The organism is Paenibacillus sp. EKM206P, assembly GCF_011066155.1.
Taxonomy (GTDB): Bacteria; Bacillota; Bacilli; order Paenibacillales; family Paenibacillaceae; genus Paenibacillus; species Paenibacillus polymyxa_D.
This window is the reverse complement of the sequence record NZ_JAAMNQ010000012.1, coordinates 115,344-173,014: the sequence shown is the minus strand read 5'-3', so window position 1 is coordinate 173,014 and position 57,671 is coordinate 115,344. Positions and strand designations below refer to the sequence as shown.

48 protein-coding genes (2 of these 48 cut by a window edge) are annotated in these 57,671 nt (G+C 45.6%); 6 read left to right on the top strand and 42 right to left on the bottom strand.

Features of this window, described 5'->3' with window-relative positions; genetic code table 11:
- The 8 genes from G9G53_RS21175 to G9G53_RS21140 all read right to left on the bottom strand — a co-directional run.
- Nucleotides 1-1,038, bottom strand: partial view of an ATP-grasp domain-containing protein gene (locus G9G53_RS21175; RefSeq protein ID WP_029517544.1) — the 5' portion only. 243 nt of this gene lie to the left of the window's left edge; 1,038 of the gene's 1,281 nt are visible here — the first part of the coding sequence; it begins with the start codon at nt 1,036-1,038; its stop codon lies beyond the left edge, outside the window.
- Nucleotides 1,039-1,051: 13 nt separating this feature from the next.
- Nucleotides 1,052-2,419, bottom strand: a complete 1,368-nt coding sequence (locus G9G53_RS21170; RefSeq protein ID WP_069012388.1) for a glutamate-cysteine ligase family protein — start codon at nt 2,417-2,419, stop codon at nt 1,052-1,054.
- Between the two features lie 21 nt (nt 2,420-2,440).
- Complete coding sequence (locus G9G53_RS21165; protein WP_165150037.1) at nt 2,441-3,166, bottom strand: class I SAM-dependent methyltransferase; 726 nt, start codon at nt 3,164-3,166, stop codon at nt 2,441-2,443.
- A gap of 3 nt (nt 3,167-3,169) precedes the next feature.
- Nucleotides 3,170-3,604, bottom strand: coding sequence for a pyridoxamine 5'-phosphate oxidase family protein (locus tag G9G53_RS21160; protein ID WP_029517547.1), 435 nt, complete (start codon nt 3,602-3,604; stop codon nt 3,170-3,172).
- 22 nt (nt 3,605-3,626) lie between these two features.
- Nucleotides 3,627-4,841 (bottom strand): radical SAM protein, encoded by a 1,215-nt coding sequence (locus G9G53_RS21155; protein ID WP_029517548.1) that lies wholly within the window; start codon nt 4,839-4,841, stop codon nt 3,627-3,629.
- Nucleotides 4,842-5,126: 285 nt separating this feature from the next.
- On the bottom strand, nt 5,127-5,879 hold the full coding sequence (locus G9G53_RS21150) for an amino acid ABC transporter ATP-binding protein (RefSeq protein WP_029517549.1): 753 nt from the start codon (nt 5,877-5,879) through the stop codon (nt 5,127-5,129).
- Between the two features lie 15 nt (nt 5,880-5,894).
- Entirely contained in the window at nt 5,895-6,554 is a 660-nt protein-coding gene (locus G9G53_RS21145) for an amino acid ABC transporter permease (RefSeq protein WP_029517550.1), read from the bottom strand.
- 39 nt (nt 6,555-6,593) lie between these two features.
- Entirely contained in the window at nt 6,594-7,361 is a 768-nt protein-coding gene (locus tag G9G53_RS21140) for an amino acid ABC transporter substrate-binding protein (RefSeq protein WP_165150035.1), read from the bottom strand.
- 318 nt (nt 7,362-7,679) lie between these two features.
- Here G9G53_RS21140 and G9G53_RS21135 point away from each other — a divergent pair, with 318 nt between their 5' ends.
- From G9G53_RS21135 to G9G53_RS21120, 4 genes are all read left to right on the top strand, one after another.
- Complete coding sequence (locus G9G53_RS21135) at nt 7,680-8,606, top strand: ABC transporter permease (protein WP_029517552.1); 927 nt, start codon at nt 7,680-7,682, stop codon at nt 8,604-8,606.
- A 1-nt stretch (nt 8,607) separates the two neighbouring features.
- On the top strand, nt 8,608-9,558 hold the full coding sequence (locus G9G53_RS21130) for an ABC transporter permease (RefSeq protein WP_165150033.1): 951 nt from the start codon (nt 8,608-8,610) through the stop codon (nt 9,556-9,558).
- 196 nt (nt 9,559-9,754) lie between these two features.
- Complete coding sequence (locus tag G9G53_RS21125) at nt 9,755-11,398, top strand: peptide ABC transporter substrate-binding protein (protein ID WP_069012387.1); 1,644 nt, start codon at nt 9,755-9,757, stop codon at nt 11,396-11,398.
- 89 nt (nt 11,399-11,487) lie between these two features.
- Complete coding sequence (locus G9G53_RS21120; protein ID WP_238437970.1) at nt 11,488-11,778, top strand: DUF3899 domain-containing protein; 291 nt, start codon at nt 11,488-11,490, stop codon at nt 11,776-11,778.
- 317 nt (nt 11,779-12,095) lie between these two features.
- Here the strand turns inward: G9G53_RS21120 and G9G53_RS21115 are convergent, their stop codons facing one another.
- The 18 genes from G9G53_RS21115 to G9G53_RS21030 form a co-directional block, all read right to left on the bottom strand.
- Nucleotides 12,096-12,773 carry a vWA domain-containing protein gene (locus G9G53_RS21115; protein WP_029517556.1) on the bottom strand — a complete coding sequence of 226 codons (678 nt, stop codon included), beginning with the start codon at nt 12,771-12,773 and terminating at the stop codon, nt 12,096-12,098.
- 52 nt (nt 12,774-12,825) lie between these two features.
- Nucleotides 12,826-13,371 carry a hypothetical protein gene (locus tag G9G53_RS21110; protein WP_029517557.1) on the bottom strand — a complete coding sequence of 182 codons (546 nt, stop codon included), beginning with the start codon at nt 13,369-13,371 and terminating at the stop codon, nt 12,826-12,828.
- A gap of 337 nt (nt 13,372-13,708) precedes the next feature.
- Nucleotides 13,709-14,809, bottom strand: coding sequence for a toxic anion resistance protein (locus G9G53_RS21105; protein ID WP_039272510.1), 1,101 nt, complete (start codon nt 14,807-14,809; stop codon nt 13,709-13,711).
- 96 nt (nt 14,810-14,905) lie between these two features.
- The gene (locus G9G53_RS21100; RefSeq protein ID WP_165150031.1) at nt 14,906-15,586 is read right to left on the bottom strand and encodes a hypothetical protein; all 681 of its coding nucleotides are present in this window, start codon (nt 15,584-15,586) and stop codon (nt 14,906-14,908) included.
- 58 nt (nt 15,587-15,644) lie between these two features.
- Nucleotides 15,645-16,676 (bottom strand): ATP-grasp domain-containing protein, encoded by a 1,032-nt coding sequence (locus tag G9G53_RS21095; RefSeq protein ID WP_165150029.1) that lies wholly within the window; start codon nt 16,674-16,676, stop codon nt 15,645-15,647.
- Nucleotides 16,677-16,693: 17 nt separating this feature from the next.
- A complete protein-coding gene (locus G9G53_RS21090) occupies nt 16,694-17,530 on the bottom strand; it encodes an HAD family hydrolase (RefSeq protein WP_029517561.1) in 837 nt (278 codons plus the stop codon).
- Nucleotides 17,527-18,678 carry a cysteine protease StiP family protein gene (locus G9G53_RS21085; RefSeq protein WP_029517562.1) on the bottom strand — a complete coding sequence of 384 codons (1,152 nt, stop codon included), beginning with the start codon at nt 18,676-18,678 and terminating at the stop codon, nt 17,527-17,529. Before G9G53_RS21085 ends, G9G53_RS21090 begins: the two co-directional genes overlap by 4 nt.
- Nucleotides 18,675-20,021, bottom strand: coding sequence for a phosphoribosyltransferase family protein (locus G9G53_RS21080; protein WP_069012943.1), 1,347 nt, complete (start codon nt 20,019-20,021; stop codon nt 18,675-18,677). The genes G9G53_RS21085 and G9G53_RS21080 overlap by 4 nt, the downstream gene beginning before the upstream one ends.
- Before the next feature lie 52 nt (nt 20,022-20,073).
- On the bottom strand, nt 20,074-21,261 hold the full coding sequence (locus G9G53_RS21075; RefSeq protein WP_069012936.1) for an HpcH/HpaI aldolase/citrate lyase family protein: 1,188 nt from the start codon (nt 21,259-21,261) through the stop codon (nt 20,074-20,076).
- A gap of 167 nt (nt 21,262-21,428) precedes the next feature.
- Nucleotides 21,429-22,163, bottom strand: a complete 735-nt coding sequence (locus tag G9G53_RS21070; protein ID WP_029517565.1) for a TerC family protein — start codon at nt 22,161-22,163, stop codon at nt 21,429-21,431.
- A 26-nt stretch (nt 22,164-22,189) separates the two neighbouring features.
- Nucleotides 22,190-23,458, bottom strand: a complete 1,269-nt coding sequence (locus G9G53_RS21065; protein ID WP_029517566.1) for a TerD family protein — start codon at nt 23,456-23,458, stop codon at nt 22,190-22,192.
- Nucleotides 23,459-23,682: 224 nt separating this feature from the next.
- Nucleotides 23,683-24,264, bottom strand: a complete 582-nt coding sequence (locus tag G9G53_RS21060; protein ID WP_069012934.1) for a TerD family protein — start codon at nt 24,262-24,264, stop codon at nt 23,683-23,685.
- 31 nt (nt 24,265-24,295) lie between these two features.
- Nucleotides 24,296-24,871 carry a TerD family protein gene (locus G9G53_RS21055; RefSeq protein WP_013308970.1) on the bottom strand — a complete coding sequence of 192 codons (576 nt, stop codon included), beginning with the start codon at nt 24,869-24,871 and terminating at the stop codon, nt 24,296-24,298.
- 47 nt (nt 24,872-24,918) lie between these two features.
- Nucleotides 24,919-25,512, bottom strand: a complete 594-nt coding sequence (locus G9G53_RS21050) for a TerD family protein (RefSeq protein ID WP_069012933.1) — start codon at nt 25,510-25,512, stop codon at nt 24,919-24,921.
- A gap of 28 nt (nt 25,513-25,540) precedes the next feature.
- Nucleotides 25,541-25,987 carry a tellurite resistance TerB family protein gene (locus G9G53_RS21045; RefSeq protein WP_013369616.1) on the bottom strand — a complete coding sequence of 149 codons (447 nt, stop codon included), beginning with the start codon at nt 25,985-25,987 and terminating at the stop codon, nt 25,541-25,543.
- A gap of 273 nt (nt 25,988-26,260) precedes the next feature.
- Nucleotides 26,261-27,208, bottom strand: a complete 948-nt coding sequence (locus G9G53_RS21040; RefSeq protein WP_165150027.1) for an ATP-grasp domain-containing protein — start codon at nt 27,206-27,208, stop codon at nt 26,261-26,263.
- A gap of 58 nt (nt 27,209-27,266) precedes the next feature.
- On the bottom strand, nt 27,267-27,815 hold the full coding sequence (locus G9G53_RS21035; RefSeq protein WP_069012931.1) for a YcxB family protein: 549 nt from the start codon (nt 27,813-27,815) through the stop codon (nt 27,267-27,269).
- Between the two features lie 311 nt (nt 27,816-28,126).
- Entirely contained in the window at nt 28,127-29,158 is a 1,032-nt protein-coding gene (locus G9G53_RS21030; RefSeq protein ID WP_165150025.1) for a WXG100 family type VII secretion target, read from the bottom strand.
- A 198-nt stretch (nt 29,159-29,356) separates the two neighbouring features.
- On the opposite strand from G9G53_RS21030, the gene G9G53_RS21025 reads away from it, so the two are divergent.
- Entirely contained in the window at nt 29,357-30,139 is a 783-nt protein-coding gene (locus G9G53_RS21025) for a Cof-type HAD-IIB family hydrolase (RefSeq protein WP_029517570.1), read from the top strand.
- An 89-nt stretch (nt 30,140-30,228) separates the two neighbouring features.
- A complete protein-coding gene (locus G9G53_RS21020; RefSeq protein WP_013308962.1) occupies nt 30,229-31,017 on the top strand; it encodes a formate/nitrite transporter family protein in 789 nt (262 codons plus the stop codon).
- An 88-nt stretch (nt 31,018-31,105) separates the two neighbouring features.
- Here the strand turns inward: G9G53_RS21020 and G9G53_RS21015 are convergent, their stop codons facing one another.
- The 16 genes from G9G53_RS21015 to G9G53_RS20940 form a co-directional block, all read right to left on the bottom strand.
- Nucleotides 31,106-31,351, bottom strand: coding sequence for an HPr family phosphocarrier protein (locus G9G53_RS21015; RefSeq protein ID WP_134903053.1), 246 nt, complete (start codon nt 31,349-31,351; stop codon nt 31,106-31,108).
- Nucleotides 31,352-31,441: 90 nt separating this feature from the next.
- Nucleotides 31,442-32,311, bottom strand: coding sequence for a DL-endopeptidase inhibitor IseA family protein (locus tag G9G53_RS21010; protein WP_165150023.1), 870 nt, complete (start codon nt 32,309-32,311; stop codon nt 31,442-31,444).
- Nucleotides 32,312-32,422: 111 nt separating this feature from the next.
- Nucleotides 32,423-32,656 carry a hypothetical protein gene (locus G9G53_RS21005; RefSeq protein ID WP_069012928.1) on the bottom strand — a complete coding sequence of 78 codons (234 nt, stop codon included), beginning with the start codon at nt 32,654-32,656 and terminating at the stop codon, nt 32,423-32,425.
- 174 nt (nt 32,657-32,830) lie between these two features.
- Nucleotides 32,831-34,696, bottom strand: coding sequence for a rhamnogalacturonan lyase (locus G9G53_RS21000; RefSeq protein WP_446724864.1), 1,866 nt, complete (start codon nt 34,694-34,696; stop codon nt 32,831-32,833).
- A gap of 157 nt (nt 34,697-34,853) precedes the next feature.
- Nucleotides 34,854-35,411, bottom strand: coding sequence for a DUF1273 domain-containing protein (locus G9G53_RS20995; protein ID WP_165150021.1), 558 nt, complete (start codon nt 35,409-35,411; stop codon nt 34,854-34,856).
- A gap of 212 nt (nt 35,412-35,623) precedes the next feature.
- On the bottom strand, nt 35,624-35,965 hold the full coding sequence (locus G9G53_RS20990; protein WP_029517576.1) for an iron-sulfur cluster biosynthesis family protein: 342 nt from the start codon (nt 35,963-35,965) through the stop codon (nt 35,624-35,626).
- A 255-nt stretch (nt 35,966-36,220) separates the two neighbouring features.
- On the bottom strand, nt 36,221-40,273 hold the full coding sequence (locus G9G53_RS20985; protein ID WP_165150019.1) for an S-layer homology domain-containing protein: 4,053 nt from the start codon (nt 40,271-40,273) through the stop codon (nt 36,221-36,223).
- Nucleotides 40,270-43,206 carry an S-layer homology domain-containing protein gene (locus G9G53_RS20980; RefSeq protein WP_165150017.1) on the bottom strand — a complete coding sequence of 979 codons (2,937 nt, stop codon included), beginning with the start codon at nt 43,204-43,206 and terminating at the stop codon, nt 40,270-40,272. Before G9G53_RS20980 ends, G9G53_RS20985 begins: the two co-directional genes overlap by 4 nt.
- 195 nt (nt 43,207-43,401) lie before the next feature.
- The gene (locus G9G53_RS20975; RefSeq protein WP_165150015.1) at nt 43,402-44,928 is read right to left on the bottom strand and encodes a glycoside hydrolase family 30 protein; all 1,527 of its coding nucleotides are present in this window, start codon (nt 44,926-44,928) and stop codon (nt 43,402-43,404) included.
- Between the two features lie 177 nt (nt 44,929-45,105).
- Nucleotides 45,106-47,835, bottom strand: coding sequence for a beta-glucosidase (locus G9G53_RS20970; RefSeq protein WP_069012923.1), 2,730 nt, complete (start codon nt 47,833-47,835; stop codon nt 45,106-45,108).
- A 489-nt stretch (nt 47,836-48,324) separates the two neighbouring features.
- Nucleotides 48,325-49,308, bottom strand: a complete 984-nt coding sequence (locus tag G9G53_RS20965) for a Gfo/Idh/MocA family protein (RefSeq protein ID WP_029517581.1) — start codon at nt 49,306-49,308, stop codon at nt 48,325-48,327.
- Between the two features lie 200 nt (nt 49,309-49,508).
- On the bottom strand, nt 49,509-50,003 hold the full coding sequence (locus G9G53_RS20960) for a GNAT family N-acetyltransferase (RefSeq protein ID WP_165150013.1): 495 nt from the start codon (nt 50,001-50,003) through the stop codon (nt 49,509-49,511).
- Nucleotides 50,004-50,233: 230 nt separating this feature from the next.
- The gene (locus G9G53_RS20955; protein ID WP_165150011.1) at nt 50,234-55,201 is read right to left on the bottom strand and encodes a DUF4132 domain-containing protein; all 4,968 of its coding nucleotides are present in this window, start codon (nt 55,199-55,201) and stop codon (nt 50,234-50,236) included.
- 15 nt (nt 55,202-55,216) lie between these two features.
- The gene (locus G9G53_RS20950; protein ID WP_165150009.1) at nt 55,217-55,636 is read right to left on the bottom strand and encodes a hypothetical protein; all 420 of its coding nucleotides are present in this window, start codon (nt 55,634-55,636) and stop codon (nt 55,217-55,219) included.
- A gap of 467 nt (nt 55,637-56,103) precedes the next feature.
- Entirely contained in the window at nt 56,104-56,961 is an 858-nt protein-coding gene (locus G9G53_RS20945; RefSeq protein ID WP_039272474.1) for a MetQ/NlpA family ABC transporter substrate-binding protein, read from the bottom strand.
- 272 nt (nt 56,962-57,233) lie between these two features.
- Nucleotides 57,234-57,671, bottom strand: the 3' portion of a protein-coding gene (locus tag G9G53_RS20940; protein ID WP_039272472.1) for a methionine ABC transporter permease. 234 nt of this gene lie beyond the right edge of the window; only the last 438 of its 672 coding nucleotides appear in the window; its start codon lies off the right edge, out of view; it ends in the stop codon at nt 57,234-57,236.

Below are 57,671 nucleotides of genomic sequence, written 5' to 3'. Positions count from 1 at the left end.
TCCACTTTTTTGATGGAAATAACGGATTCTTGAAATATCGTTTCGGGTTTCATGCAGGTACTCATCCGGTCTTTCTCCCAAAGCGCACAAAATCGAAGCCTTATGCAGATTTACTCCGTAACTCAAGCTATACAAATCAGTTATACGGTCCCCTGCAAGACGAGTAGAATATTCGATAATATAAATATGTCCCCTGGACAGCACAAATTCCAAATGACAGGGTCCTTCTGTAATTCCAAGCTCAGCCATAAGATTTATGAAGCTGTTTAATAATTGGGTGTATTTTGAAGATTCCATAGATGCTGGAAGGGTATGCTGTAGCTCAACAAAATAAGGAAGGGGAGTTTTCATTTTTTCAGTAATATGGGCAAATTTACAAGCACCTTTAAACATAAAAGCCTCGAAGCTATATTCCTGGCCTCTGATATATTCTTCTACTAGAAATGAAAGATTCGATGGATAACCGAAGTTATCCTCATTCTGAATAATCTTTTCGGCCTGCCTAATTAATTGTTCAGATGTTTGCACACATTTGACTAACATACTACTTGTCATATCAACGGGTTTAACAATAGCGGGGAATTGGATCTGGTCCAACTGCTCCTTTAGTTCGGATACGCTGTGATACAAATGGTAATCTGGATTGGATACATACTGAGAACCTTTTAGCCCGTTTCTCATACACTCTTTGCTGCGGGCATTATGGGCTACATCTGGGCGAATGGAATTCCAGCCAAACTTTTGGGAGATAATCGCGGCGACCGGTACTGCATAGTCGTGACCAGGTACAATACCCGAGTTGCGGGATATATCCGGATGCTGACTGAAAAAATACTCCATTTTCAAGTAAGTAGACTCGGCATCTGTAATGTCACTGATGATTTCAAAATGTACCAGATGCGCCTTCTCCACCTTGGGGCCGCCTTCTCTTCGAATAACAATTACAATCAACTCAAGTTCAGCGGCAAATTCAATATATTTTTCTCCAAAAAAACAAGGCTCCAGTAAAAATATAGCCCTTGAACTATTAGCAGACATACCAAAGTCCTCCTTACGATCCTTCATTGACAGGAATACAATTTTGCGACACTATTCGCTTTATTTCTTGCGTTCCAAGAAGTGTATTTTTCGAGTTCCCCCTGATATTGTTTATTAGTGATAAGGCTGGAGGGCCTACTCTAAGTCGCTTGCTTAGTACCTCCTCCACAAGTGTTGCAGTTGAAGAAGATTTTCTTTTCCAATAATCACAAATACGCTCGCCAGCTCTATTTATTAATTCCGTGGCTGCATACTCAGTGATTCTTTTACCGTCGGATGTAAAATAGTAAAGCTCACAGTCAATTCCGTAGCATGAAGCCCTCCTGAAGTTTTCCTTCACAAAAGTAACGGGAAGAAGTCTTTCTCCGCCTTTGCTTAGGCTTAAATCCAAAAGCGCATAGACTCCGAGATGCAACGCAATATCTTCCCGAAGTGTTGGCTGGATCGGTATAAATCGCGTTTCAAGCAAGCATGCTGTGGGCTTACCGCTGCCACCTACCAGTTTTAATCTCGCAATTTTCCAATTCATTTTTTGATTGAGGCTAAATGCATACCGTGGATCGGATTTCATATGTTTTTGTTGATACAAAGTTGCCCAATAATTATGGAAATTCGCATAATATTGATGAGGAAATGAAACGCGAGTAGACAGAGCTGCCAAAAATTCAGAATAGGTCCGCAAATCATAACCAATCTCCCAAATCAGGTTACGAGTTTCGAGCAATCCGGTTAATCGCCTGTCCAAAATCGGAGAATTGGCCCCAATGGCAATAAAGAGAGGTGAGATCTCAATCGTCTTGTTCAAAAGATCAATAGCAGCCTGATTATAGTTAACCTGTACATTCATTTGTGTCGACTGACACCCGCTAATTAGCTCATGAACACGACTTGATAGATCAACTTCTCCCAAATGAAGCTCAAGGTGATGTTTTCTTGAACTTTTAAACTGGTCGAGTATCATTTGATAATTTTCCCGGTCATCTGTAATTTCCAAGTCAGTAAATGAACCAGGATAGGTACCAAGACGCGCCAGTCTATTATTTTGGGCATGTGCTATGGCTGCCGCCTCTTGCTCCATTTCCTGCATTTCATTTATAAGATTTTCAAGTCCCTCTGCAAGTGTGAAAGGACGGGATACCAATTCAATTTGGCTGGCACCTATTTCCCGTTTTATAAATGTTGCATTTTCAATTACACGATTCCGGACCTTTTCATCTACCAAATTAAACTCAAAATCAAAAAGAAGGTATTCGGTTTCAAAACCCATAATTCCGGATAAATTATTTTTAGTAACCAAAATATTTTTTTCAAGCTGTCTAAGTTGTCGTAAAAAAGCCCTGTTCATTAACGCCGTTGGATTCAATGAAACGGTTTTGGACATACCCTTATTCTCCCATTTGCTCTATTGATTGAGTTGCAATAGGTAATAGTAAGAATCGTTTCCCCGTTTAAGTTTCTGTTGTTTAACTTGCACTATTTTTAGTCCAGCAGCCTTTGCCATCTCCTCTATTTCATGTTTCAATAACATCCGACATCGACAGGTACAACGGCTGGTTTCATTTTCATTTTTATAAACTGTGAAATACATCATTAAGATCTGATTAAAAACATCGATTTTGACTTCTCCATATACTTCAAATGCTTCCCCGTCGATAGTCAGTGATTTAATCACTTTAGGTGCCCCGCCATATTCCATGATTTGATGTTCCGTCACTGGCGTAACATTAACCATTCCAACCCCTTCGGCTGATAAACTTGAAGCAATTACTCTAAAAATATCAAATTGGTTTTTATACGCAGGGAACATTTGGATAGAATTATCCCCAATGTGTACGATGTCAAATTTTTGAGGGCAAGACCAATCATTTAAGTCAGAGCATACCGTATTAATCATATTTCCATGATTGTTATGCTTGTTGAGCAACAATTGCAACGATTCCGGCGAACGATCAACTACAGTTACAGATTCAATAGACTTGTTTATAAAACCAAATAAGTGTTCACCACTCCCTGAAGCCAGGTCCAAAACCCTTGCATGTATCTTCTCAGGCCAGACATCACCAATAAACTTTTGCATTTCAATCGTATCCGGACCTAGAAAATCAAAAATCAGTTCGTCTGTCTCCATGAGTCACATGCCTATCCGGTCCGTCTGCTTCCAATCTACAGGAGAGTATTGATGATCTTCCTCGCCCATAAATCTTACTGCATGGGGTGTGACTTGAAACAATACAAACTGATTTCTTTTCTCATTGCTAAAGGTTTCTTTTATCATAGGGTTGTTTTCCAAAAATAGATCTTCTTCCTTCTTTTCACTCACCCGTTTGGCCTTACCTGCCATTCTGAGCTGAGCCCCGTCTCCAAAATAAGTAAGCTCCACATTCTCACACGTCCGGATTTGTTCAACCTTATCTGTATTGCTGAAGGTAGAGAAATATATATATCCGTTGTGAACAGTCCCCGCATCTACAGGTCTTACATGAGGTTGATTATTGAATGAATCATACGTTGCCAGATAGGCAATAGAAACGTTTTTAATCCATTTTGAATATTCTTCTTGATTCATTGTATTCACCTTCACTTTACTCTTAGTTTTTAATTTCATCCGGGGCAGTCATGAGCTTGTATCCCCAGCCATCCCTTATATAATGCATTAGTACAATCGCGCGATTTAGACTTTCTGGTTTTAATATGTAAGCCGAGTCTTGTTGTTCCACCAGATTTTCTTGAATTAAAACGGACAAAAGAATATTAACATCTTTCTCCATTTCCATTACTTTTTCAAAATTAACTCCTAGATACTGCTCTAACGTTCGTTCCTCGATTTTTCCATAGGCATTCAAATGCCCCCATACAATCGTAAACGCATAATTATCGACTGTAATTTCTTCTTCGACTGAATGTGGAAGTTCTATATAATTTTTAATATAAGGAGGTGTGAAGCGTACACGATTATTATCCCAATATCCCGCAGATCCGGGTCCAAAAGCCAACACCGGCTCTGTTTCACTTATAGCATCTTTTTCATAAGGAAATATATAATCTGGTAAAGAAAAAACAGTATTATCTACTCTTATATATCCGTTTTGTTGTAAAAATCCGCACACTTCTTCATAAACTGAGATTTTATCGGACAATGCTAAAATATGTTTTCCTCTTTTCTCGCATCGCTCGACAAATTCCTTTCCCCCTGGATAAGAGGAGTAGAAAAGACTAACCGAAATATGTTCCGGTCGTATATTCACTGTATCCCTTATGCTTTCCATGACCGTGCTCTGCGTCTGCCCCGGGATTCCGATTAGCAGATCAATATTTAACATGTCGTAATCAATTTCTCGGATCAGGCTTGCAGCCTTTATAATTTTTTCTCGTGAATAGGGCCGTCCCAGCAATTTGAGCTCTTCATTATTAAAAGACTGGGCACCGATACTTACACGATTAAATCCTTTTCTCCTGAAAATAGACAAGGTTTCTTTGGATGCGGTATCTGGGGAAACTTCATACGCCATAAATTTCATGTGGGTAAATTGTTCTGGGGTAATCCTATTTCGAATGGAATTTATAATAGTGTCTAGCTGACTTTCATTTAGGAGGGATGGGGTTCCTCCACCAAAAACTATCGAGGTGATTGCTGATTTTGGAAATTCAGTGCATTCAATGTCCACTTTCAAGGCTTTAACATACTCATCCATTACATCGAGGTTAATCATCTCCTCTTCCGAAAATTTGGCTGTAAAGTAGCAGTATGGACAGCGCTTCTTGCAAAACGGAATGTGACAATAAATGTGAAAACGATCAATCATTCAAATCCCAACCTTCCACTTTTAAATTGTGGAGCTAGTAACAGAATTTGTTTAAATCGTGGTAGCATGTTTTACATGTTAAACCCCATTTCTTACACAATCATATGAAATAGATCACATTTACTGGAATAAGAACCATTTCAAAAAAAAAAAAAAGCATTCTTCGTTCGCTTAACAGAGCTCAAATAGCCTGCTTCAGCTTACATCAGAATACTTCTTTAAAGTCGCTTTTGGGAGATATAAAACACATATACACAAGTATGCAAAGATGATATGCATCTTGGGCTAAGCTTCCACCCGATTCAAAAACACCTTCGTCCGCTCCAACTGCGGATTGCCAAAAATCTGCTCCGGTGTACCGGATTCTGCAATTTCGCCATTATCCATAAAAATGACGCGATCCGCCACATCTCGCGCAAAATTCATCTCGTGGGTCACGATGACCATCGTCATATTCTCCTCAGCCAGCTTTTTGATGACCCGCAGCACCTCGCCTGTCAGCTCGGGATCAAGGGCCGAGGTCGGCTCGTCGAACAGCAAAATATCTGGATTCATCATCATTGCCCGGGCGATCGCCACGCGCTGCTTCTGCCCTCCCGACAGTCGGGATGGATACGCATCTGCTTTATCTGCCAAACCGACTTTAGCCAGCAACTCAGCGCTTTGGCGGCGCAGTTCAGCCTTACTCACCTTTTTCACCAGCTTCGGAGCCAGCTCCAGATTATCCTGCACCGTCAAGTGAGGGAACAGATTAAAATGCTGAAAGACCATGCCCATACCGGTAGTAATGCCCTTAATGTCACCTGCCGGAGCGTACTGACCATTTTCCACCAGTGCTTTATCATGAATGCGGATCGTCCCGCCTGTCACATCTTCCAGGTGTACCAAACTACGGAGCATGGTACTTTTCCCTGAACCTGAAGGACCGATGACAGCTACAACCTCGCCCGCTTTAACGTTAAAGCTCACTCTTTTCAGAACGTCGAGCTTGCCGAACGATTTTTTCAAATCGATAACTTCTATTGCATTAGTATTCATATCCCGACATTCCTTTTACTCGAATTTAAAACGTTTTTCCAGCGCCCTGAAGAATAGCGTCAGCACCAAAGCTAACAACAAATAAATAACCGCTGCTACAACATAAGGTACAATCGAAAAATCGCGGTTTACAGCCGTATTGGCAAAATGCAGCAGTTCCGGTACCGCTACTGCATACAGTAGTGCCGTATCTTTTACTAATGTTGTCGCCTCATTGGTTACCGCAGGCAAAGCGATCCGTACCATTTGCGGCACAATGACTCTTATCAGCGTCTGCGACTTGCTCAAGCCCAGCACTTGCGAAGCCTCGTATTGCCCTTTATCAATCGACAACATTCCGCCTCTAAAAATTTCTGCAAAATAAGCCGCATAATTCAATACAAATGCCAGCACGGCAGCCGTTGTTCGATCCATTACCAGATACTCCCCAATGACAGGCAACATCGGCAGACCAAAACAAAAGAACAATAATTGCAGCAAAAGCGGCGTGCCGCGTATAACATAAATGTACGTGTGCATCAGCCAAGCGATTGGCTTAATCCGGCTTTTGGCCAGCAACGTAACGACAAAACCCAATGGAATAGACAAGATGAGCGTGATGAAAAATAAAATAACCGTCATCTGTGCCCCTTCAAGCATAGGCTTCATAATTCGTAAAATATATTCCATACTCATGACCTTCGACTCCTAAACCTTAGTTCAATACACTACGTATTAATTTAATACTTTATCTTCACCAAACCACTTTTTCGAAATTTCAGCAGCTTTTCCGTTCTGGTGCAGCTCATCCAAAGCGGATTGCAGCTGCGTCAACAGCTCTTCATTCCCTTTTTTCACACCGATGCCGTATTCCTCAGGGGCCAATGATTCATCAAGCAGCTTATACGTCCCTTGTTCCTTCGACATATAATACTTGGCAACGACTTCATCAATGACAACCGCATCCAAACGCCCGGTTTTCAGATCTGTCAAAGCAAGAACGTTATCCGGGTACTCAGACACTGACTTCAATTTACTTTTGATCGGATTCGCATCCAGTGCGTCGGCTGCTGAAGACAGCGTCTGGAGCCCCACCGTTTTGCCCGCCAGATCAGCCAGCTTGGAAAGACTGGAAGTAGCCGGAGCGACAATGACCTGACTGTTCTTCAGATATGGCTTCGTGAACAGCACTTTTTCCTTACGCTCATCCGTAATGGTGTATCCATTCCAAATGAGATCAATACGTCCGCTGTTCAGCTCGGATTCTTTGGCAGACCAGTCAATCGGCTGAAATTCCACCTGTTTACCCATTTGTTCCCCGGCCGCTTTCGCATAATCAATATCAAAGCCGGTCAGCTCATTATTTTCATCTCTAAAGCCCATCGGGGCGAATTTATCATCAATGCCAATAATCAATTTACTGTCGTCCTTACCGCCGGAACACCCGGCCAACACGATCATCATCAATCCAATTAACATCGTAAACATGGCTGCTTTTCTCATCTTATTCCCCTCCAACAATGGTGACCCCCGTATCCAAGAACAGGTGGCAAACGCTTTAGTTCGTTAACACGTTATCAGAGTATCATCATAACACACCGCAGGATACTCGTCGAGAGGAATGAGCGGAATCTTAGCCTTATATAAATGGAAAACCTGTGACGAAAATTTGACCTGTGTTCTATAATGTAAAACCTTACCTTGACATGTCACCTAAACCGTCTTATTATTTCCTAGTATTCTTATATACTTTTACTTATATTAAATTTTTAGCAGCAATAGTATGTAAATCAGCTTGATAGACAGGAGAAATTAAGCCCCATGTACATTTTAAAGCGTCTTTTTACGATGTTCATTACACTGTGGATTATCGTCACTTTAACGTTTATCATCATGCACATCATTCCGGGTGACCCATTCTCGAACGATTCCAAAACCATTCCGGAAGCGGTATTGCAAAACATGCGTGCCAGGTACAATCTGGACAAGCCGCTCGCTGTGCAGTATGTGCTGTATCTCAAAAATCTGCTAGTGCTGGATATGGGCCCGTCTATTCAATCGAAAACGACGGACGTCAATATGCTCATCGCCCGAGGTTTTCCACCTTCTGCATTGCTCGGTATTCAATCCATCGTGGTCGCGATTATTGCCGGAATTTCGCTTGGAACACTGGCTGCTCTACACCATAATCGACCACTGGATTATATCTCGATGTTTATCGCCATTGTTGGTATTTCCGTACCCAGCTTCATATTGGCACCGTTGCTAATCAAGTATGTTGCCGTTCAATGGCACCTTCTTCCGGTCGCCTCATGGGGAACCTGGCAGCATACGGTGCTCCCATCGCTGGCTCTCGCTGTTTCACCTCTTGCTGTTATCGCACGCTTTATGCGGACGAGTATGCTGGAAGTCATGCATGAGGAGTACATACGCACTGCCAAAGCGAAAGGGTTGTCTTCTTGGGCAGTAGTTCTGCGTCACGGATTACGCAACGCGTTGGTTCCGGTGCTTTCTTTTATCGGACCGCTATTCGCTTCCGTCATTACAGGTACCTTTGTCGTTGAAAAAATATTCGCCATTCCCGGCATCGGTAAATACTTCGTAGATAGTATCTTTAACCGGGATTATCCAGTGATTATGGGGACGACCATTTTCTACAGTTCCATTCTAGTCGTTACTTTATTTTTAATTGATATTTCCTATCGCCTTGTCGATCCACGAATCAAATTAGTCAGTAAAGGAGATTAACATGAAAGCAGCACCTACTGTCGAAAAGGACAGTCTGTTCAGTCTTGTAGACCGCAGCCAGATCCCCACCGCCACGTTGACCAGACCCAAAGAATCACTCTGGCGGGATCGGCTACGCAGACTTTTCAACAACAAGCTTGCTCTTTTGGGGCTTTCCCTACTAATCATTATTATTGCGCTGGCGATTGTTGGACCTTCCATGGTTTCTTATGCACCGAGTGATCAATCTCTTTTGAAGACGAATCTCTCTCCTTCCAAAGAGCATTGGTTTGGCACGGATGATCTGGGGAGGGACGTATGGGCACGGACATGGGCCGGGGCTAGAATTTCACTCATGATCGGCTTTGCCGCTGCCGCCATTGATTTGGTACTTGGCATTCTCGTCGGCTGTGTTGCTGGCTATTGTGCTGGGCAGGGTAAAACGGGCGACCGGATCGACAGCATTCTCATGCGTATTATTGAAATTTTGTATAGTATTCCTTATCTGCTAGTCATCATTCTGCTGCTCGTCATTATGAAGCCCGGTCTGCTCACGATGATTATTGCATTATCTATTACTGGCTGGGTCGGTATGGCACGTGTAGTACGTGGGCAAATCTTACAGCTGAAGCAGCAGGAATATGTGTTGGCAGCCCGTAGCTTGGGGACATCTCATTCGCGTATTATCTTCAGACATTTGCTACCAAACGCAGCGGCAATCATTATCGTGAATTTAACGTTCACTATTCCGTCGGCTATTTTTGCCGAATCGTTCCTGAGCTTTCTCGGTTTGGGGATTCAGTCTCCTTCGGCAAGCTGGGGGACGATGGCTAACGATTCACTTGGCGTTATTTTAAGCGGTCAATGGTGGCGCCTATTTTTCCCCGGGCTGATGATATCGCTCACCATGCTAGCGTTCAATACGCTTGGAGATGGGCTTCAGGATGCACTTGACCCGCGTTCACAGCATTAACAACAGAAAGATCCCAATTGGACAAGGAGGGATGTCACCATGATCCGCAGCTTCTCGCCTAACCGCAGGAAGAACGGCAGTTCCTTTATCGAAGTGCGCACACGCGGCATACCTGCGGGAAAGGAGGATGAATAAACCCCGGTACGGTGTACTTTATTTTTTGCATAACTAACCACAATAATGGAGGAAAACCACGATGAAAAAAATGCATTGGATGACGATCATCTTACTTTTGGCCGTAACGGCTTTGGCTGGATGCTCTGGTACTACAGACAAAACAGCAAGCAACGACCCGTCCGCTGCGCCTCAAGCAGATATCCCGCAAGAAATTACTGCCAATCTGGCAGGTGGAGAACCTTATACGCTAGACCCTGCTTTCGCATCAGATACAACGTCCTATTTTGTAATTGATAACTTGTACGAAGGGCTGTATACATACGATAAGGCCGGTAAAATCGTAGAAGGCGCTGCTAGCAAAGTAGACGTATCTCCTGACGGCAAAACCTACACTTTTACTATTCGTGACGGTGCAAAATGGTCGAATGGTGACCCACTGACAGCTAAGGATTTTGAGTACTCCTGGAAACGGGTACTAAATCCAAAAACAGCTGCCTACGATCCTTCTGCCCTCTACTACATCAAAGGTGCCGAAGCGTACAACACAGGCAAAGGTAAAATTGAAGACGTGGGTGTTACTGCCAAAGATGATAAAACTCTTGTAGTTGAGCTGAAATCACCGCTGAGCTTCTTCCCCACGATCGCCGTGGGTCATGCTTATCTGCCAGTAAACCAATCAGTTGTTGAGAAAAATGACAAATGGGCAGCAGAAGCGGGCACAATTGTCGGCAACGGTGCGTATGTAGCCAAGGAATGGAAACATAACGAACAAATTACGCTGACGAAAAACGATCAATTCTGGAACAAAGATGCCATTACAATGGCAACGATTAATTTTAAAATGGTGCAAGACTCCACAACCTATTATCAAATGTACAAAACGGGCGATCTGGACCTGATTTTGAGCCTTCCCGTAGATACATTGGATCAGGAAAAGAGCAACAAGGAATTCCTGTCGCATCCGTCTTTCAGTGTGTACACCTATTCTTTTAACGTAAAACAAAAGCCGTTTGACAATAAAAAAATCAGACAAGCCATTGCCTATGCTATTGACCGCGAAGCACTGGCTACCAGCGTAACCAAAGGTGGCGAAACTCCGGCTTACGGTTATGTTCCATACGGAACAACAACACCATCCGGCAAGGACTTCCGTGATGAAGCACCGAAAAAATACTATGAGTTTGACGCTGCAAAAGCGAAACAATTGCTGGCCGAAGGTCTGAAAGAAGAAGGTTTGACCAAGCTGCCACCAGTCACCTTCAAATACAACACTTCGGACAAGCATAAAAAAGTAGCTGAAGCGATTCAGGAAATGCTGAAAACAAACCTGGGTGTTGAAGTGACGCTGGAGAATCAGGAATGGAAAACGTACATTGATACCTTTAAACAGAAGAACTTCCAGATCGCCCGTATGGGCTGGGAAGGAAACTTCCTGGATCCGCTCGGCGTATTGGGGCATTATACTTCCAAAAACTCGAACAACTTTACCAACTGGAGCAACCCGGAGTATGACAAACTGATTGAATCCTCAACCTTTGAGCTTGATCCGGCAAAACGCTTTGAACAGCTCCATCAGGCAGAAGACGTATTGATGGAAGATCTGCCGATTATTCCGATCCAGTTCTCTGCGGACACTGCATTAATCAGCCCTAAGATTCAAGGTATCGTATTTGATGCTCGTTCGAACCCAGACCTGCGCTTTGCGAAACGGGTCGAAAAATAATGATTTTACGTTTTGGGATCATCGCCCTGATTGTCAGTACCTTAGGGTTTCTGTACGCCACCCCCCATCTCTTGAATGGTCGTGAACACATGGCTACTGCAAATCTGTTATTCCTGTTGGGGTTGCTGGGCTTGGTGATCGGTGCAATCTTCCACGTTCTGCAAAGCGGTTTTCTAACCCTCTTCCTGCGGGGATTTGCCGACATCGGACAGTTATTCATTCGTCAATCCAAGGCATTACGAGAGGAAAATGAGCGTTTGCGTTCCGATGAATCTTTGTCAGCCTGGAAAACATCCATGTTCCGCCACCTCAAGGTATATACTTCGGGGTGCGGAGCAGGGCTTATCCTTTGCTCGATGATACTAATGGGGATAAGTTAGGGTGGTATGAGAAGCTTTCTTGCGGTTGGTGAGCGCTGCGCGTGCAGATTGTTCTTCCGATCGCTGTTATCCCCGGATTTCTATTGAATAGAACCTGTAAGGGTAAAATCCGGGGATAAAGGCGAACGCTTCGCTTCTTCAGAACAATTCTGCCCGCTCCGCTGGCAACCTCCGTGGAGATTCTATACGTTTTAGAGGTGTGTAAAGAAAAAGAGAGTTTCGCAAAGCGTTTGCTAGCGGAACTCTCTCTTTTTGCATTTTTTTTATATATTAAGCTTTGAAAAGGGCTCATAGTACTAGTACAACACTTAGTATCCTTAATAAATATGCTTTTCCTTCGCTTCTTGCAGCCATGACGGGAACTCGTTAAGCAATAGTTCGTACAATTCATTATCTTCCATAGATTCGATATCTTGTATTTGAAAAAAATTAGCGTTATCTACCACACGGCCTTGTATGTTGTCGAGCTTCTTTAATACACCAAAATCGGACTCACCCACACCTATAAATTGCCAGAAAATCGGCTCTCCTGACGAATCAATGACCGCGTTGTCGATGTTGTCTCCTTTTCCACGCTTCACACCGCCATCATTAATAAAAATAACAAAGGCCGGATCAGAAGAGGGTTCTTCCTTGGTGTATTTGGCGATGACATCGCGCATCACAGGCGGCTCATCATTACGACCGAACTTGGGCAAATAATCATTGGACAGAATATGTCTTTCAACATAGTTGTCAACATCATTTTCGGTAACGGAAGGCAACCGTGAAAAACGGTGATCATACACCCATACGTCCAGTACACCATCATCATCCAAAGCACTCGCTACTGCAACAATTCGTTCCAACACCTTTTGAACGGTACCATTTTTGTACAAACTTCTCATAGATCCTGAAATATCGAGCACCAATCCAACTCTCGCAGTCACATTCGTTAGATTCTTTTTAGTCAGTACCAGTTGCGCATTCTTTTTAAGTAAAGAAATACTGCTCATGTTCCCCACGCTCCTCTATGATGTTTGCGTTTGTACGTCTAGTACGTCTACTCTACCATCTGCGTCGTTCGTCGCCTCTCAGGGGAAAGTCGCTTAATTCTCCGAGTTGGTCATGTGCAGCCTTATAGATTCGAAGAATAGCTTGTACCTTGTTAAAATCATTGTCTTCGGGGCCGAATCCTTCCATATACATTTTTTGAATGATGTTTTGGAAAAAGTCCATACGTTCGCGGACGGAATCCTGCTCGATTTGCAGTACCTCTTCAAAGCTGTGTGTCTCGGCAAAATCAGACAGTTCATCAAATTCCTGTTCCTGATATCGATCTCCCCGAGTTTCGGGATTGAGATCAATAGAGGTACGCAGGGTTGATAATAAAATATTTTCGCGTGCCAGCATGACATGAAAATCTTTGTTCTTAAACAGATCCGTAACGATCAGACGGCACATTTCCTTGTTCTGCAGTAGAATCCCGTCAAAAGGATGCAGCGTCCACACACCGTAGTTAAAAAATAAATTAAAATTGAAGCTGCTGCTTCCATACTGATATACAATGTTAATTTTCGATTCGTCGATGATTTCAAATGAAAATTCCAGCATGCATTCTCCTTTTGGATTCCAATATTTAACTCTATCCTATCAGAAAATGCATGATTTTCAATAAAAAATTTTATTTCACAGAATCATTTAACTCCACAACTGAATCTGCTTTTTCGCTACTGGCAGCCACGAGTAAATAGACAATCACACACCCTAAAATAAAGGACATCATACGCTCGCTCTCTCCTTTTGTCATTCGCTTTTTAAGAGTTTATGCACGAGAATGCTATGTATGTTCATCATGTCCTTTATTAGCTGCTGGCAAACCAAAAAAAGACGCCCTTCGGAGTCATCCCGGCGTCTTTTTCATAGATTGGTCTATTATTCTACATTGTCATCAGTTCAAAAACGAGCTAAGACCCTCAGAAGAATTACTATCCTTCAGCGGTTTGGAAGGTTCTTTCCCTTCGATCCCCAAACGTTGGCTAAGGTTGGCATTGATTGCTGTCATTTTACTTGTATAATCATGGCAGCTTTCAATAATCCGACGGTTTGATTTTTCAGACAGATCCAAAGCAGATACCAAATCACCAATCGCCTGATTCACAGCCTCCAGTGACATAGAAGGCTTGCTAAGCAGATCTGTCGTTCTCTCGGTCGTCGTTTTGAGAAGCTTCGCATTTTCCTTGAATTGATCTTCAATGGTACGGTTGGTCGCATCGACGGCTGAAATGATTTTGTCCTGATCCGCCAGCGCCATCGCGATCATAGCCGATACAGTGATCAGATTCGATGTTTTATCAATCGCATTATTTACAGAATCAATCAGTTTATCATTGTTATCATTAATAATATCCGTTGCCGCAATCGCCTGATTGTATAACAAAATCATTTCGGTCATAGACTGCGTACGAGTAACCACCTTGCGCAATCCCCGCTCCAGATGAGGCTTGCGGTTTTCATTTTCCGGCTTGGCAATCTCGGTCTCAAACAGTTCTTTCAGGCGATTACCAAAGGCGATCTTCGTCTGTAAATTGTAGATTTCTTCAATGGAGGCTTTCTTCAACTGTCTCATGCTGACGATGTTTTCTTCCAGATTATCCTTACCATCTCTCAAGGCAGTAATGATTTTCTCGATGTTCGTCTTCACCGACTGATACTTGTAAATGTAGTTTTTTAACGGGCTTTTACGCAGAAGCTTGCCAAAAAAACTCACATTTTTGCTCTGCTGGAGCGTTTCACATTCATCACGCAGCTTTAAGATCATATTGGATACCTCAGCCCGATCACCGGACATGAGGTCGTTTACCGGACGATCCAGCATTTTAAGGGTCTGCCCCGCACGTTCCTGCGTTTTAACCCCCAACTTACCGATATCATCCATTAAGGTATCCAAGCTCATGACATCGCTTTGTGATACCTTCTGAATCAGCTGTGAAGCCTCCTCAGTCACCTTCTGTTCATCTTCTTTTTTCAACTCAGCCCATGGGGTCGCCATACGCTACCTCCTATTCTAAAAAACAACTGTTCCCAAGTATAATCGTTGTTTTTCAGAGCAGCTAATTTGCTACTTTTTTATTTTCTTACAAATCGCCTACAATTCGGAACTGCTATAACGCTGGTGAATAAGCTCCGCTTTGCTCTGTAATTCCATCAGATCCTTATGCTCCACCGTGGATACAATTACTGATATTTTACTATCCACATCCCGTAATCCGTTTAACAACGTCCTCCGGTTGGTACGCTTCGCATCGCCGCTGAGCCGAAGAAACGGATTAATTAGCCCATTCAAATCCTTCAAAATCAATCTCCGAACCGTATGATTCACTTCGCTGTTGTTCAGTTCATGCAAAAGCGGAATGACCCGCTGCAAACGTGCAAATAGAGCCAGCGCCTTCTCGACAATCTCGTTATCAAGCGCATCCTTCTGTCCCTCGGAGATCACCATATCCTCCAGTACCTCCAAATACTCCATCACCTGAGCAAATTCACTGCTCACCTGATCTGGTTGACGTACTTGTCCTGTCATAGACTGCGGTCGAACGGCAGCTTCCTTTTCATGCTGCTGTGTCTCACCGACCTGCTCCTGCACCACCGGAATCACGGAACCGGTCAGATTGGGGCGAGGATGGCGAACAGCCATGAGGGCGCTGTATCCTCCCAAACCAAGGATCGGAATCGCCAAACACACAAACAATGGCAACCAAAAACTTAGTAAAAGCGCAATCAGGTAGCTAACCACAGCAATCGTGGCACCCCACATTTTTGACGTCATAGCTTGTACCTCCTGACGTAAACCCTTACCATATTGTAGAAAACAATATTTGTGTGTGTCAATGTACGGATTTACGTATGGTGATTGGCTGCTCGATATGACTGGCTAAAATGTCGTATTGCGGATGAAGTGAACCGATCTCATGACCCAAAGCCGATTTCACCGCTAGATAAGGAAAGTTGATACCTGACAAACATGATACATGAAGTCCTCCGGACATCCGCGGATTGATCTCTAGCAGCTTGGCATGCTCGCCGTTATATTTTACCTGAATATTATAATTGTACGGAATATGATACGCCTCAGCGACCTTCTGTGCCACCTCCAACAGCTCGGGATGCTGCTCCAGCAGCCGTAATCGTCCTCCTGCCTTCCTACGCGGAACTGCTGCTAGCAGCTTTCCGTTCCGGTCAGCCAGGCAGTCAATACTGTATTCGTATCCCTCCAGCAACTCCATCACCATCAGATTGGGAAATGATTCTGTGGATGACAATACGCGGTGTGCTTCCTCGAATGAAATATGATTCAGCGCATGGCCGAACAGTTCCTCCAGCGGATTACGTTCATTGTCGATGATACGAAAGCCCATTCCGCCTTCCGCATTACATGGCTTGAAGCATACCTTATGCCCAAGTGCTATTAACGACTCATAAGCCTGTTTAAACTGCTCAGCATTGCTGGCAATGGCATAATCGGGAATCGTGACAATGTCCTTTTGACGGATGGATTCATAATACAGATCCTTTTCCATCAGTTGCTCCAGCAGTTCGGTATCTTGGCATACCATCACTTTTGTCCCAATATCATCGAACAAATAAAGATGCTTGCTAATATCGAGCATATTCCACCGTGGGATAAAGACATCAATTCCGTGCCGCCTGCAAAAATCAGCGCAAAACCGTGCGTACTCCACACCACTGGTGCGAGGCTCTACTTCAGCTACATCACTGGCCTGTAACGCCATATGCTGCGGATCAGAGTGCGTCGCATAGATCTCGAACGGAATACCGTCCTCATTGTTACGAATAGCATTCATATAATGATACGCCACTGAAAACCAGCGGTTAAAATACACTTTAACCTTCTTCACAGAGCCACGTCCCCTATCTATTCTGAAAATGAAGTTTGAGCTGCGAACACACTCCGGTGTATTTCATGAACATACGCCATGATTTCGTTCGCTGCATAAACCCCCGACACTTCTGTAAAACGATAATTGACCTCCAGCTTATCCCGCAGTTGTTCCCGATACAATTCACCATGACGCGGAGCAATCGCATAATCGGCATAGTCCAGCAGACAACGGTCTAGCAAAGAGTCACCGGACGCAACCACGGTCCCTCCATTCGTGAGGTTACGGATATGCTCCACGGCTGCCTGTTTATTCACGGCTGCAGGTACCAAATACACCTTACGACCTTGAATGGATACCTCCCAGCCCATTTCACGCATGATTCGCGCCTTCTCCAGCACCTGTTCCAGCGGCATACGATCCCGTTCAATCATGAAAGCATAGAATAACTCGTCGCAAAAGCGTTCGTTTACCACCCAATCTTCATGCAGCACCTGCCCGAACACCTGACGTGCTTCTTCCGCGTGAGCACCATCACGGCGCACTTGTTCATGAATACGTCGATTCCACTCTCGATCCACCTCGCCTCCAACGATGATGTTTCCACCATTACTCGTCACGGCATATGCGGGAACCAACTCCGTCTGAAACACGGTGATTCGTCGATACTGTTCCATCGTCCGAGTCGTCACGGGCATAAACATCACATCTTCAGGCAGTGTCTTTAGCCATTGCAGGGCTTGTTCAGAAATAAAAGCCGATGTCGCCCCGTTTATCTGTTCCGCAGGCAACAGACCAGGGGACTCCAGCGGTACGCCAAGCGAACGTTTGGAGTAAATCAGTGTCTGATCCAGATCACTTGCGTAGATCATTCTTGTCCCCCCTTGAGCGGCTTGATAATTCCGCAGCAGGAATAAGTCAATCCTTCAAATACCTCTACGGGCACTCCACGATCCTTTGCCAGCAGCATAATATGCTGGAGATTCGGATTATCTTCGCGATCAATCAGAATTTTCCACGGCACTCTGCGCAGCAGTACACGAGTCGTCTCCCCCACTCCGGGCTTGACCAGATTGATATCCCGAATGCCAAATGCCTGCTGAATCGCCTCAATATCCCGTAAGCCCTGCCATGTCACCGCAGGCGGATTCAATGTCATTAGTTCAGCATATGCAACGGCCGCTTCAGCCACGTCTTGAAAATACCCGGATACCGTATCCACAAACGTATTGGACTGATCCACTGACCGCCAGGATTCATAAAATTTGGCCCCATGGAAATCGTCAGGGCCTATGAGATCGTCGCGTAATACCGTCCGACTCATTAAACCTGATACAGTCGAATTCAGACAAGCACTTGGAATCAAATAATCTTCTCGTGTACCAAAGGTTTCTGAACATCTGCCCGGATCGGCCAGCACCGCCAGATCATCATTTAGGCGCAACCCGTAATCCGCATTCATCTCACGGCAGGCCTCAATCAATACCTGGCGAATTGCCCCTTTCCCCGTCCAGCCATCGACAAACTGAAGTTCAATCCCCAGCCCATGCTGCTGTAAAATGTATAATATCGCATTCCGGTCAATGCCTTTGCCACGAATAATAGAAATGCTGTAATGCGGCAAGGATACGCTATACTTCCAGTCAATATAACGCTTGATCAGGATACCAATGGGCGTCCCTGCTCTAGCCAGAGAAACAATCGCCGTATTTAAGCCTCTTTTTCTCACAATCATCTCAGCCACAGAAGCTGCCGCTAATGCAACCTTTTGGGCAGATTGGGCAAGCGTTTCGTGAAACAATGCAATATACTCTGCGGTGGGCTCGTATTCCACTGGCAGCATTTCTGAATAATGGACGCCCGACTGAATCGCCTCTTCACGATCCTCCGTCCCTTTTTCCAACGTAACCCTACTCAAATCCTTCAATAAAAATGTGACATCCGAGGCAGGATAACTGCCTAGAGGTTTGGGCGGATGAATGTTCTTCTGTTGTATTTGCTCCATGAGTGCTTGCTTCATATCCGCGCTCCTTTACTCTCCTGTCTAGTTAAACCGTTAAAATAAACGACATGCACTTTATCGCAGCCCAGACGGTTCAAAGCCTCCAGCATGGGGTTCATCCGCTCTAGGTCCGACTCCCTTTCCATCAAAACGAATATTTCGTCATACTGACCAGGGTCTACATTATAAATAAAATTGCGTATCGTACTGTCCTCAGGCGATGGATATGTCACACCACAAGCGACTCCATACCCTTCTTCTCGGTGGGGATATACCGGGCTGCGTGTCGTCGATTGAAAATACACATCCGGGCCTAACTCTGCTGCAATCCGCATTGGAATGTACATGAATTCTCCCGTGCCCATAACCAGCGTGCGTTGCCCAGAACGAAGTTGCTTCAGTCGTTCGGCTGTACGCGTGATTTCTGCATCCAACGCTGAATTGTCAATGGATTGTAGACCAAAACGGCCTGTATATTTTAGATAAGGAGCTGTATTGGTGTACCCGTCCGTTGACATGGAGCTGTGTACTACCCGCTCAAAACCGGAAGCCTCCTGTTCAAAACGGTGGTCAATTATTCCAGAAGCATCTTTATTAACCTCTGCCATGCTAGTGGCTGCATGTTCTGGGTTCCCAGCCTGTCCAGCATATTCTGCGTGATCCAGTATTGGTACTCCCTGTACCTCAATCTTTCCTTTGAGCAAGCTTAAAGGCGTAATCGTAATGCCTAGCTCTACCTCCAGATCAGCGAAAGCCTGCTCGTCGCTGTCTGTCCGCCAATCCAATAACGAAGCAATCACATACTGTTTACGCGGAAAATGCTCCTGAATATCCCGTATGATATTAAGCGTTGTTTTCCCCGTCGTAATTTCATCATCTACCAGCACAATCGGGCCATCACCCGCAAAAGCACCTTCATCCAGTGCATAGCAACGATGATCAACAGCGTGCGAATGCTCTTCTTCAAACCGAATAATAGGCCGAAGGCCCGGGATATCCTCGCGCGTCGTATGAATATACGAGGCCCCGTCGTCAAACAACCGATACATACTGTGTCCCAGTGCTGTAGCCGTCTCGGCAAAACCAACAAACTTGATCGGCTCCGTAAAAGCAAAAGCTAAACGCTCATCCATCAGCTTTCGGTAGGCCTCTTTCGCATAGTCCGGGTTAAGTAGTCCTCTCACGGCCTCTCCAATCAGTTCATCCATCTGTTGTCCCGCTTGTGGGACAAGCTCCTTATATAGCAGGATCGCCAGCGCCGCACCACTGAGCAGAGAGGTGTATGGGTTTACCGGAATATGCTTGCCCAGCACCTTGCTGACAAATAAAAACGAACGCTTTTTATTGACCCGTGCCGCCATCGCAAACAGCTTGTCCACAGGAAGACGGAATGGATTATGAGTCTCCGTAATTTTAACGCTGAACTGCTCCAGGATTGGCAGCAGATGTGTTTTCGTGGTTGGGTAAGAGACTGACAAAATGTTGTTGTTCATGTAACACCCCGTATACTTTTGATCTATTGATAATTCGATGAGCCCAATTCAAATGCGGCTTAATTTCATTCATTTTGTTGGCATAGGTACTTTTGAATACCCCCAGACTACCATCGTTACGCTCAACAATTTCAAGTGCATCCATATACTCTTCATGTGTCACCGCATACATGGCCTGTACCGGCTTAATATGGGAGGGATGAATAATCGTTTTGCCGATAATCCCATTCTCTTTGTCCATCATGACTTCTCGGATCAGTCCGTCTACGGCATCTGAGATGAAGTCCATCCGCAAGTGTCGGCCCGGCTTCCCAAGTGCATCTTCGAAAGGAGATACTCTTAATTGAGGTTTAAAGACACGTTCTCGGTGAGAGAAATATTCCCATACAGGACCGGAAATGACGTAATTTGAGCCCACGCGTCCAAACAAGTTAATAATATCTGCGATGCAATCCCGAATGACGGCAATTTCATAAATCGTAATATCCGGGCTGCGTCTCAAGCCATATAGACTGGAAAAATCGGTTGCTCCAATGCGTACATTCAACACATATTCCTGGTACTCGTCTAAGATTTCTTTAATCGACAACAGCTCTTTCCAGCGGGATTCCCGATAAATGATTTTGGAGCTTTCAAGAATCGGTAGCCCGTACAGCACAGGCATGTTGTTTTCGTTTCCTGCCCCTGTATGCATACTCCGGTTATATTCTGCAATGAGTGCAAAATACGCTCGTCCATTATCAGAAGAGAACTTGGGTAAGACAAAGCCCGTGAGCAGCGACAAAGATTCACCCAAACCGTTCAGTAGTCGTTCCAACTGCTCCACAGAGCGCACACGCACAAATAACAAAGGTAATTGCTGTTCACTCATCATCCCCGTCCGTACATAAGACAATAGTTGAAACAGCTGCCGCGCCAGCGATTGTTCCGCCTGCCCGACCTGCTGATCCCCTATCGCATCCTCCAAATCCAAAATGACCGTTGTTAACCCTTCATGTTTTCCATTTTTGATCTCTTCCGCTACTTCCGAGCGGGTCGCTGGCATGTACAAAGCCGCTCCTATCGCATAAGCCAATATACTTTTGGGAGAACGGTTATGAAACTCCAACGGTGGAGTATAAAAGATCGCTTCTACTTCCTCAGAGGTTAAATCATTAAAATATTTCAGGGCTCTTCCCCTCCTCTTGCTCTTTCTTGCCTGACTGAAGCCCTGTGCTCCGGGTATAAAAGAAATCCCCCCTTAGTTTCAGGAGGGATTTCGCTATACTTTGTACATTAAGCCTCTTTGTCGGCCTTTTTCTTTCTTTTCGCCGAGCTGATAACCATTGTGCCTACAAAGACAGCAATCAAAATGCCGAAGAATAAAATCTGCGACATATGAAAGCCAAAAGCAGCAGCCAGCATTTTACCCCCGATAATGGCGATCATAATAAAGGCTGTCTGTTCCAGTTCCGGAAATTTATCAATGAGCTTGAGGAACACTTGAGCAACACCACGCATCATCAGAACGCCGAGAATACCACCCAGGAACAGAACCCATACTTTCTCGCTCACACCGAAAGCCGCAATGACGCTATCAATACTGAAGGCAATATCCATCAGTTCGACCATTAATACCGTTTTCCAAAAAGAAGTAGGTTTGTTTTTCACTTCTCCATCACCTTCGGACTTGAATAAGCCCTTATAAGCGATATAGAGCAGATAAGCTGCACCCAGTACCTTAATCAGGGTGAACTTAATCAGGAATGTACCCAAGCCGATAGCCAGGAACCTGAATATATACGCACCCAAAATCCCGTAAAATAAGGCTCTCTTCTGTTGTTCCTTAGGTAAGTGTTTAACCATAACTGCGAGAACCAAGGCGTTATCCGCCGATAAAAGTCCTTCCAGCAAAATGAGAGTTCCTATAATCCCCCAACTCACTGGATCAGTAAGCGTACCTACAACATCACTCCATGAAAAGAAATGGCCGTAGTTTTCGCTGATATTTTTAAACAAATCATTCAACATGAAAAGAGTGCCTCCGATAATTCAATTTATTTGCTACCCTGCGACCAGCGCATGCCCCAGTTATAGGCCCGATCCAACTCACGATGACCGCCATAGAACTGCACGAGTCTTTCAATGCTAAACGTTTCATCGTTTACATTTTGGATCATGGCAATTGCACACATCCCTTTGCGATTGTCATGTTCATTCATGTGAACGATAATGTCCGGCCCATCCTTCTGGTACAGCGTGACTACCCCGTCCGCTTGTGACCAGTTCGTGACTCCTTCATAGATGAAGGTAAACACCAAAATTCGCTTAATTTCAGAAATTTTAGCACCGTTGATGCGAAGATTTTCCCCTGTTTTCACAGAGCCTGTTCGGTCGTCGCCATCCAGAGCAATGTACGGAAAGCGATTTAGAGAACCGAAAACTTCCCCGAGCGCCTGTACAACGCCTTTATCTCCATTCTTCATCTCATATAAGCAGCCCAGATCCAGATCGACACCCTTGGAGCCGCGATTAAAAAATCCCTTGCTTTGCTGCACCTGATTCCAGTTCAGATTGATCAGGATTTCACCCAATCCGCCTGAGCCCTTTTTCAGATTAATGGTGTCGCCCTTCTTCTTCAGCTCAATTTTCCGCAGATTCAGATTCACCGGTGTTGCAGATGGCTCTGGCTTCGGAGCAGGTGGTACTGGTGGCGGCGTTGGTGCTGGTCGAGGCGCTGGAGACGGAGGTGTAGGCACTGGCGTGGGAGGAGCCGGATTATTTTCCACTTCAATCCCAAAATTAACGCACAACGCATCCAATCCACCGGAAAAACCTGCGCCAATCGCGTTGAATTTCCATTCCCCGTTATGACGATACAGTTCACCAATGACAATCGCCGTTTCCACTGTAAATCCACTGTCCAAATTAAACCGCAAAACCTCTCCGCTAACCGGATGAGCAAAACGAATGAACCCACCTTGAACCTGTCCAAAATTTTGCCGTTTCTGATCCGCATCATAAATCGTCAGCGTAAACGCAATCTTCTCGATGTTTGCAGGAATTCGCGTCAGATCAAGGGCAAATTGCTTTTTGTCACCGGACTGTTGTCCGTCTGAATAGGTGATAAAGGGCGTGGTCGGATTGTTATAAAAAATTAAATCCTCATCACCCGATACTTTTCCTCCAGGACCTAGCAAAAATGCCGAAGTATCCAGCTCCAGAGACGCTGGGGACTCCCAGCCAATCCCTACGTTGACATGGGTCAGGCCCGGATTTGTTTTCGTCAAATCCGCCTTCTGTCCCTTTACTACGATAACAGCCATGATTGTGTCACCTTTCTGTCGGTTTGTCATGTGTCAGCGTACGCTAATGTAGCATTTTGGATCATTCGATTCCCAACGCACATAAGAACAATATATAGACAAACTAAAGCGTTTCGATCTATATATTGCTGATTTGAAAATGCTCTTGGGATTTATGCAAAATGCTCAATGTAATAGCTTAAAAAGAAAGGGTAGCGCCCTATGGACACCACCCCAAGTGGATATTATTGAGCGTCCAAGCCATAGTTTTTAGCAAGCGCACCCAATCCACCAGCAAAGCCACTACCGATAGCCTGGAATTTCCAGTCTGCATTCTGACGGTAAAATTCACAGAATACGACGGCCGTTTCGGTGGAAAAATCTTCTCCCAAATCGTAGCGCAGCACTTCACGATCCGTTGCTGCATCTACCACACGCACAAAAGCATTGGACACTTGACCAAAGTTTTGCGCGCGCGCCTCGTAATCATAAATGGTAACCGTGATCCCGATACGGTGGATGTTCGCAGGAATCTTCGAGAAATCAACGATGATTTGCTCGTCATCCCCATCGCCCTCACCTGTACGGTTATCGCCTGTATGGGTAATCGATCCTGCTCCACCTGTCGGGTTGTTGTAAAATACAAAATCATCCGCAGCTTTGGCTTTGCCGTCTTCATAAAGTAGGAAAGCTGAAGCATCCAGGTCAAAGTCCGCGCCACCACTGTATTTATTCGTATCCCATCCAAGACCTACAACGACACGAGTCAAGCCAGGATTCGTTTTGGTCAGATCAATACGTTGTCCTTTGGAAAGGCTAATGGTCATTCCGCATACCTGCTTTCTTTGTATAGATTTTTTATGCCAAACCGTAATCGCGCGTCAATCCTGCAAGACCATCTTGATAGCCGCTACCAATGGCATTGAACTTCCATTCACCGCTATGACGATACAGTTCGCCTACAACAACGCCTGTTTCGATTGAGAAATCTTCTCCCAGATCAAAGCGGACCAATTCTTCATTGTTTGCTTCGTTTACGATACGAGCGTAAGCACGGGACACTTGTCCAAAGTTTTGGCTGCGTTCTTGTGCTTCATAGATTGTAATCGTAAAAGCGATCTTTTCAACGTTAGCTGGCACGCTACCCAGATCAATTTTAATTTGCTCGTCATCTCCGTCGCCATCACCTGTGCGGTTATCCCCTGTATGAACGACAGAGCCGTTCTCATTTTGTGGGTTATTAAAAAAGACAAAGTTCTTATCGGATTCTACTTTACCTTCCGCATTAGCCAAAAATACGGATACGTCCAGATCAAAATCTTTACCGCCATCGTATTTATTTGTGTCCCAACCGAGACCCACTGTGATTTTGGACAAACCTGGATTTGTTTTCGTCAAATCGATTTTTTGACCTTTGGATAAGTTAATTGCCATGAGTAAGAACCCCTTTTCACATTAAGTTTTGTATGAGCAACCTAAAATTACATATAACGCTGAGCCAGCACATCAATATGTACGGCATGGGTTCCTTCACCGATTGCAGCAAACTTCCATTCGTTGTTATGACGATAGAGTTCTCCACAGACCAGTGCGGTCAGCCCTTCATAATTATCAGATAAATTAAACGTCACCAGTTCCTTGGAATTAGCACCGTCCAGAATGCGGATATACGCTTTCTCGATCATGCCGAAGTCCTGTTTCCGGTTAACGCAATCATATATATTCACAACAACAAGCACTTTGTCGACATTGGCAGGAATACGTGCCAGGTCAATTTCAATTTGTTCATCATCGCCGTCACCTTGTCCGGTCAGGTTATCACCGGAATGCACGACAGAGCCACATGGACTTTTTTTATTGTGGAAACACACTACGTTATCTGACTGAGTCAGTTTTCCGTTGGCATCCAGCAAAATGGCAGAAGCGTCACAATCAATATTGGGTTGCTTCTTGAAGCCAAAAAATCCTTTGGACTGTACAGGGTCCCATCCCAATCCTGCTATAACCTTGGTCAGTCCTGTGTTTCCCTTGGTCAAATCAATTTTCTGGCCCTTGACCAGATTAATTACAGCCACTGATTAACACACCTCCCTTCCGTAAAATTTACAGACTAAATTCAGACGGATTCAAACCAAGCGCGCCGCAAATCTCAGCCACAATTCGCTGCTCATTGGCATCAAAGTCACCATCAGCTGCGCCAATAGCGCTACATACGCCAACGACGAGTCGGCCTACTTCTGGCTTACCTTTCAATTTACCAATCGCCTTCAGTGCTTCCTGTTTACCGATTTCAGGTGAAAACTCAAAGTTCGCTACATAGTGATTGAAACGGTTGATGACCTCACCCATATCAAACACTTTCAATTCTTCACTGATATTTATGTATCCGGCCATTTTTGTTTTCTCTTCCGGACTAATCGTACCGTCAGCAAATGCTACTAATGCACAGCCTGCAACAACAGCTTCCATAAAATCTTTATTCTTAAACTTCTTAACTTGGTCTCCAAGTCCTTTTTTAGTTGTATTCAACCAATTTTTAAATGTACTCATGTTTCCCTCCACAATTACGTATTTGGGTAAAGGTATCCTAGTTAATTTCTTCCTTTACTATAACCTGAATTACGATCTTTTTCTACAATAATATACAAAAATACGGTAAATCCGATCTATTTATTATTAGTATCCTCTCTATCTTTAGCCCTATTTTCTACATAAAAGGCCCTCTTCTATCATCCATCATTTGCTACCCCAATTGCAAGTCTGTGAAATGTCAAAATTGATAGAAAGGCACAGCCTTCCAATTCAACAGAAGCACTGTGCCTTTTACCATAATCCACGGTTCACCACCACTTTTTTTAAATTTGTATAGAACACTTCAAGATCCGTGTTCTCAGGCAGTCCCGAAACTTGCCCATCTCCCAATTCTATAATAATCCATTGTCCTGCTTGTGTACGAGCAATATCCATTGTGAAAAATGGACTTTGGATTTGACGTGCAATCTGAATAAATTCATCCAGATCTGTAGGAACGGTCTCATATGCAGCCTCATCCCAGTAATTAACTGTAAAAACAGGCTCTCCGAACATGAAGAATAGACGATATTCTTTAGACAAGGGCATGCCACTTTTGGGGTGAAGGGTAAGAAATTCTAAAGGTACGAACTCCCTTAACACAACTCCTCCATTCAATTCTGTCCCCTGAAGTTCAACAAAACGACGAATCACCCGTTCCACATGCACCTGATCTGACGCATCCGGGATATAACAGGCGTCCAGCCAATCATGTTTCCGTGATTTAACGAAGTCCTTGACCATTATTGCTGTCGTTCCAAAAGGTATGACCGCCTCTAGAATATGCTCCGCATCCAATTGGTCCCGCTCCAGCCATACACTCCGAGGCGTAAAATTTTGAATTAACGAGTATGAATCGGGAAAATAGTGACAGTTCCTATAACTCTTAGCACTTGTCAGCATCCTGATTCGATCGGCCTCCAAGGCTGCAGTCCAAGCACCATATACTTTGGGCCTTAACATCCATCCACGGTATAGCGCGTTCACGTACTCGCTTCCCTGTTTAGCAACATACTCTCGCATATTCTTAGAAACAATATATGGGTTAGACTCTGATCCTTCCCGTTCATCCTCGATCAGATTATCAAAATTGACCAACCCTATATCAAAACCAAGACTCTGTGCAACCTCGCACTCTTCACGGTAATCCATATCTACAATTTTAGAATTTAGAGGATCACTACAAAATAGAAGATACATATGAGTTCCTCCTTTTAACAAATGTATTAGCCTTTAATTTTATTTACCATAAATATAATTATTTTCTATTTAATTTGCTCATTTTGTCTATAAATTTATAATCCCATCTCTCTGATCCGATCTGGGTTATCAACAGTTCTTTGAATTGTCGGCGCTCCAGCCTACTAGAAAAAATCCGCTTGGGGACCAATATAAATTTATGATTAGGCAGCAATATATAAAAGGCAGTCAGCGTATTAATGACCCCCTTTACTTCATCCCAGTTGTAACCCGCAGAGTACGTAAAATGAAGACCCTCCTTTGAAAACTCATAATCTTTTTCAATAGGCCATTGTGGGTGATTTAGGTAGTTAGCTTTCACTTCTTTAATAGTAAAGAAAGGAATAATTACAAAAACTAAGAATGGAAAGAAGAACATCGCTATCGTATTAGGATCTACTTCATTATCTACTATAAGCTTGTATGTAGCCATAATGACCAACAGAAACTGGATTGATGCCATCAACTTAAGCCCAGTAGACTTCTGATACTTCAAACAAAAATTAAATAACATGATATCTTTCAATGTTAGCCTGTACGTGTACAGTAATGTCTCTGATTGTTGCATATCGTAACTCCTCTCCCTACCCTCTCAAAACAACACAACTACTATACTAATGGATGGTTTTTTCATTTACTATTTCTCCCTCTAAAACTAGTACTTTAATCTTTTTCGAATATTCAATTAAATTACCTTGGATATGTATTCTATCTATTTAATATATCGGAATTCAGAAAAAAATGGTAAACAAAAAAATCCACAGACCTCTCCAGCTAGTGAGTTTACAGTTTCCACCTGCCGCTCACCTGTTCTAGAAAAAAAGACTGTAGATTTTATGGGTACTCCTAAACACGTTATTATCGTTCACTGCTCAAGATCTAGTTATAATCCTCCCAATAGCGATACTCCATTTCATTCTCACCTTTGGTGACGATGATCATGTTCTCAATATGTCCGGTTTCTTTATTCGTTCGGTAGATCATGGTACGGGTTTCGCCCTCATCGGGTACAGAGAAAAGTACTTTGTCACTGAGCATGCCGCCACCAATGCCGACGACGTGTTCCCCCCAGCCGGAGGCTGCGCCAGTACCGATGCCCGAACTTCCCCCACTAACACCAGCCCCGCGCGACAAAATAAGACCTATTCCATATCCGCTGACGGTCTGGGCCGTTTTACCTAGAGCATGCTCTCCGGCTGATTGGGTATGCTTTTGGACCCAGTAATCGTATTTATCCGTATTTTGCTCATAACTCACAACATTCCCTTTTTTATCTATAGATATATCCGTTTTGCTTCCGTCTTTACCTGTCAGTTCGGTGACGGCGACAAGGGAATCGGATGTGATCTTGGAGGTCTCTCCTGTATTGTAATCTGTACGGGTAACGGAGTCCTCATATTGCAGCTGCAGGACATTCATCTGGTCGTGAATTTTCTGCATAACCTGCTTGTCGCCGATGGCCTCGGCGTTTTTCAGTAGTTCCTCATATTGATGATATTTAACCGCGTCTGCCTGCTCCCATTCGTCTATGTTTTTGGGCTGCTTGGCAATTTCACCACCATGATCTCCAGCCTCTCCACTGCCTGCCAGCGCTGCGCTAGCGCTCATTGCCGCAGCTAGGGCTGTCCAGAAGCCACGTGTGCTTTCACCATCCGCATTTCTAAATTTCGAAGCGATGCTTTTCAGCTCAATTTCAATGGATTGAACCTTATTTAATACAGAAGATAGTGTATATTTAGCCGTTCGATAGTCATTATAAAAACGATTCCTCTCCATACCATCCCACTGGTTGTGAAGGTAGTTCATTGTGCTATCCAGGCCATTTAACTGGTTATACAGTGTGCCGTGGGCATTGGCAAATTGGGAGGCCACGCTGTCCAGCTGCTCCGGTGTGACTTGGATTTTTGTCATGGTGATCACATCCCATCTATGAAATAGGAGATAGAAATTATATTTTACAGTAAGCCTTATTTCATATTGTAAGCTATAGAGGTCGGACATTCATGAGGATTTATACGTATTTGTGTATTCAGAAGCAGTTCCTTTGATATAATGAATCCATATGAGTTCATTTCGACAAATACATTATTGAAAGTCAGGTGTAGGGACATGTCAGACAAAAAAATTATCTTTTTCGATATCGACGGTACATTGCTGGACGATGACAAGAAAATGCCGTTAACGGCAGAAAAGGCCGTCTTTGCTTTGAAAGAGCTGGGACATGAGGTGGCCATTGCAACAGGACGTGCGCCTTTTATGTTCAAAGATATCCGCGAGCAGTTGGAAATTGACTCCTACGTCAGCTTTAATGGGCAATATGTCGTGCTCCGCGGGGAAGTGGTCGCTACCAATCCGTTGAACAGAGAAGCCTTGCAAACGATGACCGATCTGGCCCTCACACATAATCATGCTCTCGTATATATGGATCATATGGACATGAAGGCCAATATTCCTAACGATGAGCTTGTAGAGAAATCGGTCCAAACGCTTAAGGCCAAGATTTCAGTTGGATACGATCCGCTCTATTTCCAAGGAAGAGATATTTATCAGACGCTGTTGATGTGTACAGCAGAAGAAGAGCCTTTCTATGAAACGGTATTCAAGGCGTTTGACTTTGTGCGCTGGCATCCGAGTTCTGTGGACGTTGTTCCTCATGCTGGCTCCAAAGCGAAGGGTATTCGCGAAATTACGTCCAGACTGGGCATTGCCGCTGAAAATCAATACGCCTTTGGCGATGGCTTAAATGATGTGGAGATGCTGACAGCTATACATAACAGCGTCGCGATGGGCAACGGCTGTGATGAAGCCAAAGCCGCAGCTAAAATGGTCACAAAACGCGCAGATGAAGACGGTATTTTGTACGGACTGCAAAAGCTTGGTTTGTTAAGCTAACAGGATTGCTGACAGACTGGACATGTTTCGTGAAAAATAAAGTCTGTTTAAAGACTTACATATGAGAAAATAGGAGGTTGTCCTTAAATATGGAGACGGAAGGCTTACGCAATGTCGAACAGCTAGCCATGAAGAAGTACAAAATTTACAAGCAGAGCCTACTCCGGTATTTGGCACGTTCCATGCTGGCGAGTATGTTCATTGGGTTCGGCGTTATTGTAGCCTTCAAGACGGGCAACTTTTTTTACATGGAGCATTCTCCATTCACTTATCCCATGGCGGCACTTACGTTCGGAGCTGCCATCATTCTGATCGCTTACGGCGGCGGGGATTTGTTTACAGGTAACACCTTCTATTACACTTATGCTGCGCTCCGTAAAAAGCTGCGCTGGGGGCAGGTGCTTCGATTATGGGCTGCCAGCTATGGCGGTAATTTACTGGGTGCGGGGGTATTTGCACTCCTTATTTACTTGACCGGGCTGTTTGACTCCTCCAGCGTGAACAGCTTTCTACTGAACGTGGTTGAGCATAAAATGGAAGCGCCTGCAATGCAGCTATTCTTCCGAGCTATTTTGTGTAATTGGCTCGTCTGTCTTGCCTTTTTTGTTCCCATGTTTATGAAGGAAAATGGCGCAAAGATGTTTGCCATGATGCTGTTTGTGTTCTGCTTCTTCATTTCGGGATATGAGCATAGTGTGGCTAATATGTGTACTTTCGCCATTGCGCTCGTGCTGGACCATCCGGGTACGGTTTCTGTCGCTGGCGTGATCCATAATCTCGTTCCGGTTACGCTCGGAAATCTGGTTGGCGGCGTGCTGCTTATGGGGGTTATGTACTATTCGGTGAATCTCCCGTTTTTGGACGAGGAAGAACATTAAAAAAGAAGCCGTGGGACTTAGGTTCCACGGCTTCTTTGCGTTATTTTCATAATAGAGTATGCAGTGTTCACAGGTGATTCCTTGCCGTTTATTCGGCTTGAGCAGGAAAATGAATAAATTCCTCCAACTCCTTGAACAGCTTCTTGGGATTGACGTTGTCAGGTACAACCAGAGTTAGCGGCTCATCCAGCTTCAGCACATACATGCCTAAAATGGATTTGGCATCTGCCATGCCGCTTTTGCCATGAATCCAGATGTCATAGGTATAATTAGAAACGATTTGATTGATTTTTTCAATATCCTTAACGTCTTTTACCTTGATGGGTGTCATCATTGCACAGCACTCCCCTGCATTGAATTGGGGCTTACGAAACAAGCCTTAACATCACTTTACCCCATATGAAGCCTGTTGCAAAATCTTAATTTAGAAAATGACATGCGGTGCGGAGCTGATTTTCCAGTAGCTACCGACCTTTTCAAAATTCACGGTGATTTTTTCATTCGCCTTCTTGGTTTGTGCCGGATAAGGCACGGTCAGCAGGTAGCTGCGCTTCACCGGAGTCATGGTTACCATTTTCGCCGTAGCCCGACTGAACTCGAGCAAATTGCCACCATCTGCGTTCAACTGAGCTAATCTACCGTTAACTTCAACGAAAAATTTACCGACAAATTGCTCACTCGCTTGCTTTGTGTAGGCCTGCGTTAGATAGCTGATCAGCTTGGTCTTCGTGCCGATGTCCTCGGACAGATAGCGGTAGCTTTTGCCGTTCAACTGGAACACCTCACCTACCGAGCTGCCACCGCTAACCGCATACTGATAACGAGATTGTGCCTCCAGCACAAGCGGAACCGCACTCTCGTGGTTCAGCTTGTCCAGCTGCGTCGGTTTCACGCTGGTAGCCGCGGCGGCTGGCGCCGAAGTGGACGGCTGCTGCGGCTTAGACGGCTTCGCAGTCGAAGGTACGATCGGAGCAGCCGCGGGTGCTACCGATGTAGATGGACGCTGTGCTGGTGCAGACGGAGCTACTGGTGTAGCAGTTTTGGCAGAACCTGCGGCTGCAGCCGGGGTCGAGGCTGCTGGAACCGACGGCGCTTGCGCCGGGGCTGGGGTCGTAGCCGACGCAGACGCTGCTGGTGCTGGCACCTGGGTCGGAGCGGATGCGGCCGGATTGGCAACGCTCGGCTGCGTCGCTTCCGCTGGAGCGGTCACAGTGGGCGCGGCAGCAGCGGCCTGTGCCACGCTCATAAGTGTGGCCACAATGCATAGTGCGGATAACTTCGTATTTATTTTCATACTTATATACACCTCCATAATCATATGTCTGCATAAACTGCATACGTTTCTATTATAAGAATTTTGCTTCTCGATTGGGTTGCTAAATTGTTTCTATTTGCCTTTTTTTGTTCATTCTACACGAAGTTTGTCCGTATTTGCCGGGGACGGTTGTTCTGACTGTTTCAACTGCTTTGCCTCCATCTCTTCCAAGGATAGCGACAGTTGCTTAACAGATCGGTCTAGCTCCTCCAATCTGCGATTCAAAGTGACGAGGATGTATTTTAATAGAATCAGACTTAATGCAGCAGGGAATCCGACATTAGTTACGAGCTCAATCATGCCTTCAGTCGTTAAAGAACCCACAGATTCCGCCTCCTTTTTCATACATGTATTCCATCAATAAGAACTAATGTTCCCATTTTTATGAAAATCATACGTTAGCTTTTGGGCTCTCATGACAAAAAGAGCTCCAATTAGCTTGGAGCCCTCTCTGTTTTTGTTCATTCTACCTGCTTTCAACCACTGCCGAACGACATATCAAGGAGTATATATATTCGGCTGCTGGGGCTTGGACATCCCTTCTCCCAGATAAAACCCGGTGTGCGGCGGTTGATTATAAGCTATGTTCTGCCAAGCAATACTCAGGCGATACACTGGATCATGCATAAGCGTGTAGAATCGGTGTTCTGACTCGTATGGTGTTGTGTAGATACGCAGCGCTGAATTATCACTTTTGCGCCAAATGACTTCTTCACGCCAGTCACCGAACAGATCGGCCTGCAAGGACGGCGTTCCTTTGGTTCCGTTATTGGAACTCGTTCCTGTTGCCGTAAGCAAGTTGGAAGTCGTCGAATTCGTATAGTTCCACTTGTCTATCTTTCCAGCGCTTGTTGAGGTATGATCCAGCAGTTCACGGAGGAGATCCCCATCCCACCAGATGCCAAAATTAATGGAAGACGGTAGCGTGTTGGTGATGAGCTGCCCCTTGGCTGAACGTAACCCAATACCCGGTGCCCACTGCTCGTTCCCTTTGGTCCGCGGGTCAATGTCTGCCGACATGCCTCTTCCGGTATCCTTGCCTGTATTTACACCCCATAGAATATTTCCATTACGCGGGTCGTACATGGCAGCTCCATAGGTGGCATTTTTGTCCTCATTCACCTTGAACACTTCATAACCTGAACGGTCGGGGTCCAGATCGCCAACATGAAGTGCATCTCCATGTCCCATCCCCGTGTTAGCCAGCTTCGCTCCGTTATCGTCTACAACCAGCGAGCCGTACACAATCTCATCCTTATCATCTCCGTCCACATCCGCCACGCTCAAGCTGTGGTTCCCCTGTCCAGCCGTTCCAGCATTGGTGGAGCTGTTGCTGTCAAAGGTCCAGCGTCGGCTCAGGTTGCCGTTCCGCCAATCATATGCGACCAGAACGGTGCGGGTGTAATAACCACGTGCCATCACAATGCTGGGTCTCACACCATCCAGATAAGCAACCCCGGCGAGAAAACGATCCACACGGTTACCATAATTATCCCCCCAGCTCGATACCGTTCCGCGCGGTGGCACATAGTCAATCGTACTAAGAGCCTTGCCTGTATCACCTGAGAACACAGTTAGAAACTCGGGACCTTGCAAAATATATCCGCTCGTGTTTCGATGATCAGCCGAAGCGTCCCCAATCTTTACACCTGTACCATCTACCGTGCCGTCTGCTGTTTTACATACGATCTCTGCTTTGCCATCTCCATCAAAATCGTAGACGAGAAATTGCGTGTAGTGGGCTCCAGCCCGTATGTTCCGTCCCAGGTCGATCCGCCATTTGCGTGTTCCATCCAGCTCGTAGCCATCCAAAAATACATTTCCCGTATAACCGGATTGCGAATTATCCTTGGCATTGGAAGGGTCCCATTTTAACACAATCTCATACTCGCCATCTCCATCGAGATCCCCTACGCTGGCATCATTGGCATGGTACGTGTAATTCACATTATCCGGGGTTGTGCCTCCCGCGGGCTGCTGGATCGGAACATCCAGATAGTTGTTGTTCCATACCTTCACCGCAGGGGAAGCAGCCTGCTCTGCTCCATTGACCACGGCACGAACGGTATACGAAGATGAGGTCGTACCTGCCTTGTCCAAAAAGTTGGTTCTCGATGTAATCGGCGCATTATTTACCTTGCTTGTCCCTCTGTACAAATTAAAGCCGACCGAATTCGCTTCCGTGCCCAGCAAGCGCCAGCTCACCAGTACACCCTCAGGCACCTTAACAGCGACGGCTCCACGGTTTAGCTTTTCCATTTGCCTCGTAGAGGCAGCAGAGACCTGGCTATCCATCCGGGGGACCACTCCACTCAATATGACACCGAGACAGAGCAACGCAGTATACCGGAACCTTTTGTTCATCTGAATCATTAGCTCCTTTCATGGTTTGTATTTTCAATAAATTTATTTTATGTGACTGATAAGTTATTGTTGTTTAAATTCTATGACAGCGCTTACATCAATGTAAAGGGACGAATACGTCCTTTTTGTTCAAAAATCCGGGCTAATGCTTTAAAAATCAGAGGTCCATGAATAATCGTTCTTCATCCGCAATGCTCTGGATATCCTCCGAGCTGATGCTACTATACTGATAGCCCTCTGCCTGTTGTTTTTTCAATGCAAGTTCCTTCATAAAACGTGGGCTGCCCTCTCCGGCATCCTCATCGTAAACAAGCAATAAACCGTCTGTTTTGCGGAAAAGAAGTTCATCCCGTGCCCTAAGTTGCCATATCCCCTGATAAGGCTGGCGGCTGACTACTCCTACATAGTCAACTTCGGCACAAATCTGCTGAAAATATTCCTTTTTGTCCTCCTTCCATTTTTCGTCCATATTTTGATAAGCCATCATAATAGAGCATTTGAGGTGGGGATATTGCTGTTTTAGTGCAGTAACGACCTCACAGGACCACAAGTCCACCCCATATTGGCCTGGGGTAATCACCCATTCCAGCCCTTCTTCAATCAGGGGAATAAGCCTGCCTGCAATCGCCTTTTTAATATATGGAATGCCTTCGTGCTTCTGACTGAAAATATTCAGCTCATGGGCACGATAGCCCGAAACGAGCAAGTTTTTCATCTTCTCAACGTCCTTCTCCGATTATCATAAAGGTTATTGTACCACTTCAGAGCAGGCCACTAAACACTTCATTTTTTGGAGGAACGAATGGAATATAACACAAAAAAAACGAACCTCTGCCATATAGGCTAAACAAGGTTCGTCTTTTGGAAACTTGGTGTAAATCAGAATTGCTTTTTTGGTGCTTAATGAATTCCTATTACCTCCGCACATCACTCCTCGGACGAGTTCGCGCGCCGATCTTGAATTCTAACATTGCTACTAAATATACCGGCATCACTACTTAGCTTGAACGACGGGTAACTAGGGTCTGCCTCAAGCCGCATTCTGCTATCGAACTGCTGTTCCTGCTGCTGATCTACCCAAAAAGAATAAGGCTCAGACTGTACTGCTTTATCAGTTGCATTGGGCGCGGTGACAACCAAAATGACGAGTACGCCATTGCATCCACAATCCTCGGTGTCATAAAACAGCTTGAACATTCCCGGTCGTCCTGAAAGGGCCATTTCTAGCCTTTCAACGGATAAGGAATCCAATTCCAAATGTATGCTCATGAGATGAATCCTCTCCTTTGTGAGTAAAGTGTGTGGAACCGTCAGCCCCAAAAAGACTAAATTTAAACTATATGTACATTATAGTCATGTTTTTGTATATGTCTATGTGACTGCACTCACTGCTATAAATGATCTCTTTTATCATTACCTCTTTGTACATAAAAAGGTGTAACCCTCCATAGTTGATGGGTTACACCTTTTTAAGAATTCATGACCTGTCTTCAAAAAACAGGCGATCGCAGACAAACATACCGTTTATGGTGTATGAATGCCGACAAATTGAAAGGTCCCTTTCGGGAACGCATTCCACTCATCTGGCTGATTATAGGCAGACGATCCATAGGATATTCCTGACTTGCGGACGAACGTTCCTCCTTGTGGAGTAAACTGTTCATGTGAATTTGGATTTCCTAATACATCCACCACTTGTCCTTGGTATTTTAAAACGTATGCAACAGTGTTAAATTCGTTCGGGTTGTAGAAATCGCCCTCATCATTGAAATACCAAGCATTCGTAATATCCATGAAATCATAGAAAATAGTGTCGATGATTATATAGGGCATGGCAGGATAAACCGGATTAATCGGTAGAGTGGTAACTTTCATTTGGTTTGTTTTCTTCATCCATTGATGAAACTCCAGTGAGTAACCGTCTGCCCGATGGGAAGGATCTCCATTCCCGTTATAATACAATTGCAAAACAATTCTTCCATCCCCGCCATCCACATATTGCGAGAAATATACAGCAGGCGCTTGCTGTGGTTCCTGTTGGACCTGAAATACGACAGCTCTTCCATCCGCTCCTACCACCCATACCAGTAAAGGTTCGGGGGAAAGGGGAATGGAGGTGCCCATGAGTTCTACAGGACCGATGAATGTCGATGATGGCGTTCCTCTATATACCAGGAATTTAGATTGTCCTGGGAAATAACTGGACAGATCCACGGTTCTGTGCGGCAAGCCGTATTTAACCCCTATCGGAGTGATCCCGCCGGAAACCAGTTCGGCATTGCGTGTATTCAACGTGTATTGCACAGAACCTCCCCGACCATCCGTGGCTGTAATGGTAACAGCGGCAAGACCGCTACCTGTTCCAGAAGCCACCGTTAAGATACTGCCATTAATTGATGCACTCACCAATGTCGGATCACTGGAGCTGACCGTAAACTGAAGCACATCTCCATCCTCATCGCTGAACAGCTGTTGCAAATCATAATCTCTTTGCTGTGTAACTCCGGGAGTCAATACCTGCTCGTTTATAGCCGCTACGACTTGAGGAGCTTGATTTAGCTGAGGCATGCTGACGGTAACCGGGAACGTCGCTCCCTCTGCACGTCCGTACTGATCATACACACTGAGTGTTACACTCGTGGTCCCTACACTTACTGGGTTTAACTGTAGTTTCTGACCATTCATATGGGCCGTAGCAATTCCTGGATCATACGTGTCTGCTGTCACTGACAGGGATGCTAGATCCCAGTTCAATAAGAACGGTGAGAGATCCAGTTCTGATGCAGCATCTCCCAATTGAAGCAACTGCTCAGGGATCGCTGTAATAACCGCATTTTCCAATAGATGAACCTGTAGGTCTGCGCTAATCTCTCCGCCTCTATCGTCTTTAGCCGTGATGGTAATCACGGTATTGCCGCTAGTCAACCCATGAATAACAAGCTGATCATTTTGAACTGTAGCATCTGCCACGGCTGGATCAGACGCACTGATCTCATAACGAATCGGGTCATGGTCCGGGTCAGCAAAGATGGTGGACAGATCCACAGTTCCGTCAGCCTTGCCTAAAATCAGATGTACAGCGTCTGGTGCACGGGTTACTACCGGGCTACTGTTAGGTATGGGCAAAACCGTTACAATCAAGGTAACTGTATCTGTTCCACCCTTGCTGTCATCTGCCGTCAAGGTAATACTTACACTCCCCGCTTGCAGCGACTGCAAAGAAAGCTGAGCTCTCATTATGGTAGTCTGCACGATGGAAGCATCCGAACTGATCGCTGTGAACACCAGTGGGTCGCCATCTGCATCCGTAAATATTGTTGAAAGATCCAGTGTCATATCCGGCTGGCCCAATGTGACGGTTAACGGCTGAGGGGCTTGTCCATGTGGAGCATGGTTAGGAGCGCCCTGAACCGTTAGCTTGAAATCAATCTGCTTTTGGCCTGTGCTGCCATCCTCTCCTTGCTGTCCGTCATTGGCAGTGACATGAACGCTCGTACTGCCCGCTCGAAGCGGACTCAGACGCAATTCATCCTCCGCAAGCACCACCGACGCTACAGCAGGATCATCAACTGTAACCTGATACGTTAAGCTTGCATTTTCCGGGTCCTGAACATAATCATTCAAATGCAGTACCGAGTCCGATTGTCCCACAGTAAGCGCCTGATCTGGTATACCTGCAGATACTGGCTGGCCATTCACGGTGATTTTGAAGGTAGACGACACCCTTTTTCCCCGTCCATCATTAGCCGATACACTGATGGATGCTTTTCCGACACTGACTGGCGTAAGCTTTAATGTATTGCCCGATACGGACGCCCGTACGATGCCGGATTGAAGAGAAGCTGCCGAAAAGGTTAAGGTATCCCCATCAGGATCGGTAAAGAATTGGCGTAAATCGTACAACTGTTCACCAGCGCCTTCTGTGACTACACGCTCTACTGAAGCATTCACGACTTCCGGTGAACGGTTAGCGCTGCTGGATGAACCAGATGAGCTTCCAGAAGATGAGGACGTACCTGTTACACTTGCCGCAGCTAGACCCGTAACAGCGTTGGAAGCTACTCCGGTACCCAGTGTGACCGCAGAAACCTGTACATTTCCACTCACATTTACCTTAGCTGCCGGGTTGCTGACTTGAATATTTTCAATACTGCCTGTCGTTTTCAATTCCAAGGCACCCGTCCCTGTGACAGTCAGCTGTTGGATTGTACTATTACCTGTCATCTCGACGGACTGGCTGCCATTTACCTGAACGGTCTGAACCGTTCCCTGAAGATTGACTTTGTTCGCCCCTTCATTAACATTCAGCTGCGGCAAGGAAGCATTCGCGCTAACCTCAATGCTTGCGCTGGATTGGACGTTCATGATCGTCGCGCTTGCGGTACCACTAAGTACAACGTGAACTTCTGGCTTTGTGACATCCATTTGCGTCAACGTTGAGCTATCAAATACAACTGTATTGTTATCTCCGCCATTAATATGGGTCTGTCCCTGCACCTGTACATCCTGTGCATAAAAATCCTGCTGTACCCGGGCATCCACCGTTAACTGCTGTTCCACATTCAAGTGCAGTACGGATGTAAAATCACCAGCGATCACCAAATCTCCGTTTAGCGTGGAGCCGTGTCCGTTCAGCACAATGTTGCCACTGAACTCCGCTTCGCCGTCACGAGCCGAAGTCCCGCTGCTGCAAAGCTCCAACCAAGTCACCTTGTCCACCGTCCGGCCTGTGGCATGGAAACGAATGCCCGCGTTGCGCAGCGCGGTCTGATTATCCGCGTGAAAAATGCCGCGCAGCGGCTCTGCCACGTCATACGCGATGCCATTGATCCGTATCTGCTTGCCGTCCATTTCCTCGAGCTGCGAAGCACGCTCCTGTGGAAACAAAGCAGATACGAGTAGGCTGGCCGCATCTACGCGGCTTACCGAGTCTTTGGCGTGTAGATTTCCGCCAAATTCACTCATCAGCCCGTTATTCAGCGCCGCCCGAATCATCGGGGCCGCCCACGGGCTGGCGTCCTTCCACGCCGTCGGCAGCGTCTGTGCCGACGGCGAGTCGGTTGTGCTAGCGGGCGTGCCCGCAGACGTCCCCGTCCCAGCGGACCTGACCAACAGCGCGACCAGTTCCTGGGCGCTGATCAGGTCATTCGGACGGAAGCGTCCGTTGGCGTCGCCCTGCATCAGCCCGGCCTTACGGGCTGCCTCTATAGCCGGGCGCCCCCAACTATCGGCGGGCACGTCCGTGAAGGAGGCAGCGCCGTCCAGGTTGCCCGTCGGAAGCTGCAATGCTTTGACCAGCAGTGCGGCTAGCTCCTGACGTGTGAGCTTCTGCCCAGGTCGGAGCGTTCCGGCGGGGTCGCCTTGGATAATCCCGAGTTCACGGGCTTTTTGCAGTTGTTCCAATTGCTGTGTTGTAAGCTGCTGTACGTCCGTCCAGGTGGCAGTATTGTTCCCTGTCGGCCCATTGGCTACGGAAGCCGCATCTATCACGGTAGCTTGCTCTGCTCCGGCAGGAAGCGAGGGACTCAGCAGCAGCAATGCAGCTGCCAGCTGAGCGGTTAACTTCTTATTTTTCATGGTGTCATTCTCTCCCTACCGATAAAGTCACCTAAATTAACAGGGGAGTTCGTCCCCTCAACATTCCATTCGCCAGCTTGATATGGATCTGTATTACCAATGACCGTACCACTGTTCCGTCCCAAGGCCTGCCCTTGACCAATAACTGCCATATCAATGAGCACGTTGTTGTAGTACAGCTTAAGCGTAACGGGTTCCGAATTGTTATGTTGTAACTGCAGGAAGGTATAATACCAATCTTCCGATCCGAACGAACTCAAATCATTCGCAATTACAAAGGTTTGCCCAGGCATAATGACATCTCCGTCATTGGCATTTATGATAATCGGGTCTGGTTGGTCGGATCGCTCAATCCAGATTTTATTTTTCTCCAACGGTCTGTTGGTCGGATTGTACAATTCAATCGCCTGGTCCAGATAATCCGGTTCGCCTTGCCACACGACCTCGGAAATGAACAAATCTCTTTTCTCAACAATCACTGGAATCGTAAAAGATGTCGTTTCACCACGATTATCATTTGCTGTCATCGTAAGGAACGTCACACCATTACGCAACGGTTGTATGAAAAGTGTATTCCCTTCTACCTGCCCCCCTGCCACCAATGGATCAGAAGACACCACAGTATAGGTCAACGTGTCGCCATCCTCATCAGAGAACATATCATTCAGCTGCAATATTTGCTGACCATCTCCCGGGTCCAAATATTGAGGTTCAGGCACACGGGTCACTACCGGACGATGATTTACGGGTTGAGGAGCTTCAACTTGGAGCATAAATGAAGTGAAAGAAACGCCCCCACGGCCATCATTCGCCGAAATCTCAATTATCGTAATACCAGCGTTATGCAGTGCTACAAATGAATCTTCTCCATTCTCCACCACACTGCCTACTTGGGGATTGGAGGAAGTGAGGGTATACGTCAAGGTGTCGCCATCCTGGTCCATAAATAACGAACCTGGATACAGCATCAGCTTGTCCTGTAACACATTAGTAACTACGATAGGTAAATGAGGCAAAGCCACAGGTATGTGATTCTCAGGCTGCGGATCAGGCAAAGGCGCATTCACCATAGCAGCTAACTGAAGCGAGGCTGTGCCTCCCTTGCCGTCATGGGCTGTTATCGTCATTAGACTAGTGCCAGCTTGAAGCGGCGTAAGTATAAGCTGATCGCCTGTAACTTCTCCTGTGGCCACTTCTGGCGAAGCCGATTCCACCGTGTAGGTCAGTGCATCGCCATCCTCGTCATTAAACAAGTCAGACAGACTAATCTGCTTGCCACCTTCATTTAAGAGCAAAGGAATGTCATTTAGGCTGTTGCTCGCGACAGGACTGTGATTAATGTCCTCCTCATAAGTAGAGCTGGTCACTGTATAGTTGAAAAACACGCTCGCTTTGCCGCCTTTTCCATCCTCTGCCGTAACAAATACCTGTGTGCTTCCTACTGATTTAGGTTTTAAAGTAAGCTGTTTATTTGCCACTTCTGCTTCTGCTACATATACATCCGAAGTGACCGCATGATACGACAACTCATCCTGATCGGCATCGTAAAACACATTTTTCAAATCCACTAGCGTATCTCCGGAACCCATAATGGCATATTGATCGGAAGGAACTATAGCTGAGACAGGTACATGATTAGGTGTTGGTATTGGTGTTGGCGTTGGATTCGTTGTAGAACTGCCACCGCCACCACCGGATGAACTTTTTTTAGTGCTTGTTGGGGATGTATCCGAAGATGCATCCAACGTGGTATCACGTATAATTTGAGTCTCTGTTCCCCGCTCCGCAAGACGGGTCTGTACAGTCTGTATCCCATTGGCGAGACGTACCTGCGTATCGGCAAAATTCAGTTTAAGCTGCTGCCATACACCACTTCCCTGGATCTGAATAGGCTCATGCGTATCTACGATCATTTCGTTTACGTCTGCATGAATCTCTACATTTTTGGCGCCCTGCATCAAGGTTACCTGAGGTAACGTAGCTCCTTGAATTCGCACAAAATCCGCTGCAATAGCTAACTTGCCTTTAAATTCTGACCCTTTGCTATACAAAGTCACCGGATGTTGGGCTGTACCACTTTGCACAATTTGAAGCGCCGACAGATCAGCTACGTTTCGGTTCGATGCCTGATAGGTCAGGGTAGCCCCTTGAAGCGCTGGCACATTGTCCGCTCCGAACAGTTGCTTCAATTGCTGGCCGATCAAATAGGGCTTTCCATCCATATAAGCGATATCCCCGTCGATACGAGAAAGGATTCCCGTCCGTTCACCCGATTGGAACACATTCACCAGAAAGGCTGCGATATCTTGACGTTTTACCTGTACTTTAGAGTCAAACCGATTATCCGGCGTATCCATTAACCCCAGTTTGAGAGCTGCTTCTACGTTGTTTTTGGCCCATGAACTCACCTGATCCCCATCAGAAATGTCTTGAACATCTCCGCCTTGAACATGGGTTCCTCCAATCGCTCTCACCAGAATTGCTGCCAATTCCTCACGGCTCACCGCAGCATTCGGGCGGAAAGCACCTGATTCATCTCCGGTCATTAGACCTGCCGCACGCACAGCTTCTATATAAGAAGCGGCCCAACTCCCCTGCGTATCCTTAAAAGTTACTGCTTGCTCCGTAGCGTCAAGCTTAAGTGCATTAGCCAGCAAAGCTGCCATTTCCTTGCGCGTTAACGGTTGATCTGGACGGAAGGAACCATCTGGATAACCCGTGATTAGTCCTTGCTTCACAGCCTCCTGCACCGCCTGTAATGCCTGGGATGACATAGTGGATTGATCTGTAAAAGAGACTGTACTGGTTTTAGTCACAATCGCAGACGTCTCCCCTTTCGTTTCCGCATGAACAAGCTGGGGCCCCCATGCCATACCTGCCAGCAACGTCACCATCAGCACTTTTTGCCATTCTTTATTTGTTTCTTGATTCATCAGACTCTCCCCCGTAAACGGTTCATTCTTGTTATTAGTGAAAAGATCTTATCATCCGCCTCTGAACCAATTCTGAACAATATTAAAATTTTATTTTTTTCGCAGTCTGGATTTTGTAGCAAATGAAAAAAGAGCGCTCAGCCAGATGGGCTAAGCGCTCTAAAACTTCTATAAAACGTTGATGTACAGACCGTGTCAGAAAGCCGTAGGATTCCATTGAAAGGTAGCCGCGGACTTGGATGGAAGGGTAGATTTGAAAACCTTATTTCCCTGCCGAACCTTAAATGTCTTTGTGCTCTCTCCTGTATTGGCGGCAATCAGGACAAGCGTACCGTCCGGATTGCAGTAGGCGACCGTTTCGATACTTCCACTATAATGTGTAGAATCAATACGTACCGCACCTGGACGGACAAATTTGCTGGCGTGCCCAATCGCATAGTACTCCACATTTTTCGTAACTGCACCGCTTAACGGGTCGATGGTCACTACACCTCTACAGTTGGTGCACCCCCCATTGGTCGGCCCCCCGGACGGGTCAAGTGCGATATTCCAAAAGAGGACATTTTGCGACCAATTTCGGGGTGCACCAATGATCAGTTTGGACATATCCCAGCTCAAATCATCTCCAAAGCCCGGACTCCACGCTCCCCCACTACATTCTGTCATATATACAGGCTTATCAGGAAAAGCATGATGCACATCTTTCATCGCCGTAGGTTCTCCTTTGTAGCAATGAAAGGCTGTTCCATGCGTATAGTTTCGAGCTTGTTCATCTCCTAACACGGTCTTGGCATATTCACTCCCTGTATCCCAGTTATGGTCAAAGGCAATAATCTGAGTAGATAAATGGTTTCGATTTAGGGTTGGGCCCAGATATTGTTTAATAAAATTCGCCTGTTCTGCTGCCCCCATACTCATGCTGGGATACTTGGACGTCGTGAATTCTGGCTCATTTTGAATGGAAATCGCCTGAATCGGAATCCCTTCGTTCGCATAAGCCTGTAGGTAACGAACAAAATAGTCAGCATAAGCCTGGTAGACGCGCGGATCGGTATAGTCCAAATACCAGCCGTTATAAATCTGCTCCCCATATTTCATCCAGGGTGGAGCTGTCCACGGGGTCCCCATAATCTTTAAATCCTGGTTTCTTCTCAAGATTTGCTTCAGCACGTCGATTACATCCCGATCCTTAGCGATGGAGAAATGATTCAGCTCATAGTCCTTGCCTGTTTCCACATCGTCATAGGTATAGCTGCCAGGCTGTCCCTGTTCATCTACGGAATAATCTGAGGCTCCAATGGTATGGCGAATATAACTCAGTTGAATGCCACCGGCTGTAAACAAATCATTTAGCAGCTGATCGCGCTGATTGGCAGACATGCCATGATTCATCAGGTAAGCGGACGAACCGGACACCGCTGCGCCAAACCCTTCCATCGTCTGGTAACGAATATCTGGCTTAATCTCAATCGTCAGTGTATCCGCATTCGCAGCCTTTTCTTTACTGCTATCCTTATCATTCTTATCCCAACGGATCGGGGCTTGTTGGGTTAGACGATTCGCCGGATCGGGTGTTGTTAGCCACATGTTGACGTTATTTTCTGCTTTCGGCCCCGAAACATTCCGTATAGCCATACTGGCCAGGACCGCACAGATCAAAATGGCTACTACAGCTATAAGCAGCCAGATGTCAGTACGTCGTTGCTTTTGGAGTTTCTTCATCTAATATCCTCCTCTCCCCATCACTAGCCTGTCCCCACTCTCTCTACTATTTCAGCTTTCACTTGGGTTTCCCTTTGCATACCTGTTGGACGTTTACATACCGATAGCAAAAAGAGAGCCGGTGCTTGTGCCCGCGCTCTCTTGAATATAACCATTTTAAAACAAATGTAACGGGATTTACTTTTTTGCCTTTGCTGTAGAGGTAGCCGGAATCGTAACACTTCCTGTCAGTCGTAAATCCTGTGAGGAGCTGCCCACATAAATGGGCACTTCACCCGCCGGCATAACCCATGCTTTGGACTTTTCATCCCAATAAGAGAAAGCTTTCGGGTCGAGCTCAATGCGAACCTTCTTCTCTTGACCCGGCTTTAATTCTACCTTGGACCAGCCTGCCAGTTGACGGGATGGAGTCTCTACGTTTGTCGGAAGCTTACCGCTGTACACTTGTACAACCTCAGCTCCGGCTGTTTTGCCAGTGTTCTTCAATTTGAACGAAACTTCGACGGAACTCATACGATCGGATTTTTTTCCACTCGCATGCTGTTTGGTTTTCAGATCGCTATATCCGAATGTTGTATAGGATAAACCGTGTCCAAAGGAGAACGCCGGTTGAATACCCGATTTCTCATACCCACGATAGCCTACAAAAATACCATCTGAATAGTCACCTATACCGTTCACACCCGGAAACTTCTCTGGTGAGGATACAGGTGTAGACTGCTCGTTAACTGGGAAGGTTACCGGCAACTTACCCGAAGGATTTACATCTCCAAATAAGACGCGCGCTATAGCATTCCCTTGCTCTTGTCCAGCAAACCATGCTTGTACGATGGAAGGGACTTTGTCCTGCCATGTATCCATTTGCACGGCTCTGCCGCTCATTTGTACGACAATGGTTTTCGGATTTACAGCCGCAACCGCACGGATCAGCCGATCCTGATTATTCGGGAGCTCCATATCGGAACGCTCAACATATCCCTCACTCTCATACGTGCGCGTAACAACAATCGCAACATCCGATTTTTTCGCCAATTTCACAGCGTTGTCAATCAGCTTATCTGACGTATCTGCCGGAGGTTCCCAGCCCAGACGAACCATACCACCGGAATCCCGACCATTGGTCGGATAATCAGCGCGGTATTCAATACGTATCTTGTGCTTTTCACCCGCTTTAAGGGAGATATTTTTCTTCGTAGTGCCCAGCTTTTCACCTTGATTATCCACGAAAAGCTTATCGTCGAGATACAGCTTGCTTGATCCCAAACTGGTTAATGACAATGCATAGTCACCATCCTTGGGAGCTGCAATTGCCCCTGTCCAGCGTGCAGATATCAAGCCGTTCAGTGTCGTTGGTGTATTTGGAACTTTAGGGGACTTCGCATTGAAGCCCTGATAATTATAAAATCCAAGGTTCATATTGACTTGGTCATCATTGCGTACAAGAATCGGATTGCCTTCCATCTTGTTATTCTTCCAGTATTCGCCTCGAAGTCCCTGTTCGCCATCTCCATAAGTCGCATATCCAACACTGATATCCTCTTTCTCATCAGATGTAGTCAACAGTGAAGACGGAACAGCAGATGGCCCTGGCATAATGTCTCCTGCAGAGATCGGGTCTGTGCCCGGTGCATATTGGACGGTAACTCCTTTGCCGACACGATTGCGGATGCCCTCTAACGGACTCACGGTATACGTCGGATTCACCAGCGAACTGCCTCCGCCTGCCACAGTGCCGTTATCTGCATCGGGGCCAATCACAGCAATAGACTTGAGTTTATCTTTAGACAATGGCAATGCATTGTTTTTATTTTGAAGCAGTACCATACTTTCCTCAGCCAATTGACGGGCTGTCTTGCCATGGTCATGGGCATCAATTTGGTTATTTTGAGCCGGGTGATCAAATAAACCTTTGCTGAACATTTGCACCAGAATGCGCCCAGCCTTATCATCAATCGTTTTTTCACTTACCTTACCATTCTTGACAGCAGCCAGCAGCTGATCTCCCCATTTTCCATAAGGAGTCCCCGGTGTTTCCAGATCCAAGCCACTATTTGCCGATTCGACTGTACTCAGGTTCGCGCCGTAATCACTCATCACGAAGCCCTTGAATTGCATTTCCTTTTTCAAGAGATCTGTCATGATGGTCTTGTTCTCACATGCCGATTCGCCATTGACCTTGTTAAAGGAGCACATAGCTCCGCCCAAGTCTGCCTTGGCAATAGCCTCCTGAAACGGACGTATGTAAATTTCATGCAGCGCACGGTCACTGACTTTGACATTTGTTGTGAAACGCTCTGTCTCCTGATTATTCATAAGGTAATGTTTGGCAGTCGCCAGAACAGGATGACTTTGTATACCTTTGACATAAGCGGTCGCCATTTGAGATTGCAGCAGCGGGTCCTCGCCCATAGATTCAAAGTTTCGCGATCCCCATGGAATTCGGGCAATATCCATCCCGGGTCCAAGCACCACATTATGAGTTGTATTAAAAGCCTCGTCTCCGAGCAAATCCCCATACTGTTTGGCAGCTTGGATATCCCACGTTGCAGCCAGCGCAATTGGAGCAGGCAACGCAGTCGATTGCTTGTCCTGCACATCCGGATTAGCGATACGTACACCTGCAGGTCCATCTGCCATCGTCAGCGCCGGAATGCCCAACCGCTCCATCGAATTATTATAGAATCCATAGTAATTGTTGACCTTGCCAGTCACCAAATCTATTTTTTCTTCCAGCGTCATTTCCTGTAACAGCAACGCTGTCCGTTTCTCAGCCGACAGGGCAGTGTTCATCCAAGGTCGATCTGTCCGACTTCCTGCTGCTCCTGCAATATTCATAGGTCCGATCACGACAGCCGCGATCACTGTCATCATCACCATACGGAACAACCATGTTGATTTCACTTTCACGTTTGTAATTCCTCCTTGATGTTAGGTCATGAGGTGAATGCCTATTCAACGCTCACAGGCTTGCAAAGGCTCTCGATCCTGCGAGCTCCGACAAGAATCCAGAGCCACGGGATAAGCAAGCAAGTCAGCAAAAGCCGCAATGGCTCAAGTGACACGTTAACCACCCTACCGCACATTTTCGGAAATTTCATTGAAAGTTTTTGGAAATTCAATACTAGGACCTTCATTCTTTTTCATAAAAAGAGAGCGTTCACAATTCAGTTAACCGATGAATAAATTACACTTTTGTAACTTTTTAATGACGGTTTTTTAACTAATTTAAATCACAAAAAATGATTCATATGTCCCACTCTTGACTTACTCATATGGCGTTACCTAGCATGCGACCAAAGTCGCTATTTGGGAATTGGAAAGACTTATGTATACAAAAATAACGCTCACAAACAAAAAAATTCCAGAGAACCTGAAAGGTCCCTGGAATGAATATGATTATTCAAACGGATACCGAAGTCCCCACTGTGAACGAATCTGATCCATCAGTTTCATAATTCCTAATGATTCATCTAAAGAAATAGTAGAACTTTCGAGCAAACCTTCGTTCAAGCAACGCCCGACTTCTTCTGCTTCAAAGGCATAGCCTGTAGAGGATCGGTCATCCTGAAAGTGTTGTGCCTCTTCACCGTCCACAACTAAAGTAGCCGATGTGCTGTTTAGGAATGACGGAATGTGAATATAGCCCTTGGTTCCATGGATGTATGCCTCATTCGTCAATCCGAGACGGACTGCCCCGTTAAGCATAGCCGTGCGTCCTTGCCCATAATCCAGCAAGATCGAAAATGTCTCGTCAACGCCTGTCTCCCCGATATGAGCAGTGCTCCATACATGCTCAGGTTCAGGACCGAAGACCATTGAAGCAAAAGAAACCGGATAAATTCCTGCATCTAACAGAGCACCTCCGCCCAGCTCAAGGTTCAAAAGCCGGCCCTCCGGGTTCCAATCTACCCGAAAACCAAATTCTGCCTTAACCAGCTTTACCTCGCCAATGTGTCCCGCATGTATCCACTCCTGCACTTGGCGAATCGGAGGCAAAAAACGTGTCCACATTGCTTCCATCAGGAATAGCTTACGCTCACGTGCAAAGCCGATTAGTTCCTCCAATTCTTTACTATTGACGGTGAAGGGTTTCTCACACAAGACCGCTTTGCCCGCCCGAAGAGCCGTCAGAACATTTTCTTTATGAAAAGGATGAGGAGTCCCTACGTAAATAGCATCTACCTCGGGATCTTGTGCTAATTCCTCATAGCTCCCGTAAGCTCGTGATATTTGATGCTTAGCTGCAAATTCGGTAGCGCTTTCAATAGTACGTGATCCAACGGCATACCCTTCTCCATTCGTAACATGCGCCAAATCCGCCACAAATTGATCTGAGATCCAGCCTGTGCCGACAATTCCCCATTTAATCTTTTTGCTCATACTTGTGTCCCTCCCAGCAATTTGGTTAACGTTGACTTACAACATACCCTTTTATTCTAGCAAACGCCTGTCCTAAACAAAAGAAATTCCTGCTCAGCGATAGTTTATATTGCGGCTTGGCAGCAAGACGACACGGCGGCCACTAAGTCACACATTTTGAACTGGAATTTCCCTCAGCATTGTTTTGGTTCAGGATCATTTTATTGAATAATGTATCTGTAAAACTTTTTATCCACTTTCATGACTGGAAAACTAATCGGCAATTCTCCTGGATCTACACTAACAAATCCATTCTTCTCATAAAATCGATGAGCTGTTACGAATTGTGGTGTTGTTCCAAGATAGATTTCTTCAATAGACCTTTCCTTAGCCCATCCTATGGCATGATGCAATAATTGATTCGAAACATTGAATGTTTTACCTCTATAATTTTGTTTTACAAACATCTTTCTGAGTGCTGCCTTACGGTCCCCAATATCTAACAAAGCTACAGTCCCCACTACGGTTCCTTCACGAAGAGCCACCCAGAAGTTGCCGTTACCACGCTGATAAAAGTTTTCAATATCAAGCAAATCTGGCTGATCCTCTTTGGTTATGGCGATATTATATTCATCTTTTTGAATATGTAAAATTAAATCGACAACTTGTGATTGAGACTCAGTTGAGTACTCTTTTAGAAAGATACTTTTAAACATCGTTATGTTCTCCTATGATCGTCAATTGTTATACTGTTAGATTTCCATCAAACCACAGAACCTAAAATATTACCCATATCTCCTTATTCGTGCTTGATAAACGCTCAATATTAAATAACTCAACCTCCGCAACTAAACTAAGTTTCCACCTACACAGTCGAGGATTTGAAACCATTGTCTAGATGCGAACGTTGAGTTCATTATAAATCTATATACATCAGAATTCTATTCTACGCTTGAAGCTGTGTAAGAATTTGCGGGTCCTTGATCTTCTGATCCTCGGCCAACAACACTATTTTGGATAAAATCTCGGCTGTTCTTGGGTCTTCGTCCAGAAACGGCAGGAAGATGCGTCCACGATGCTGCGAATGCACCGGAATAATATGCAGCGCTCCCTTCGCTTGCTTATAGACACCCCCGCTTCCCAAATGCACAGCATATTCGCCATGAGTCCCATCTACACGTGCATAATTCCCATCCACGCGTACATTGCTAATTTTCAGCAGGCGAAGTGATTCCTGCACAATGACCCTACGCATTTCAATCGTCGTCAGACTGGCCTCTGGATCAACGCCGCCTACATGGGCAACACTGACGACCAGATCCACGTCCCGCATAACTTCGGAGAACAGAACAGGAGGAACTTCGTCCAACGGTACGCTCTTATACGTTGTCCGATCAAAGAACTGCACGGTCTCCAGCGTAGGAGCCTCGGTATCTGCTGGTGAGAACCAGTCCGCCATGGCATACAGGTTGGCAATCAGATTCTCAGCATAGTACACCTTCTGGAGTCCATCCTCATAGCTGACCGTCCATTGGCGACCTTTCAATAGGGATACCGTCTTATTCGGCTGTACCTGGTGTCCCGCATATCGACGGGAAACGGTCGCGTTGGCACGTTCATCAGCATTCAGCAGGTACAGCTCACGGAACACCTGCTTAAATGGCTGGCGTATCTGACGGTCGAATAAGTCCTTCTGGAAGTCGCTCCAACGACCACTTTCGAACAAGTGAAGGGGGTGAGCGATAATCAGCTTATCCTCTTCTCCTATAGAATGCTGTTCAGCAGAAGGATCAGTCAACACCAACGTATCCCCATTAAAATATCCGAGGTGCTCGCCAGCCTTGAAAACCAGTGTCCGCACCAACGGAGCAAGCACAGGATTACCCAGCAATCCTCTCAATTCCTTCACCATAAAGGTCGTGCCAGACTCCATAGAGCGCTCCAATTCCTTCCGAGCTCTGCGATACTGATCCACCAGATCTCCTTTAAGCTCCTTCAATGCCGTGATATACTCATCCTTCTTGAAACGAGCCGGAATGGATTTCAGCGTCTTGCCTTTGCTTACAATTTCAATATCTGCCGCTCCTTCATCATCAATGACGAGCTGCACCGTTGTAGCCTCGTCCAAAGCATGTGGCTCAAAATAAGACCGGAGATCATCCAGCTTGCGAGCCTCCATGTCCCAGACGAGACGGGTTACGTCATCATAACCTGCGTTACGCGCCAAATTCCCGAGCGCAATCCGCGAAACCAGTGCCTCACTGGCCTTACGCTGTGCCCCAAATTTTTTGCTTTGTTCCAGAAACCTTTGGATAAAATCATAACGTTCGCGTACATCTGGTTCAGGTGGCTGAGCAAGTGGAATCAAACTGTAGGTCAGCAAATGGTCTTTGTTTCGCTTGTCTTCCACTGATTTTTCCATTTCACTCCGTTTGAGCTTACCCAGCGTCGCATCCGCAAACAACTGGGATCGACGATGATTGGCTCCAGCCGAAATATACTTGGCACAATCGTACAGCAGATCAAAACGTTCCTCGCCCAACGTCTCATAAGCCTCATGAAACCAGTGAATATCGAAGGCACCATCATTAAAATCTTGCGGAGCAATCGGCGAGTAATGAGCTACAATCGTTTCCTTCTCGGCCGAAAAACCTTCATTGATATGCGCATGGAAATACCATGCCGCACTGCGAAGTCCTTCCCATCCGAGATAACCCGCTACAATCTCAATCCACTGCGGGGCATACATTGCCGCCTCCAGCAGACGTTTATCTGTAATTTTAGTGTCCTTTAACTTTTCCTTGAGCAACGTGGCATCCTCGCCATCATTCGGATAACATGCCTTGAGCAAGTGACTGAACGATTCCTTTTTGGTAATACGATCACCGTAACCGTACACATAACCACGCACGAATGTTTCCTTGTCGAGACCCTCCAGAATACGGATAAAATAATCCATGCCTTCAATCCGGTTCAAGCCCATAACCTTTGGCGTAGCCTCGGTAGGCAAATCGCCTCGAACCAATTCAACCTCTAACAGTCGATCAATAACCGTACGGCGTATCTCCAAAAATTCTGGGTTGCTAGAAATCCATGTATTGCGGACATTGGTTAAGGTACTCATATGTCTTCTGCTTTCACTACCGGCCAGCAGTTCCCGATATACTTCCCCTACACCGATCAACCCTTTTTCATAGGCTTTGAAATAATCCTCCAGATCCAGCGGAGAATAAAAACGATTTTCCGCTCCTGGCAGTTCTGCGTAGTTCACAAAAGTATGGAAAAAGCGCTTAAAGGACTCATTATCATGAACCTGCCCCTTCTCCAGCGCCACCCACGGGCCGGACAATAGATGGAGCATTCCCAAATCCTCTGCTGGTCTGTCCTTAGGCACGCACTGCATTAGTGAATTTAAAGCAAGGTCAATTACGTCAAATGTTTGGTCACCGGATGTGTCCATAAAATAAGCATTAACTAATGTGCTTACCTGATCGGAGTAGGTCAGCTCTGCCATCCATCTTTGAACCTCGTTAATCCGATCCACAGGATACATTTGCTCAGCGAAGTCTTTACGCCATCCTTCCAGCAGCATGTGCTTGCTTAGCTCTGAATAGTCCATTTTAAAAGAAAAGTATCGATAGTAGCGATCCAGCGTTCGGTCCATAGGCTCCAATCGGTCATAAAAAACAAGCTCCAGCAGTTCACGTGCTTCTATGCCGCTTTCCTGCAAATAACGGTCCCACTCCTCATAAAGAGGATATAAAGACAGCCTGGAATCTACTTCTTCATCGACCTGAACCAGCCGTAGAGGGCGAAGGTTCGTCCCAATAAGCGATGTATCTTTGTAGCCTGAATAATATTCCGCTGTATATTCCACATCACGATGATGATGAACAAGCTCATCCAGTCCAGTCAAAAACTGCTTGAGCTTCTCCAATGGACTAACAAAAACATCGGCCAATCTAAAATCATCCAGATCCACTTTCTCTTCCAACCAAGCTTCCTTGACATTCGGATCGTACAGGCCAAAACCGTTAGCCCCTGTATAAGCATCCTCCTGTCCCAGTTTGGACAGCAGTTGCTCCTCTTTGGCGGTAGGTTGCTGTATGATATCCGCCAAAGCCCGCAGGTTTTCATACTGTTCGGCACGATCCGGGTCTGCATATATCTTCGTCAATACCTCCAGTCCACCCAATCGTTGCAGCTCCGCCTTAGCACGCAGCAAGCGTTCCAATGAGCCAGCGAGCGGCTCTTCCGATTGTGAGAGCAACACACCAATGACACTTTGTCGCAATGAGCCCGTCTTGAGCTTTAGTAAGGCTTCCATTTGTTGCATTTCTGGTTCCGACAGCGTCAGCTTACGCGCCTTGGCCACAGCGAACTCACGGATACTCATACTTTTGTCCGACAAACTGGAAAAAATAAAATCACGCTGTACCGTATCCTCAGGATTTTGCACAAAATGGTTCAACAGTTCGCCACGCAGATTAGGGCTAATCTGTTCCTTTAAGGCTATGATTTCCCCAATCCAAGAAGCGTCCATATCATAGCCAGCGAGATATAGCATTTTTTGAATAGGTGCATCTGAGCGGTGATATAGATTTACAAAATCTAGCACCTTGGAGGGCTCGGTGGACTCACCCTTTTTTATATGTACAAACAGGTTATGAAGTCGTTCAAAATCCTTACGCCGCTCCTCTTTGCTCTCCAGCAAAGGAGTGCGCACCACTTTAACGATCCGATCCGCGACTGTCCCGCCTTCTATCCATTCATAAAAATAATTGCTTGTATAGTTCGTCAGAATCCAATATTGAAGCTCCGGATCTGTTTCATCCAGATATTCTCTCGCAATTCCGAGGCGCACATCCTTGTTGTCACTGTTAGACAGTACATACAGTGCTACGATCTTCTGGTAAGTTGCTCCCTGCTCCATGAGTTTCCGAACCTGTCCATACAGATCACGTTCCTCATGTACTGCGGTAGCCCACAAACTCATATACACTTCATTAGCATTTGAGCTGGTCAGCCATTCCTGGCGCAGTTCACTACGAGTCAATGCTTCATATGCCTGCTCGATCAGTTGGCGAACGACCCGTTGATTGGCGGATTCCAAGCCCATTCCCGTCCATACTGCAAGCGCCCGCACTACCGAGCTGTAACGAATGAAGCCTTGGTCGATGATCAACTTTAACAGATATATTAGAGCCTCCGGGGTTCCTTCATCCATTTGTTCCACAATACTTTGGCGCAATCCCTCTTGGAGTTTGGCAGCTGCCAGGAGCTCTCCGATCATGCGATAATTCTCCTCCTGATGACTCAGGAGCATGCCTTTAATCATATTGCGTGTAAGTAACGCCGCCTGATTATCCCCATAAATAATAGCTTTTAGCGCCTCAAGCACCTGTGAATTGCCGTTGTCTAGCTCGTAAGCAATCCAATCACCAATCGTTTCCTGAATCCGGTAATCCCTACCTGATTCATAATCTTTTTTCGTTAAATAATCCATTATAGAGAATCCGATACAGTCCATTCGGATCAACTGCACCATTCTTTTATAAACTCGGGAAGTATGGGCCGTAATATCTGAAGTGCGGAACGGTTTTCGCGCATACCCGGTGCTGTATGGATATTCAGTCACATGCTCTGTTAGATGTGCGAATACATCGCCCGCTGTTTGTCCAATTAGAGCACGTAATACCTCTGTTAGTGGCTTAAACAGCGGTTCTCCGCTTTCTGTCGCCCGTTCTTTTAATATTCGCTGACATTCGTTAAATGGCTCCTCGTTCTCCTGTATGTAATGAAGCTTACTCAGTTCCACAACATACTGAGCCAACTCCTGTTGTTGTCCCTCCAGTTGCGCCGCGCGCTCCTTCAGTGTGGTGAAATATTCTTGCTCATTGTTCTCTCGATGCATATTTCATTTCCCCCTCTACCATAGGCCTCCAGCCAGCATTGTGAAGCGTATAAATACAATTTCATTCCCATCCTTAAGTGCCAAAGGAGCATCCAGTTCAATAGTTTCCTCGTCACACACAAAAACTCTGTATAAACCATCTTCAAAGGCCTGCATCGCTGTGTTCACAGCATCCTTAATATCCGGGACACCATCATTATATACGGAACCGAATCCTACTTTGCCTATCTCGCCTTGTGCCTCAACTTCCTCTCCCGTGAGGAATGGAATCAGCGCGACACTCTCCTGCTTATCCCGCAGCTTTTGAACATTCAAAGCAACGGTTGCAGTAATCAAATCTCGCAATGTTTTTGGAGCAGGACTCAGTTCTATTTCCTGTCGTGCGAGTGCGGGCTTGCGTTTTCCCAGACTTTTTACAGTTACAAGCAGCTTCATGTCGTTCCCCTTCCTTTTTATTCACGCTTTTGACCCGTTGTCAGCTGAATTTTTTGACCCATTTAAAACACCGTTAACGAAATCGAAAACGAATGTTTGTTCGTATATTTATTTTAATAGGTTCCTTATCATTACTCCATCACCCTTTATGACCAAAATTCATAATGCTGTAATACACTAAAATCTTAAAAAATAAGACTTTGTACCCTGATTTCGATGAAATTTATCCATATTAAGGATGAAAAAGAAAAAAACCTGCACAAGGGAGACCATCTGCTCTTCACAGACTTCACTCCATTATACAGGTCAAATATCATCATAAATAATGTTTCAATACTTATTTCAGGATTTTGCAAAATTCGATTCCAGTCGCTCCAACGTGCAAGATATAGACGAACTAAACCATTTCGATCTATATCTTATTCATTGGAAGTCGCTTATTGGATTTTTGCAAAATCCTCATTTATTTAAAATGCTGGAACAACGCTATCCTTGTAATTGTCCTCAAAAAATTTACGCACTTCCGGTCCGGTCATTCGCTTTGCCAGCTTTTGAATGGCATCGGAATCTGCATTATCCTTACGCGCTACCAGATTAATGGCAAAGTGCGTATCGTCTTTTTCGGTAATCAGCGCGTCCTTCTTCGGTGTCAGACCGAGCGGCTTGGCATATGCGGGATACATGGCAGCCATGTCCACATCATCCAGTGAGCGCGCCAGCATCAACAAATCCACTTCTTTAAACACAAACTTTTTCTTATTCTCAATAATATCAGCCTGTGTAGCATTATAGCCTACGCCTTCTTTAAGCTTGATCAAACCGTTTTGCTCCATCATTACCAAAGAACGTCCTGTATTGGCCGGGTCATTGGCAATGGCAATAGTCGCACCTTCGGGCAGGTCTTTAACGTTCTTGTATTTTTTGGAGTACGCACCATAAATGGCGTTGTAAATTGGTTTTATCGCTACCAAATCAGACTTGTTGCTTTCATTATATTGTTGCATAAAAGGAGCATGCTGAAAGAAGTTAGCATCCACTTCATGGCTTGCCAATGCGTTGTTCGGTTGGATATTGTCTGAAAGCACGACGATTTCCAGATTGACTCCGTCCTGTTTAAGCAGCGGCTTCACGATATCCAGCACATCTGTCATCGGTGGGATGAGCGTCGCTATTTTCAGGGTCACTTCTTTTTGGGAAGTCGCTTCTTTAGACTGTGTTTCTTGTGTAGCCTGCTTTTGACCACCGCATCCGGCAACCAGTAGCATAACGACAGCAAATAGTGTAAGTAATTTCAAGTTCGTTTTCATGTTGTTTTTCCGACTCATTCGATGTGGAACCTCCAAAATTAGTTGTGATCGGGAAGATAAAAATGAGTTACAGTATAGCCGCTTCGCGAATGATTTGATCTTACGATCGCTGTTGAAATGGGATTCTCTCTGATTTATAAAGTGATGTATAGGTTAGAATCCCATTTCAAAGGCGAACGCTAACGCTTCTCCAGATTCAAATCCTTCTCTCCGCTTTTGAGATACTGTAAAGTCATTTTTATTTCCCATAGTGGGCGGTGCAAGTGTTAATGAAGAGATTCATAAACCATTTACCGCTTGTCGATCCGGCGGGATATGGTGCTTCCAGTGAACTGGATCGTTTGTACGAAAATAATCATGACGACGATGGTGAACGCCATCAAGCCTGTTTCAAAACGCTGGTAACCGTAGCGGATGGCAAAATCGCCTACCCCGCCACCGCCCACAATGCCCATCACCGTGGAGTAGGAGATGAAGCTAATGGTGGACGTGGTCAAACCCAGTACAAGCCCAGAACGAGCTTCCACGTACAGAAATTTGAAGATAAGCTGAAGAGTGGATGCCCCCATAGAAGTAGCGGCTTCAATTACACCCTTCGGCACCTCAAGCAATGATTGCTCCACCAGCCTCGAATAATAGGCGATGGCCACCACTGACAAGGGAACCGTAGCAGCCATCGTACCCAGCGCCGTCCCTACGACCAGACGTGTAAATGGAATCATAAACAC

What these genes read in the sequence shown, in the direction of transcription:
- G9G53_RS21100 (WP_165150031.1), bottom strand. Translation starts at nt 15,586, where the DNA reads ATGACGTCAAAAATGTGGGGTGCCACGATTGCTGTGGTTAGCTACCTG.
- G9G53_RS21065 (WP_029517566.1), bottom strand. Translation starts at nt 23,458, where the DNA reads ATGGCTGTTATCGTAGTAAAGGGACAGAAGGCGGATTTGACGAAAACA.
- G9G53_RS21085 (WP_029517562.1), bottom strand. Translation starts at nt 18,678, where the DNA reads ATGAAGCAAGCACTCATGGAGCAAATACAACAGAAGAACATTCATCCG.
- G9G53_RS20950 (WP_165150009.1), bottom strand. Translation starts at nt 55,636, where the DNA reads ATGAAGCTGCTTGTAACTGTAAAAAGTCTGGGAAAACGCAAGCCCGCA.
- G9G53_RS20975 (WP_165150015.1), bottom strand. Translation starts at nt 44,928, where the DNA reads ATGAAGAAACTCCAAAAGCAACGACGTACTGACATCTGGCTGCTTATA.
- G9G53_RS21160 (WP_029517547.1), bottom strand. Translation starts at nt 3,604, where the DNA reads ATGAATCAAGAAGAATATTCAAAATGGATTAAAAACGTTTCTATTGCC.
- G9G53_RS21035 (WP_069012931.1), bottom strand. Translation starts at nt 27,815, where the DNA reads ATGCAACAATCAGAGACATTACTGTACACGTACAGGCTAACATTGAAA.
- G9G53_RS21110 (WP_029517557.1), bottom strand. Translation starts at nt 13,371, where the DNA reads ATGCTGGAATTTTCATTTGAAATCATCGACGAATCGAAAATTAACATT.
- G9G53_RS21055 (WP_013308970.1), bottom strand. Translation starts at nt 24,871, where the DNA reads ATGGCAATTAACTTATCCAAAGGTCAAAAAATCGATTTGACGAAAACA.
- G9G53_RS21080 (WP_069012943.1), bottom strand. Translation starts at nt 20,021, where the DNA reads ATGGCGGCACGGGTCAATAAAAAGCGTTCGTTTTTATTTGTCAGCAAG.
- G9G53_RS20965 (WP_029517581.1), bottom strand. Translation starts at nt 49,308, where the DNA reads ATGAGCAAAAAGATTAAATGGGGAATTGTCGGCACAGGCTGGATCTCA.
- G9G53_RS20995 (WP_165150021.1), bottom strand. Translation starts at nt 35,411, where the DNA reads ATGAAAAACTTGCTCGTTTCGGGCTATCGTGCCCATGAGCTGAATATT.
- G9G53_RS21130 (WP_165150033.1), top strand. Translation starts at nt 8,608, where the DNA reads ATGAAAGCAGCACCTACTGTCGAAAAGGACAGTCTGTTCAGTCTTGTA.
- G9G53_RS20990 (WP_029517576.1), bottom strand. Translation starts at nt 35,965, where the DNA reads ATGAGCATACATTTGGAATTGGATTCCTTATCCGTTGAAAGGCTAGAA.
- G9G53_RS21020 (WP_013308962.1), top strand. Translation starts at nt 30,229, where the DNA reads ATGGAGACGGAAGGCTTACGCAATGTCGAACAGCTAGCCATGAAGAAG.
- G9G53_RS21165 (WP_165150037.1), bottom strand. Translation starts at nt 3,166, where the DNA reads ATGGAGACAGACGAACTGATTTTTGATTTTCTAGGTCCGGATACGATT.
- G9G53_RS21025 (WP_029517570.1), top strand. Translation starts at nt 29,357, where the DNA reads ATGTCAGACAAAAAAATTATCTTTTTCGATATCGACGGTACATTGCTG.
- G9G53_RS21070 (WP_029517565.1), bottom strand. Translation starts at nt 22,163, where the DNA reads ATGTTGAATGATTTGTTTAAAAATATCAGCGAAAACTACGGCCATTTC.
- G9G53_RS21145 (WP_029517550.1), bottom strand. Translation starts at nt 6,554, where the DNA reads ATGAGTATGGAATATATTTTACGAATTATGAAGCCTATGCTTGAAGGG.
- G9G53_RS21040 (WP_165150027.1), bottom strand. Translation starts at nt 27,208, where the DNA reads ATGTATCTTCTATTTTGTAGTGATCCTCTAAATTCTAAAATTGTAGAT.
- G9G53_RS21135 (WP_029517552.1), top strand. Translation starts at nt 7,680, where the DNA reads ATGTACATTTTAAAGCGTCTTTTTACGATGTTCATTACACTGTGGATT.
- G9G53_RS21115 (WP_029517556.1), bottom strand. Translation starts at nt 12,773, where the DNA reads ATGAGCAGTATTTCTTTACTTAAAAAGAATGCGCAACTGGTACTGACT.
- G9G53_RS21125 (WP_069012387.1), top strand. Translation starts at nt 9,755, where the DNA reads ATGAAAAAAATGCATTGGATGACGATCATCTTACTTTTGGCCGTAACG.
- G9G53_RS21060 (WP_069012934.1), bottom strand. Translation starts at nt 24,264, where the DNA reads ATGACCATTAGCCTTTCCAAAGGACAACGTATTGATCTGACCAAAACG.
- G9G53_RS21140 (WP_165150035.1), bottom strand. Translation starts at nt 7,361, where the DNA reads ATGAGAAAAGCAGCCATGTTTACGATGTTAATTGGATTGATGATGATC.
- G9G53_RS21105 (WP_039272510.1), bottom strand. Translation starts at nt 14,809, where the DNA reads ATGGCGACCCCATGGGCTGAGTTGAAAAAAGAAGATGAACAGAAGGTG.
- G9G53_RS20980 (WP_165150017.1), bottom strand. Translation starts at nt 43,206, where the DNA reads ATGAATCAAGAAACAAATAAAGAATGGCAAAAAGTGCTGATGGTGACG.
- G9G53_RS21155 (WP_029517548.1), bottom strand. Translation starts at nt 4,841, where the DNA reads ATGATTGATCGTTTTCACATTTATTGTCACATTCCGTTTTGCAAGAAG.
- G9G53_RS21030 (WP_165150025.1), bottom strand. Translation starts at nt 29,158, where the DNA reads ATGACAAAAATCCAAGTCACACCGGAGCAGCTGGACAGCGTGGCCTCC.
- G9G53_RS21090 (WP_029517561.1), bottom strand. Translation starts at nt 17,530, where the DNA reads ATGATCTACGCAAGTGATCTGGATCAGACACTGATTTACTCCAAACGT.
- G9G53_RS20960 (WP_165150013.1), bottom strand. Translation starts at nt 50,003, where the DNA reads ATGTTTAAAAGTATCTTTCTAAAAGAGTACTCAACTGAGTCTCAATCA.
- G9G53_RS20955 (WP_165150011.1), bottom strand. Translation starts at nt 55,201, where the DNA reads ATGCATCGAGAGAACAATGAGCAAGAATATTTCACCACACTGAAGGAG.
- G9G53_RS21010 (WP_165150023.1), bottom strand. Translation starts at nt 32,311, where the DNA reads ATGAAAATAAATACGAAGTTATCCGCACTATGCATTGTGGCCACACTT.
- G9G53_RS20985 (WP_165150019.1), bottom strand. Translation starts at nt 40,273, where the DNA reads ATGAAAAATAAGAAGTTAACCGCTCAGCTGGCAGCTGCATTGCTGCTG.
- G9G53_RS21000 (WP_446724864.1), bottom strand. Translation starts at nt 34,696, where the DNA reads ATGAACAAAAGGTTCCGGTATACTGCGTTGCTCTGTCTCGGTGTCATA.
- G9G53_RS21170 (WP_069012388.1), bottom strand. Translation starts at nt 2,419, where the DNA reads ATGTCCAAAACCGTTTCATTGAATCCAACGGCGTTAATGAACAGGGCT.
- G9G53_RS21150 (WP_029517549.1), bottom strand. Translation starts at nt 5,879, where the DNA reads ATGAATACTAATGCAATAGAAGTTATCGATTTGAAAAAATCGTTCGGC.
- G9G53_RS21045 (WP_013369616.1), bottom strand. Translation starts at nt 25,987, where the DNA reads ATGAGTACATTTAAAAATTGGTTGAATACAACTAAAAAAGGACTTGGA.
- G9G53_RS21015 (WP_134903053.1), bottom strand. Translation starts at nt 31,351, where the DNA reads ATGATGACACCCATCAAGGTAAAAGACGTTAAGGATATTGAAAAAATC.
- G9G53_RS20945 (WP_039272474.1), bottom strand. Translation starts at nt 56,961, where the DNA reads ATGAGTCGGAAAAACAACATGAAAACGAACTTGAAATTACTTACACTA.
- G9G53_RS21120 (WP_238437970.1), top strand. Translation starts at nt 11,488, where the DNA reads ATGGCTACTGCAAATCTGTTATTCCTGTTGGGGTTGCTGGGCTTGGTG.